The sequence below is a fragment of the Amycolatopsis pithecellobii genome (assembly GCF_009707865.1).
GTDB classification, from domain to species: Bacteria; Actinomycetota; Actinomycetes; order Mycobacteriales; family Pseudonocardiaceae; genus Amycolatopsis_E; species Amycolatopsis_E pithecellobii.
In genome coordinates, this window is the sequence record NZ_WMBA01000043.1 from 1 (window position 1) to 56665 (window position 56665).

Here is a 56665-nt window from a genome sequence, read left to right on the forward strand (position 1 = left end):
GGTCAGGACCACGCCGCCGCCCCCCGCCCAGCGCCAGCCACCACCTCCGCGGCCGCGGATGCGCTGATCAGCGCTCGCTGACCGGGCAACCGCCGCACCCACCGGGCGAACAGCCGGCTCCGTACCGGTGCTCGGTCAGACCCGGGCCCGGCGTGAGGCGGGGACGGCGTGAATACCGCGGCACCAAGGGACGCGGGGCCACCAGCGAGGCCCACCCCCGGCGGCTCACCCTGGGTGGTCTTCACCAAGCCCCGCAGCTTCCCCGCCCATCAACCACCCGGCCGCTCACACCCCTGGGTGGCCTTCACCAAGCCCGCAGCTTCCCTGCCGCCAGCCCACAACCCCGCGTGATCTTCACCAAATCCACAGCCGCCCAGCCACCAACCACCGCCCGGCGGCACTCATCCGCGTCGCGCCCGGGCCTCGCCGAGGACGCGTGGCTCCAGGGGTACTCCGAGGGCGTCCGCGGCGGACCAGTGGGCTGCGGCGGCCTCCGCGGAACCGCGGGCGTGGGCCACGTTGCCCAAGCCGGTCAGCGCGCGAGCCCGTTCGTAGTCGCTCGCCGCCAGGACCGCCAGTTCCGCTGCCTCCCGGTACCCGCGCTCCGCGGCCTCCAGATCACCCGCACGGAAACGCGTCCACGCCAGGCAGTTCACCGCCATCAGCACCTCGACCGGCAGCCCAGCCAGCCGCCGGGCCTCCTCGGCGTGCTCGACGGCCGCACCGAACCTGCCCAGTTCCGTCTCCGCCAACGCGATACCCCGCAACGCGATCGCGACATTCCTTCGCCGCCCCGCGGCCCGGTACACCTCCAGCGCAACGCTCAGGTCGCGTACCGTCGCCGACGGCTCGCCCTGATACAACCGCACCCACGCCAGGCTCGACAACGCATCCGTCGCACCCCGTTCGTCACCGGCCTCGGTGCACCGCTCCCGGGCCCGCCGGTGACATTCGGCCGCCTCGTGCAGCTCCCCCATCTCGATATACGCCATCCCCAGGCTGTTGAGGATCATGCCCTCCGCATCCGGGCCGGCCGCTTTCAACGCGCACTGGTGCGTCCGCAGCCACGGCTGGAAAAGCTTGTCGCGGAAGAAAATCGCCCGCAAGACGAACGCGATCTGCCAGCACCGCCGGCGCAGCCCGTGCTCTGCGGCCAGCTCCACGATCCCGGCCAGCGCCGGCCACCACGCACGCAGCCACGCCAGCGCGTCCGCGGCCGACGCGAACGGCAACCGAGCCGGGCGCGGGCAGTCGATCTCCGGGCGGAACCGGTGCGGCTCAACCAGTTCGTCCGCCGCGACAAGCATTCCCGCCGCGTACTCGACGAGCCGTGACACCGCCGCCGCCCGGTCCACGGCGCTGATCCGCGGCAGCGCGTACCGGACCGCGAACAACCGCACCAAGTCATGCATGTGAACGACTCCGTCCTCGTCGAGCGTGATCAGATGGGCGTCGTGCAACCGGTCGAGCAGGGTGTCCGCCTCGGCTCCGGCGAGCTCCGTGGCGGCCACCGCGTCAATCGGGGTGGCCGGATGCAACGCCAGCAGGCCGAACAACCGGCGCTGCCCGGCGGGCAGCTCCTCATACGAGACGGTGAACGCCGCGGCCACGCTCCGTTCGCCGTCGTCCAGTGCCGCCAGCCGGGCCGCCGCGAGCCGCCCGGCCAGCCGCCGCGCGCTCCAGCCGCCCGCGACCAGCCGGGCCGCGGCGATGCGGATCGCCAACGGCAGCAACCCGCACAGTTCGACGATCTCGACGGCCACCTCGTCCGCGGGCAGCCCGCTGATCGAACCGAACAGCGCCAGCGCGTCCGCGCGCGAAAGCATCCCCGCGTGCAGGTGCCACGCGTCGTCGAGCGCGGGCAGCCGGGCGCGGCTGGTCACCAGCACGCGGCACGCCGGTTCCGCCGGGATCAGCGGGCTGATCTGCGCGGCACTGCGCACGTTGTCGAACACGAGCAGCATGCGACGCCCGGACAGCTTGTCCCGCACCAGGTTCGCCCGCCCGTCGACCCCGGGCGGCAGCTGGTCACCCGGCACGCCCAGCAGGAGCAGCAGCTGTTGCGCCCCCTCGGCGGGCGAGAGTCCGGGCACGCCGGGCGTGTGCCCGCGCAGGTCGAAGAACAGGCAACCGTCCGGGAAACCCGGTGCGGCCTGCCGGGCGGCGGCGATCGCCAGCGCGGTCTTGCCGGCCCCGGCCATCCCGTGCACGACGCAGACCCGCACATCTTCGGAATGGCTCAGCACCGCCGAAAGCGCGGCGAGCTCGGTTTCCCGGCCGATGAAGTGCCGGGTTCGTGCGGGCAGTCCCGCGATCCCGGCACCGGCTCGCGGCGGTTCGCCGGGCACCAGCGCGGTGAGCTCTCCACCGGCACCCAGCGCTTTGTCATAGGCTTCCACGACGCTCCGATTCGCCCGGACACGACCGTTTTCGACCTTACTCAGATAACCTTTCGTGAAATGCGCCAGCACCGCCAGCCTGGCCAGTGACAAACCGGCCGACTCTCGCCGCCGGCGTAATTCCGGACCCAGTTCCGCCATACCTCGATCCTCCCGCATCCACCCCGGAAACGGAACTCCGGCCGGTGGGATTCCACCGGCCGGAGCAGGGCTTTCTCAACCGAGCAAGGAGCTCAGCAGGTCCAGGAAGATCTGAAAGTGCGTGTGCATGACCGGGTCACCCCTTTCTTCGCGGATTCTTGCCGGAATTCGCTCCGGCCCATTAATCGTGAATCCGCGGTACCGGCCGGAAAAAGGGGTTTCCGGTTTCCGGATACAGGAAACCCGGGAAACCGTTTTTGCGCGGCATCGTTTCCGGTAGACTGCCGGGTCGACGAGCTGACGCAGAGGTGAGTCCTTGAACTCGAACGGGCGTGACGAGATCGAAGCGCTGGTCTCGGAACTGAAAAAAGTACGAAAGGGTCCCGGAGTCGAAGCGGCTTCGCTGCCGGACACGGTGGGCCCGCCGTTACGCCGCGCGGCCGGGGTCCTCGACACGGACCCGCCCGCCACGGTCCGCGAGAAACTGGTCCGCACACTCTCCGACCTGATCACCCGCCTGCCCGACGGCAGCCGCGCGATCGGGCAGGCTGTGCTCGGGTTCGGTCCCACGTCGGGCAGGCGCTACACCCACCGGCTCGGGGAGCTGGGCCGGGTGGCCGACCGCGACATGCGCACGATGCAGCGCCGCGCCGACGAGGTCGTCTACCTGCTGGCCGAGCTGGCGGCGGCCGCCGCGCCGGCGCCGCCCGGGCCGGAAAGCCCTTGGCACACCACGGCTCTCGACGTCGATCTCATCCCGGACGGGCAGGGCGCGGAGGTGTTCGAGAAGCGCGAGATCGTCAGCCACGTGCCGGAGCTGGCGGAGATCGAGCACGGGATATCGCTCGGCCGCGTGCTCGGGCGGCCCGGCCCGGTCGATCTGGCGCAGCTCGGGATCGAGGTGCTACGCGGCGGCGAGGTCCACTCTGCCCGGATACTGTCCTCGAGCCGGGTCGGGTTCCAGCTGCGGCCCCCGCGCGTGCTCGGCGCCGGGGACCGGCACGAGTTCTTCGTCCGGATCCGGGTCGCCGAGATCTCGCCTTTCTATTGCTGCACGCCGGAATTCCCGTGTGAACGGTTCCGCCTCAACGTTCGCTTCGACCGGGTGCCGCCGCCGTCGCGGATCTGGCGGATCGACGGGGAATTCTCCAAGGACGCCGAGGATCCGCTACCGGTGCGCAAACCGTTGTCACTGAACGGTTCCGAGGTGTCGGCCGATTTCGAGAACCTGCAACCGGCCCGCTCCTACGGCGTCGGCTGGGAACGCGGCTGAGCCCGCGCGCGGGTGAACCAGCGGGAAACCGGGCCGGGCAGCTCGGCGAGCGCGGTCGCGGCCCTGGCGGTGGAAACCCAGTGCTGCCAAGGCCCGTGCTCGTCGTGAAGCGCTTTCACGGCCTCGGTCAGCAAGGGCCGGGCCCGCCGGACGTGGTTGAGCCTGGCCAGGCAGACACCGAGCTCCAGCCGGGTGAGCCGGGTGTCGGGATGATCGGCGCCGAAGGCGAGTTCCTGGCGGGGCGCCAGTTCCTCGAACTGGCGCGCGGCGGTTTCCCAGTCACGCAACCGCATCCGGACGAGCCCGCGCCACTGCCGGGCCTTGAGCGTCAGCGGATGGTCCGCGCCGAGACCGGCTTCGGCACGGACCTCGGCGTCCGCGAGCACGGCGAGTGCTTCCAGGTTTTCCCCGTCGTTGCTGAGCGCTTGTGCCTGCAGAATGCGCAGTTCCAACGTCAGCGCGTGGTCATGGCCGAACCACGCGACGGAATCGGCGGCGGCGCGGCGGGCCGGCCCGGCCCCGTGCTCCCCCTCGACGAGCACGGCGACCGCCCCGCGGGCCAGCGGGTGGCGTGCCCACCCGGCGCGCGCGAACTGCCCGGCGAGCCGGCCCGCCACCTCACGGGACCGGGAAAGGTCCCCGGCCAGCAGGAGCAGCCGCGCGTCTTCCAGCGTCGCCACCGGCCATGCCCCGCGATGGCTGCCGAACGGTTGCGCACGGCGGATTTCCGGTAGCAGCGTGTCGAGAAGTTCCCGCGCCACCCGGTATTCACCGCGCAGCCGCAGCGCCTGAACCCGCGCGAGCCGCACTTCGCGGCGTTCGTCCGCGCCGAGCCACACCGGCTCGGGTCCCTGGGCGGCGATGAGCGGATGCCGGTGGAAAACCTTGTCCGCACGCGCATACGAGCCGTTCGCGTCGTGCGCGAGCGCGGCCACGAACCGGGCGCGGTATTCGGTGCGGACGTCGTGGGCGCGCCGGGCGCCCTGGATGAGCCGTGCGGTGCGGCGGATCGCGGCGGGCGGATCGCCGGTCTCGGCTTCCCTGCGTGCGGCGGCCAGCACGTCGGCGGGATCACCTCCGGCGGCGACGAGCCCCCAAACCTGGGCGGCGGCGGGGAAATCGCCGCGTTGTTCGTACCCGCGCGCGACCGCGCGCAGCAATGCCGTTCGCTGGGAGGAGGCCGCCGGGTGCCGGGCGACTTCGAGGGCGTGCCGGTAGTTGACCAGCGATGTGGGCGTCCTCAGGAATCGTTCGAGCACCGTCGCGGCGCGCCGTACGCCGTGTGCGGTCGGCTCGAGCCGGCAGATCGCTTGCCACGCTTGACTTTCCCCGGACGCGGGCGCGACGAACGCGGCGAGTTCGGTGAGGGCACCGGCGACCAGCAACGGTGCGCGCGGCCCGAGCAGGTCCGACACCCCGGCCATCAGCAGGTCCGCGCCGACCGGTGCCGGGGCGAGCGCGGCGACGAAATCGAGCACGACGCGCGCCGGTTCGCTCAGCGGTCCGGCCTCGACGTCAGGAAGGTCCGGGCTCGGCCGCACGACGCTGCCGGGAAGCCGGAGTTCCCCACGCACGCCGTCCAGGATCCAGACCAGGTCATCCGGGGCGCGCTCACCGAGAATCCGCACGGCTTCGGCGAGTTCCAGCCCATGAGTGTCCACTTCGAACAGTTCGGCGGCTTCGCTGACCGCCGCGGCCAGATGTGCTTCGTGTTCTGCCGCGGGACGCAGCCACACCACCGGGTTCACCCCGGTAACAATGCCGGAAGAACCGGGAAAAAGGATCGACGATAACCGGACACAAACATGACATTTTCGCGCGCCGCGCTCAGGCCGCCGCGAAGAGGCGTCGTCCGACCAGCGCCAGGATCACCAGCAGCAGTGCGGCGAACCCGGCGAGCGCGGCCTGCAGCGAGATCAGCTGGGTCGCAAGGCCGAGCGCCAGCACCGGGCCGGCAAGCCCCACGTACGCGGCAAGGAACAGGCCGGCCAGCGCCTCACCGCGCGCTTCCGGCATGGCGATCGAGAGCACGATGCTGACCGAACCCTTGAACGCCGCGCCCGCGCCACCACCCGCGAGTACCCCGGCGATGACGAACAGCACGAGGCTCGGCAGCTGCACCGCCACGGTCATCAGCACGATCCCGGACACGAGCAGCCCGAACCCGATGCTCAGCTGCCGCCGCACTCCCGCGCGCGACAACAGGATCTGCGCACCGGTGGCCGCGGCGAACACGGCGAACGACACCGCGCCGGCCAGTACATGCGAATGCTGGTGCAGGACGTTCGCCAGGAAGGCGGGGGCCAGCGAGACGAACAGCCCGAACACCGCGAACTCCGCCAGCGCCGCCGCACCCGCGGCGAAGAACCGGCCGCGTGCCGCGCGCGGCACCGAGAGCCGCTGCGGCCGGTATTTCACCGGCGTCGCCTCGACGGTCTCCGGCACGAGCACGAGCACGACCGCGCCGAGCAGCATGAGCGCCTGGAACACCAGGTACGGCACGTGCAGCGGGTCGCCGGCGTACTGCGCGAGCGCGCCCGCGACCAGCGGCCCGACCCCGAGACCGCCCAGGTTCGCTGCCGTCGCGACCAGATCCGCGCGGCCGCGCGACGCACCGGGCCGTGCGGCCAGGTGCAGTTCGGTCAGGTGTGCGGTGGCCGTCGCGGTGAGCGCGCCGACGCCGAGGCCGGACAGGAACCGCGCCGCCAGCAGGGCCGGAACCGAGGACCAGGTAAGGAACATCACGGCGGCGAGCACGTTGATCAGCACCGCGGGCACCAGCACGTTGCGCCGCCCGACCCAGTCCGAGATGTGCCCGGCGAGGAACAGGCTGGCGATCACGCCGAGCGCGTACGCCGCGAAGACCACGGTCAGGGTGAACGAGCCGAAACCGTCTTTTGCCTGGTACAGCACGTAAAGCGGGGCGGGCACGGTGGAGAATGCCATCGTCACCGCGAAGGTGTAGGCCACCAGCCAGAAGCCGCGGCCATGCGTCCGCGAGTTCCCAGCCCGCCACACGGGCAGCTTGGCCGCCGTATCGATAGTCGTCATAGCACCCACAGTGCCTCCGGCCAGCAATCACGTCCAACGAATGTTTGTGCTTGCTACCATCTCTGAAATAGATTGATGCCATGGAACTGCGCCAGCTCGAATATTTCCTCGCGGTCGCCGAAGACCTGAACTTCACCAAGGCTTCCCGGCGGCTGCGGGTCGTGCAGTCCGGGGTCTCGACGGCGATCCGCGCGCTCGAACGCGAGGTCGGCGCGCCGCTGTTCCAGCGCGACAGCCGGCACGTGCGACTCACCGAGGCCGGCACGGCGATGCTGCCCGGCGCGCGTGCCGCGCTCGCGGCGGCCCGCGCCGCGCACGACGCGGTTCAGGAACAGCAGGGCCAGCTGCACGGCGAGGTCGTGGTGGGCACCATGCTGACCCTGCCGGGCATCGACATGGCGGCCGTGCTCGGCCGGTTCCACCGGGAGAACCCGGCCGTGCGGGTCCGGGTCCGCCATTCCACGACCGGCACCCAGGGGAATGTGGACGCACTACTGGCAGGCACGATCGACTTCGCGCTCGCGGCGTTCGCGCGGCGCCCGCCTGCCGGCCTGAACGTGGAGATCCTGACCGAGGACGAACTGGTTCTGCTGTGTGGTCCGGACCACCGGCTCTCCGGCGCCGGGCCGGTGCGGCTGACCGAGCTCGCCGGGGAGACCTTTGTGGACTGTCCCGAAGGCTGGGGCACCCGCGCGGTCATCGACCTCGCCTTCGACCGGCTGGGGATCAGCCGGTCGATCCCGCTGGAGACAACGGACTACGCGACGGTGGCGGCCTTGATCAGGCAGGGCCACGTGATCAGCTTCCTGCCCGCGGGCGTCGCCGCCCGGTACCCGGAACTGGTTGCGGTGCCGGTGAAAGGGGAACCCTTGTGGTGGAACGTGTCGCTGGCCAGCTCGGCGTCACGGCCGCTGTCGCGGGCCGCACTGGTGCTGATGGCCCAGCTGCGGGATTCGGTCCGGCGCTGAGGCTCGGTATCAGAACCACGTCCTCGGCCGGATCCGGTTGGCCTCGTCGACGAGGGCGATGCGGTCACGCCGGGCGGTGGCCTGGCGTGCCAGGCACAGATACTCCTTCTCGAGCCCCCTGCGAAGCTCGTGTTCGGCCAACCGGTATCCCAGCACGGATCCGTTGCCTGTTCCGTTGCGGTGCACCCAGTCCAACGCCGCGGCCAGCAAGTCGCGGGAGGCCGGCGCGCGGCGGTACTCGTCGAGGTCCAATCCGGACAGTCGCGCGCCGGCGGTCACCAGGTCCTCTTCGGACAGTGAGCCGGCACCGGTCCGCAGCCCGATCGCGGCCAGCTGCGCGGCGACGTGGTTGCTCGACGTCTCCGGCACCGATTCGAGCACCTCGGCGGCCCCGGCGCGGTCGTCGGAGTCCCGCAACACCCTGGCCAGCCCGAAGGCCGCGCTGATGAACGTGCGGTCGGTGCGCCACACCGTGCGGTAGTACCAGTCCGCGTTCTCGCCCACCGCTTCCGCACACGCCGCGATCGCCAGTTTCGGGGCGAGCTCGCCGGGCGCCAGGTCGTACACGGTCTCGAAGGACTGCCGCGCCTGGTGCGGCCTGCCCTCGGCCAGCGCGGCGAGCCCGCGGTACCACTCGGCGCGCCAGTCGCCGGTGCCGAGTTTCGTCGTGTTGAGCGTTTTCCTTGCGTCAGCGGGTTTTCCGGCGTCGAGCTGGGCCCGCGCAAGGCGCAGTCTGATTTCGGCCCCCGGTACCGCCGCGCCGGACAGTTCGCGGATGATCGCCTCGGGATCGGTTTCCGCCAGCCCGGCCAGGAACGCGGTTCCCGGGTCGGTCAGATCCACGCGCGGCACGGGCAGCCCCGCCGCGACCTCCTCGGGAGCCGGCAGATCCGGAACCCCGAAGGCACGGCGTTCCGGGGTGAACTCCGCCGACACCCCTGCCCGCGGCTGACCATCCACAGTGGACGCGACTTCACGGAACACGCCTTCCAGCTGGAGACGCATCTCTTCGGCCGAGCCGAACCGCTGATCCGGGTCGGGGTGCGTGGCGCGCAGCAGCAGCCGGTGGAACGATTCGTACTCGGCCAGCAACGGAACCTCGCTGGGCGGTGGCAGACTGTCCCGGTAGGCGTGATGGAAGTCGAACGGGAAGGTCATCACCGCGAGCGCGCGTCCGACGGTGTACACATCGGACACCGGTGACGGCAGTTCCCGGCCGATTTCCGGGGCCTGGTAACCGGGGGTGCCGTAGATGGGGCTGGCCTGATCCGACCAGTGCCGCACGGCGCCGAGGTCGATGAGCTTGAGCTGGTCCTCCACCTGGATCGCGTTGTCCGGCTTGAAATCGCAGTACACCATGCCGCTGGCGTGCAGGTGTGCCAGCGCGGGCAGGATCTCCAGGGTGTAGGCGATGGCCTGGGTCAGCGGCAGGCACCCGGCCGGCTCGCCCGCCTGCTTCATCAGGTCCCGCAGCGAGGTCCCGCCGACATACTCCATCACGATGTAGCCGGTGCCGCGGTGTTCGACGAAGTTGTAGATACGCACGATCGACGGGTGCTCGACCCGGGCGAGGAACTCCGCCTCGGCCATCGCGGCGGCCATCGCGTCCGTGTCGCCGGTGTCGAGCAGGCCCTTGAGCACCACCCACCGGTCGGCGACGCGATGGTCGGCGGCGAGGTAGATCCAGCCGAACCCGCCGTGCGCCAGGCACCCCAGCACTTCGTACTGATCGTGCAGGAGCTCGCCGGGGACGAGCTTCGGGGTGAAGGAGAACCGGCGCCCGCACCGGGGGCAGAATCCTTCGACGCGGCCGGGTTTCCCTTCGCTGCCGCGGCCGACCTTGGCCCCGCAGGCACTGCAGAACCGTTTGTTCTCCGGCACCTGAGGATCGGTGAGCACGGCCGCACGCGGGTCACGGCGCGGCACCGGCGGGATGTCGATCACGCCGCGGCCCAGCAGGTTCCCGCTCGACGAACGGCCGGACGAGCGGCCGGGTCGCGACGAGGCGGACGCCGGCGTGCTCCAGGAAATGCTTGCGGGCGCGGCAAACCCGGTCGTGGCCGGGCCGACGGTGTCCGGCGGCGCTTCGAGACCGCAGGTGTCGCAGAAACCGGCCTCGTCAAGCCGGCCGGCACAGCCGGGACGCGGACAGGCGCTCATGACCGGTCCTCCAGTGCCCGCTGATAAGCACGCAGCGCGATCGTCGCGGCCCGCAGATCACACGGGATCGCGTACAGCACTTCGTACGCCCGGCCATCCAACCTGATGAGCTCCGGATCCGCGGCCCGGCCCAGTTTGCAGGCTTTCACCCGGCACGCGTCGAGCCGGCCGCGCAACTCCAGCCGGTGATCCAGCAGCCCCTTGGCGAACGCCAGCCGCGCCCGTGCGTCCGCCAGCGCGGCCCGCGCATCAGCGTCCAATGTGGACATCTTGCCGGCCAGGGTGCGCCACCGCCGGGCCTGCCAGAGATCCGTCAGCTCGGTGAGCCGCACACGCAACGCCGGGACGCTCTCGCCCGGCGCCCCGAGTGCCGGCGACGCGATCTTCACCAGCACGTTCGCCCGCACCGTACGGACTTCGGCATCGACGGCGGCGACCCGGTCGACGACGGCCTCCAGTTCCTGTTGCCGCTCGGCGAAATCGTCACGGGCCGAGACCAGATCCTCCAGCGTGGCAAGGACTTCCGCCAGTTCCGCGGTGAGTTCGGCCGCATCCCCGAGCACGGAGGTCAACTCGGCCAGGTCCGCGGCACCCGCGCGCGCCCGGATCTCGCCAGCACGGCTCACCAGCTCCCGATGCCGGGCAAGCTGTTCCCTCAGCCGGTGCCCGGGGTGAACGTCCATCGCGACAAGCGCTTCGGCGATCCGGGCACCGTCCGCGGCTGCTTCGGCCGGCACGCGATCGGCCTGTTCGAAGTCCGGCACGGGCATCAGTCCTCGTACCGGGGCACCGGCGGGGCGGGGACCGGGCCGGGCAGCAGCCCGTAGAGCCAGCGCTGGTACGACGCCGCCCAGGCGCCGCCGGTGCGGACCCGGTCCAGCACCCCGTTGACGAACCGGACCAGGTCGACGTCCTCCTTCGGCACCGCGATCCCGTACGGCTCGGCGGCCAGCGACGCGCCGACGACTTCGGTGTAGCGGTCCTGCGCCGCCATGCCGGCGAGGATCACGTCGTCGGTGGACACCGCGTCGGCCTGTCCTTGCTGGAGCAGGACGAGGCAGTCCGTCCAGTCCGCGACCGACACCACGACCGGCCGCTGCGGGAGCGCCTGCACGGTGGCCAGCGACGTCGAGCCTTTGGTGGCACACACCCGCTTGCCCGCCAGCTGCTCCGGACCGGTGATGCCCGAGTTCTTCTTGACCAGAATGCGTTGCTGCGCCTGGTAATACACCGACGAGAATGTCACCTCTTCCCGCCGGTCACAGGTGATCGTCATGGTCCGCACGACCATGTCCACGTCACCCTGCTGGAGCGCGGGGATCCGCTGGTCCGACGTCAGCGCCCGCAACTGGATCGCGTGCGGGTCACCGAACAGCGCCTGCGCGACCGCGCGCGCCATGTCGATGTCGAATCCCTGGATCTGCCCGGTGAACGGGTCGCGGAAACCCATGTTGAGGGTGTTCTGGTCGACGCCGACGACGAGCTTGCCGCGCTGCGCGATCTTCGCCATCGTCGAGCCGGCCGGCGGTTGCCCCGGCGCGGGCATCGGGCTGAGCGGCCGCGGGCTGGCGAGCAGATCACCGCACTGCTGTTGCACGGGCGGTGCGGCGGCTTCGGCGGTGGTGACCCCGGCCGGCGTGGGCACCCGCGCCGGCACGGTCGGCAGCGTGGTCGTGCTGACCGCCGTGCACCCCGTCAGCACCAGGGCCGCGACGAGCAGGCCGAGCACTCGTTTCATCGGTAGTCCCTCAGCCGTCGCCAGATCCCGGCCACCGAACCGGCCGCGACGAGCACGGCCAGCGCGATCACCGCGGCCATCGCACCGGACAGGTCGCGGGCGGCGGCGTTCACCTCGGCGCCGAAGGTGTCGCGGGCGCGGTCGATCGCGGACCGCAGGTCGCGGTCGAGCCGGTCGAAGCTTCCCGCCGCCCCCACGGGTCCGGCGTCGGTGGCCCGCCGCACCGCGGTCACGTAGTCGCCCTGGTCGTCGGCGGCGCGGATGGCGGTATGCGCGGACGCCCACGCCTGCGCGTCCGCGCGCGCCGACTCGACGATCCGCGCCACCTCCGGGTCGGTCGCCCGTGCCCTGGCCTCGTCGAGCAGCCCCGCGAGCTGCCCGGCGGATTTCACGTAGTCGTCCTGGTAGGCGCTTCCCGCACCGCGGGCGACCAGGGTCAACGTCTCGTCCACGCGGGCGCTCAGCGTCGCGATTCTGGCCTCTGCCAGCACATCCACCTGCGCGGACCCGTCCGCGCGACTGTCCGCGGTGTCGTTCATCGCCGACACCGTCGCGATCAGCACCCAGCCCAGGGACAGCACCGCGGCGGCGGTCGCCACCAGCAGGCCCGCGTTCAGCACCCGGTTCGTGCGGCGCCGCAGAAACCCTTGTGCGACAAGGAGAAGCGCGAGCACCACGAGCGCGAGCAGAACCTCCGCCCACGGCGGTCTCGTCGCCCGGTCCTGATCGGCCGCGAGCTGACCGGATTCGCCCTGGTAAAGCTGCTGTGCCGCGGGCAGCAGCTCCGAGCGCAGGAGATTCGAGGCTTCCCGCTGGTAGGCGGCGCCCAGCGGCAGGCCCTGCCGGTTGTCGGCGCGAGCGGTCTCGATCAATCCCGTGTAGACCGGCAACTGCCCGGTGAGGACCGCCAGCGGGCTGTCCTGTGCGGTGACGTCCGCCGGTTCCCGCGCCGCGACGGCGATCGCGAGCGCGTTGCCGGCCTGCGCGATGTCGGCCTCGTAACGCTGACGTGTTTCGGCCGGTTCGAGTCCCCCGGCGAGGAACGCGCCGGTCGCGGTCGCGTCGGCGTCCGCCAGCGACCGGTAGATCTCCTGCGCCGCGGCGGTGAGCGGACCGCTGCGGGTCGCCAGCTCGTCGACAGCCTGACTCCGCCCCCGCACGCTGAGTGAGGTCAACAGCCCGGCCAGCAACGAGGCAAGGACCAGGACGAGCGCGAGCACGGTCAGCACCCCGGGCGTGGTCCGGGCGAGCGCGGCGGCTTCCCGGACTGGCCTGCTGGTCAGGACCGCGGTCATGCCCGCAAGAATCGCCGACTCACCCGATGGCAGGACAGCGCCGGCCGGCTTTGCCACGACATTGGTGCCGACATGTGACCCACGCCCTGCGACCGTCCGGTTACAGCAGAGCGCGCAGTTTCGTCAGTGCGCGATGCTGCGCCACCCGCACCTGCCCGATGCTCAACCCCAGTACCGACGCGGTCTCGGCGGCCGAAAGCCCGGTCGCCACGCGCAGCAGCACGATGTCGCGATCCAGCGGGGGCAGCGTCGGCAGCAGCGCCGTGAGTTCGGTCCCGGCGGCAGGCGGGCCACCGAGGGAGAACTCGTCGACCGTGCGGGTCACGACCTCGTACAGCAATCGCAGAAAGGGGCCGCCGGCGTAACCCGGCAGTGCGGCCAGCACCGCCCGGCCGGCGTCGGCGGCCACCTCGTCCGCGTCGCGGTAGGAATCCCCGCGCCGGCCCAGCCGCGCGCGGCAGTAGCGCACCAGCAGCGGCGCGATGCCGGTCAGCAGCCGGCCGACGAGTTCGGGGTTACCGAGGGCGGCGTCGCGTGCGAGCCGATCCAGTTCCGACCCGGCTCCCGCCGACACCGTCACCGCATCACCATCCTCATTCACGGTTCAGCGTGATCACACCGAAAGCCGCGCCGGCCGGGTCGGTCACCACGGCGAACCGGCCCACCGGCACATCGGTCGGCTCCTGCATCACCGTGCCACCGAGCCGGGTCGCCGACGCGACGATGTCGTCGGTGCCGGACACCGCGAAGTAGATGACCCAGAACGGGGGCGCCTCGGCCGGCCACCGCTCGTCCATCGGGAGCATGCCGGCGATCGGGCTGTCTCCCAGCTGCCAGGTCGTGTACTCGATGCCGTCCATCGGCTGCCGGTTCGCGCTCCACCCGAACACCGCGTGGTAGAAGTCGGCCGCCGCGTCCGGATGCCGGGTCACCAGCTCGTTCCAGCTCAGCGTGCCGGGCTCGTTGACCAGCGCGGCACCGGTGAACGGGCCGGGCTGCCACCCCCCGAACACGGCACCGCCCGGGTCGGCGTAGATCGCCATCGTGCCGGTGCCAGGCACCTCCATCGGCTCGACGTAAACCTGTCCCCCGGCCGCGGTGACCGCCTTCGTCGTCACGTTCGCGTCGGCGACCGCCACGTAGCTCGTCCAGGTCGGCGGCATCCCGGGCTGCTGCTGCGGCCCCATGCCCGCCACCGGCTTACCGCGCAGCTGGCACATCCGGTACCCGCCGTACTCGCTGCCCTGGTCGATCACCTCCCAGCCGAACAGCTCGGAGTAGAACCGCGCCGCCCCGTCGATGTCCGGTGTCGTCAGGTCAACCCAGCACGGGGTGCCGGGGTCGTATCCGGTCTTCTCCACTTCCGTCACACCTCATTCCCGACTGCACACCCTCCCCTTCGAGAATCGCTTTCCCGGCTGGTTCCTGGTTAGGGCCTAAAGACCCCTTATCCCCGTTCACCACAGTTCCCGGCACCCGAATGCTCCACTGTGGACTGACCGGGTGGCGGAAAGCCGTGGCACGACAGCGGGAAGTGACGGTCAAGTTCGTCCATCCGATGACTTGTCAGTGCCGAGGGCGGCTCCGTAACCTCGACCGAGGGTGATGGACATGGCACGCGAAGTGATGATCGATCTGCTACCGGCCCTGCTACGCCGCGCGGTCCGCGTGGTACCGGCACAAGAGGACGACAACGGCATGCCGGTGCACGCGGGCATGCTCCGGCTGGTGCGCAGCGGTGTGCTGCATCGGCTGGCGCGTGGCTACTACGCCCTCATCGGCAGTGAGCGGCTGGGCCAGTCGTGGCTGCCGGCGCTCGAATCGGCGGCCTGGGGTATCGCCGCCGCGGACGACGGGCCGCGCTCGGTCGCGCTGATGGGACTGTCGGCGGCGCAGGTGCACGGCGCGTTCGGCGAGTCACCGGAGGTCGGCATCGTCGCCACCACCCGCAACCGCCCGTCGCTGCGCCTGGTCGACCGCCCGGCCACGGTGTCCTTCGTCCGCCGCGACGCCCGGCGGCTCAAGATCGAGCGCTACGCCAGCGAACTCGGCGCCGGCTGGGTCACCACGATCGAGCAGACGCTGCTGGACCTGGCGGCTTACCCGCAACTGGGCGGCCGCCCCGACCTCGCCGAGGACGGCATCACCGCGCTGATCGACAAGGCCGACCCGCATATTCTCTACAGCCTCGCCGCCGCCCAGCGCCGCCTCGGTGCCCTGGACCGCATCCTGCTCCAGGTCTAGCCGCGCGGGTCATCATCCCTGGCCGGTGAAGGTGCGGCGGATGCCGCGCCAGACGTCGTCGTAACCCGGCTGCAGGTGTGCGGCCGAGCGGGCGAATTCGGTGGTGACCAGCGGCCAGCGCGTCTCGAACATGAACGCCAGCGTGTCCTCGACCTTCTGCGGCACCAAGTCCTGTGCGCTCGCCTTCTCGAAGGTCTCCGCGTCCGGGCCGTGCGCCGACCACATGTTGTGCAGGCTCGCCCCGCCCGGTTCGAAACCCTCGGCCTTCGCGTCGTAGACCCCCTTGACCAGCCCCATGAATTCGCTCATCACGTTGCGGTGGTACCAGGGCGGGCGGAACGTGTCCTCGCCGACGAGCCAGCGCGGCGCGAAGATCACGAAATCCGCTCCCGCCTGTCCCGGCGTATCGGTCGGCGACGTCAGCACCGTGTAGATCGACGGGTCGGGATGGTCGAAACTGACCGTGCCCATCACGTTGAACCGCGCTGTGTCGTACTTGTACGCCGCGTGGTTTCCGTGCCACGCCACGACATCCAGCGGGGAATGGTCGTAGTCCGCCGCCCACAGCCCGCCGCCGAACTTCTGCACCACCTGCACCGTCTCCTCGCGGTCCTCGAACGCCGCGACCGGGTACTGGAAGTCACGTGGGTTGGCCAGGCCGTTCGCGCCGATCGGCCCGAGTTCGGGCAGGGTGAACGCCTGGCCGTAGTTCTCACAGACATAGCCGCGGGCCCGCGCGCCGAGCAGCACGACCCGGAACCGCACCCCGCGGCCGATCACCGCGATCTCCCCCGGCTCGACCCGCACCCGGCCGTACTCGGTGATCAGCAGCAACCCGCCCAGTTGCGGAACGAGCAGCAGTTCGCCGTCCGCGTCGACGAAGTAGCGGTCCTCCATCGACTTCGTGGCGAGGTACCAGTGAATCGCGATCCCGCTGCGCTGCAACACATTCCCGTTGGCGCCCACCGTGTACAGGCCGTCCACGAAATCCGTCGGCGTCTCCGGCAGTGCGGGTGCGCTCCAGCGCAGCCGGTTCGGGTCGGCCACCCCGGCCGGCACCGGCGCGCTGCGCAGCAGGCCCGCGGCATACGGCCGGAACGGGGGATGCGCGGCGGATGGGCGGATCCGGTACACCCAGCTGCGGCGGTTGTGCCCGCGCGGTTCGGTGAACGCCGTCGCGCTGTGCTGCTCCGCGTAGAGCCCGAGCGGCGCGCGCTGCGGCGAATTCCGCCCGACCGGCAAGGCCCCCGGCACGGCTTCGCTGTGATGTTCATTGCCGAACCCCGCCGAGTACTCGAGCTGAGTCTCGATCGTGCCCGTCATCGCGCACTCCCCTCGTCTCCTCCCCAGCGTGCCAGCCCGGTCAACCCGGCGCGATCTATCCGGTCGGATCAGTACTGCGCCGTTCGTTAATGATCCGACCGCAGCCACGGCGGAAACGGGTTGCCCCGAGCAGGTCGGCAGCCGACCGTATCCGCCTACTTCCGGTCGGATCATTACTGCGCCGTTCGTTAATGATCCGACCGCAGCCACGGCGGAAACGGGTTGCCCCGAGCAGGTCGGCAGCCGACCGTATCCGCCTACTTCCGGTCGGATCATTACTGCGCCGTTCGTTAACGATCCGACCGCAGCCACGGCGGAAACGGGTTGCCCCGAGCAGATCGGCAGCCGACCGTATCCGCCTACTTTCGGTCGGATCATTAAAGTGGTGGCGTGGTGATGATCAGTGGCGGTGAGCTCCGCGGACTGACCACGCCATCCGGGCTGACCGTGTTCCGCGGCGTCCCTTATGCCCGCGCCGGCCGGTTCGCGCCGCCCCGTCCCGTCGAGCCGTGGACCGGGGTGCGGGACGCGACCGGCCACGGGCCGATGAGCCCGCAGCCACGGGCCCGCCCCGGCGCGGTGATGGGCGTGCCACCCGAAGCGGCGCAGGGCGAGGACTGCCTGAACCTCACGATCGTCACCCCGGCCACCGCCGGGAAAAGACCGGTGCTCGTGTGGATTCCGGGTGGCGCCTACGTGACCGGCGCCGGGTCGCTGGACATCTACGACGGGCAACGGCTCGCGGTCGAAGGCGACGTGGTGGTCGTCGGCGTCAACTACCGGCTCGGCGCACTGGGTTATCTCAAGCTCGCCGGGGTTTCGCCGGGCAATCTCGGCCTGCTCGATCAGCTGGCGGCGCTGCGCTGGGTGCGGGACAACATCGCCGCGTTCGGCGGGGACCCGGACCAGGTCACGGTGTTCGGGCAGTCGGCGGGCGCGCATTCCATCGCATGCCTGATGGCGATGCCCGGCGCGGACGGGCTGTTCCGCCGGGCGATCCTGCAGAGCGCGCCGATGGCGATGAAGATCGCGAAACCGGCGCGCGCGGCCAGGGTCGCGCGGCTGTTCACCGCCGCGCTGGGCACCGACCCGCGCACCGCCAGCGTCGCGGAAATCCTTGCCGCGCAAGAGAAGGCGATCGTGCGCGCGGCCGGTCCCGGCGGGTTGTACTCGGTACCGCCGTTCAGCCCGGTCGCCGAAACCGGGCCGCTGCCGACGGTCGCGGGCTGGCTGCCCGCCGCCGTACGCCGGGCTCGCGACGTGGATGTCCTGATCGGCACCACGAAGGACGAGATGAACACGTTCCTCAACGACAAGCCGGGAATCCCGCTCATCGAGGCGAACCCGTTGGGCCGCAAGGGAATGGCGGCGGCGAAGAACGCCATCACCCGCTGGATGTTCGACGCGCCGTCACGCCGGTTCGCCGACGCGCTCGCCGCAGCGGGCGGCCGGGTGTTCACCTACCGGTTCGACTGGTCCGCACCGGCTTCGGGATTCGGTGCCTGCCACTGCATCGAGCTGCCGTTCCTGCTGGGCGACCGGGAATCCTGGGCGGCGGCGCCGATGCTCGCGGGGACCGGCTGGGAGGAAATGGCCGAGCTAAGCCGGAAACTGCGTGCCGCCTGGTTGTCTTTCGCGAAGACCGGTGCTCCTTGCCTTGACTGGCAACGACATCTGCCCGGTGCCCCGCCCGGGTACACGTGGGCGGAAATTGGTCCGGACCGGCAAACTCGCGCCGGCGATCCCGCCGGGGTAGGGTGACGAGCGCCGATCCGCTGGGGGGTGCTCATGCGAATTCCGGGCCGGGTACTACAGGTTGTGCTCGCCATCGCGCTCGGGGCGGTGTTCGCGCAGGCCGGAACCTCGCACGCGCAAGGGCTTTCGCCCCGTCAGCAAGCCGGTCAGCGGGTCATCTACTCCTATTCCGGGCTGACCCCGCCGCGGAGCCTGCTCGACCGGATCCGCGCGGGCGAAGCCGCCGGCGTGATCTTCTTCGGCGAGAACATCTCCGACCTCACGCAGATCGCAAACGTGATCCGGCAGCTCCAGGACGCCAACGCGGCGAGCCCGGTGAAGGCGCCGTTGTTGCTGATGACCGACCAGGAGGGCGGCCAGGTGCGGCGGCTGCCCGGTGAGCCGGTGCTGTCGGAGAAACAGGTCGGCCAGGCGGCCGATCCCGTCGCGGCGGCGACCCAGGCGGGCACCGGCGCGGGCCGGAATCTCGCCGGCGTCGGCATGAACGTCAACCTCGCGCCGGTGCTGGACGTGTACCGCACGGCCGGCGACTTCATGGACCGCTTCGGCCGTTCGTACAGCAGTGATCCGGCGGTGGCCGCGCAACTGGGCAAGGCGTTCATCGAAGCACAGCAGCAGGCCGGAGTCGCGGCGACGGCCAAGCACTTCCCCGGTATCGGCGCGGCCGCCAGGGACCAGAACACCGACACCGCACCGGTGACCCTCGACGTGCCGCTGCCGACGCTGCGCGACGTCGACGAAGCGCCCTACCCGGCGGCGTTTTCCGCCGGGGTGAAACTCGTCATGGTCTCGTGGGCGACCTATCCGGCGCTCGACGCGGACCATCCGGCGGGGTTGTCCTCCGCGGTGGTGCGCAACGAACTGCGCGAGCGGCTCAGGTTCGCGGGGGTGACGATCACCGACGCCCTCGAAGCCGGCGCGCTGCAAGGCACCACGAGTGAGCGCGCCGTGTCCGCCGCCGCGGCCGGTATGGACCTCATCCTGTGCTCGGCCCGCGATGTGGCCCAGGGCGACGAAGCCGGGGACGCACTGGCCACCGCGGTTCAGTCCGGCCGGCTGAACCCGGCCGACTTCACCGCCGCCGTCAACCGGGTCTCGGCACTGCGCGCTTCGCTGTGACCGCTACTCGCCCCGCTCCTGTTGCTCGGCGAGGAACCGCTCGAACTCGGCGCCCAGTTCCTCCGCCGTCGGCATCTGGGTGACGTCGCCGGCGAGCAGGTTCTCCTTGTCCTTGGCGTCGACGAACGCGTCGTACTGTCGTTCGAGCGCGGCCACCACCTCGGCGACCTCGTCGGACTCCGCGACCTGGCGCGCGATCTCGCTGTCGGTGCGGCGCGCCGACTCCACGAGCGCCTCGTCCGGGATGGACAGGCCCGTCATCCGGGAGATCGAGCCCAGCAGCGTCACCCCGGCGGCCGGATACCGCGACTGTGCCAGGTAGTGCGGCACGTGCGCGGCGAAACCCACCGCGTCGTGGCCTGCCTCGGCGAGCCGCAATTCCGTCAAAGACACGGCGCTGCCGGGCACCTGGACCCGGTTGAACACCGACTGGTAGTCCCCGATCAGCTCCGCCCGGCTGGCGTGCGCCGTCACCCCCAGCGGCCGCGTGTGCGGGGCACCCATCGGGATCCCGTAGGCGCTGACCACCATCCGCAGCTGCCACCGCTCGACGAGGCTGCGCACCGCGGCGGCGTAACGCTCCCACTCGCGGTCCGGCTCCGGCCCGGTGAGCAGCAGGAACGGCGTGCCCGCCTCGTCGTGGAACAGGCGCACCACCAGCTCCGGGGCCTCGTAGTCCGACCAGTGGTCCACGTCGAAGGTCATCATGGGGCGACGGGCCCGGTAGTCGACGAGCCGGTCCACGTCGAACCGGGCGACGACGGTGTGCTCCAGGCGGGACTCGAGGTGCTCGGTGACGGTCTTGGCGGCCATCCCGGCGTCCACGAACCCGTCGAGCTGGTGCAGCAGCACCGCGCCACTGAGCTCGGGAAGCTCCGAGTCCACCTCGTAGAGCTCCTCGGGATCGAACACCTTAGCCTCCTGGGTCGCGTTTGGCCTTCCTTCTAGTGGATGAACGTACTGGCACCGTGGATTCATCCCGCAGCGGGCAGCCGGGTCGCAACCCCTCTTCCGTAGCAAAACGATCGGCCAGTAGGACGAAACCCGGCCTTGTTGGCAGCTTGCGATGCTACGTTGGATTTCTCCCTGTCACAGCAGCCGCGAGTCCGCGGCGGGTCCCGCACACCTGCGCCGCCGCAATTTTATGGGGGATGCGGAATGAATCTGGCCGACGAGGCACAGCGGCTTCTCGCCGCGATGGCAACCGATTCCTTCGGGGATTTCTCCCCGTCGTTGTACGAAACCGCGAGGGTCGTCGCATTGGCGCCCCGGCTGGCCGGGCACGCAGGCAGAATTCGCTTCCTTCTCGGTGAGCAGAAAACGAGTGGAGAGTGGGGCGGACCAGGGGCGTATGCCTTGCTGCCCACACTGTCGGCGACCGACGCACTGTTCGCCGAACTGACCCGCACGGCGGATCCGCAAGCGGTACGAGCGGTTCACCGTGGACTGCTGGCGTTGTCCGGCATGCTGGAGCGGGACATCGCGTTGCCCGACACGGTCGCGATCGAGATTCTGGTGCCGTACCTGGTGATCACGCTCAACACCCGGCTCGCCGGGCTCGAGGCGAATCCCTTGCCGGGACTGGAGTTCTGGCGGCACGGGCCACGGCTGCCCGTTCCGCCCGGGGCGCGGCCGGAGCTCCTGGTGCGGTTGCGCGAAGCGGTCGAGCGTGGCGCGGCGCTGCCGGACAAGCTCTGGCATTCACTGGAAATGCTGGGCCCGGTGGCGCGGGGCGCGTCGTTCGTGCACGCCGGGCGTTTCGGGGTGGGCTGCTCCCCCGCCGCGACCGCCGCCTGGTTCGGAACCGAGGCGGCACAAGGAAATCCGCATCCCGGAGTGCGCTACCTGGAACACCTGCAGGCCCGCCACGGTGGCCCGGTGCCCGTCGCCGCGCCGCTGGACGTGTTCGAGCGTGCCTGGGTGCTGACCACCCTGACCGACGTGGGACTGCCCGTCACGGTCCCGCCGGAACTCACCGCGGGACTGCGGGCGGCCTTCGGTGCGTCCGGCGCGCCCGGTGGCGCCGGCCTGCCGCCCGACGCGGACGACACCGCGACGGCGCTGCACGCGCTGGCAAACCTCGGGATGCCGTACCCGCTGGATTGCTTGTGGGAGTACCAGGTGGGCGAGCATTTCGCCACCTATCCGGACGAGCGCACTTCGTCGGTCAGCACGAATGCCCATGTCCTGCAGGCACTTGCGGCCTACCCACCCGGGGACAGCCGCATCGCCGCCACCATGACCGGCCTCGCGCGGTGGCTGGGTGACCGCCAGCAGGCCGACGGCAGCTGGACCGACAAGTGGCACGCGTCGCCGTACTACGCGACTCAGGCCTGTGTCGTCGCCCTCGCCGGCCGCGAGGAAAGTGTTGCGGTGACACGGAAATCGGTGCGCTGGGCGCTCGAAACCCAGCACGACAACGGTTCCTGGGGGTTCTGGGAGGGCACCCACGAGGAAACCGCGTATGCCGTGCAGATCCTGGTGCGCGCCGACGCGGACCTGGTCGATCCGGCGATCGAGCGGGCGGCGGCGGACGGATGCGCGTACCTGCTGGAAAACACGGGCGGGCCGTGCCCACCCTTGTGGCACGACAAGGATCTCTACACACCGTCGCGCATCATCCACGCCGAAACGCTCGCGGCGCTGCATGTGGCCGGTACCCATCCTCGCGTCGCCGCCCGCCTCGCGCGGCGGCGCGGCGAGCGGACGGAACGGACGGCTTGATGAACCGGACGGAGTTCGAACTCGCGTTCCGCACCCTGCCTTTTCTCGACGCCCATGCCGATCTGCCTGCCGGGATCCTGCCGGTCCGGCCGGGCCGGTTGCTGGTGTGGGAACCCGAAGCGCTGGACCGGATCTTCCGCGACGACAAGCGGCTCCGCCATCCTGGCAGCCGGTCGCTGAACCCACTGCTGGGGCCGAAATCCCTGCTGTGGGCCGACGGCGACCGGCACGCCGCGTACCGACGGGTGCTCGGCACGCCGTTGCGGGGGCGCCATCTCGCGCACTACCACGACATGATCACCGAGGTCACCGGTGACGCGGTGGAGAAACTGGTGCCGGGCAAGACTTTCGTGCTCGCGGACTGGACCCGTCAGGTCGCGCTGAACATCGTCTCGCGGATCGTCCTCGGCGGCGCGGACGAAACCGCGCTGACCGCCTTCACCCAGTGGATCGACCGCGCGCTGGGCTCACGCCGGCGCACCCTCGCCTACCGCCTGTTGCGTGGCAAGCTGCCCGGGTCCGGCGAGCACCTGGACAGCGCACTCGTCCGGGTCGCGAAGTCCACTTCGGACGCACACAGCCTGGTCGCGCTGATGCTGGCGCCGGGCAACCCGATCGGCCGGATCGATGACGGGGAGCTGCGCGACCAGATCGTGTCGCTGCTGTTCGCGGGACACGAGACGACGGCTTCGGCGACGGCGTGGACGCTGTACCAGCTGACCAGGCGCCCGCGGCTGCGCCAGGACGTACTGTCCGAATTGGACACCGGAGGCAACGCGAGCGATCCGGGCCGGGTTCCGTTGCTGCAGGCGGTGATCCAGGAGGTGCTGCGACTTTCCCCACCCGTCGAGGTCGCCGGAAACCGGCTGCTCACCGAGGAAACCGAGCTGCTCGGGCATCGCTGCCCGGCCGGCACGGTGGTGACCCCGGCGATCTACCTCGCGCATCACCGGTCCGGTCTTTTCCCACGGCCACACCGGTTCGACCCCGGCCGGTTCCTCGACCGCAAGGGAACTCCGGACGGTTACCTGCCCTTCGGCGGCGGGACGCGGTACTGCCTCGGCAGCCAGCTGGGGCAGCTGGAGATCCGGATGATCACGGCCGCCCTGGTGCGGCGGCGGACCTTGCGGGTGGTCAACCCGCGGGCCGGGAAACCGGCGTTGCGCGGGCACGCGATGGCGCCGTCGAACAGGCTGCGCGTGGAGGTGCTCAACTGATGCTCGAAACGCGGGCTCACCGCGTGTGGCGCGACGTGGTGCTGGTGCACCGGCTGCAGTTCCCGCTGCCGGTCAGCTATCTCGGCGTGGCACTGTGGGGCGCCTGCTTCGCGGTCGGCGCGCCGGAACAACTGGCGTCCTGGCCGGTGCTGACCGTCATCGTGGCGAATATCCTGCTGATTCTGGGCCCGCTCGCACTCAATGTCGCACTCGACAGGGAATTGGACAGCCGTCACCGCGAAAAAAACACACTCGCGACGGCGGCGAAACATTTCGGCGGAAACGGTCTCGTCGTGGCGTCAGTCGCGGAAATGGTGGCCGGCCTCCTCATCGCGGGCACGGTTTCGGTCGTACTCGGCCGGCCCCAGATCACACTGACCGCGGCCGGCATCGTGGTCCTGCACCTGCTCTACAACGTCGAGCCGGTCCGCCTGAAACGCCACGGCATGACCGGCGCGGCGGTGTTCGGCATCGGGGCGACCACCGGTCCCGCCCTGCTCACCTACTTCGCGGTGGCCGCGAACGTGCCCGCGCCAATCCGGCTCGCCTTCGCCGGGCTCGGCGTCATGGCGATCGGCCGCACCGCCTGGTGGTCGCTGCCCGACCGCGCCGCCGACCTGGCCGCGGGGCAGCAGACCCCGGTTGCCCGCTACGGCCTGCGGGGCACGGTCGTGCGATCGTGCCTGCTGCTGGTGGCCGGTCTGGTGTTGCTGGCCTGGGGGCTGGTGTGGCGATTCGGTCCGGCCTTGGCGGTGGCCGGGATCGCGGCGTACGCGCTGTTCCTGGCCGACGTGCTGCGCACCCGCCGGCATCCGGGGACCGCCCGGCGCATGCTGCGCCGGGCGATGCCCCTCATCGCATGCGGGGACGTCCTGCTGGCGGTGATCGCCCTGGCCGGCTAGTGCTTGCGGGCGAGCCCGGCGTAGACCTCGGCCAGGTGCGGGTTGCGGTCGATGGGCTCGGTGTCCGGGCGCCACAACGGCACCGGCACCAGACCCGGCTCGACCATCTCCAGGCCGGTGAAGAAGCGGGCCTGCTGCTCCGGCGAGCGCAACGTCACCGCCGGCGGCGCACCGAACATCCGGCTGAAAATGTTCAGCCCCTTCTCCAGGTCCTCGTTCGGGCTGAAATGCGAGATCCCGAGGTAACTACCCGGCGCCAGCGCCGCGACATAAGAGCCGACGACCCCCTCCGGGTCATCGCTGTCGGGCAGATGCAGCAACGTCTCGATCAACAGCACCGCGACCGGCTTCCGCAGATCAAGCAGATTCCGCGTCTCGGGCGCGTCGAGCACGTCCGAGGGACGCCGGATATCGGCCTCCAGATAGGCGGTGTTCGGCTCTCCGGCGAGCAGCGCCCGCGCCTCACCGGCGAGGCTGGCATCAATGTCGACGTAGACGACCTTGGCGTCCGGGTTGACCTGCTGAGCGATCTGATGCACCTGACCATCGGCCGGAACACCCGAACCCAGGTCGAGGAACTGGGTGATGCCCTGCTTGGCCAGGTAGCGGACCATCCGGGCCAGCAACAGCCGCTGCGCGCGCACCAGGAACGGCAGGTGCGGCGCGCAGACCAGGATGTGCTCACCGATCTCCACGTGCGCCGAGGTGTGGTGACTGCCGTCCAGCCAAGCGTCCCGCACCCTGGCGATGGTGCCGGGGGCGACCGCTCCTTCCACCGACGGAACCTGCATAGGCGATGCCACGTCCGGTACGCCTCCCTGGGCTGCCCTCCACCGATCGGCAACCGATCTTCGGTCACCAAGGTGAGCGATTCTACTGCGGCATACCGCGGCATGGTGCGTTCAGTACCGCGGACTTCATCAACCGACCTGACGAGGGAAAGAGACTCGCCAACCGAGGGGAACGGCTGACGGTCAGTGACCAGCGAGTTCACTCACACGAGTGCCGCGAGGGTGGTAATGGCCGCCGGGCCGACCCGGCAGCAGCCACCGGCAAGATCGGCTCCGGCCACCCGTCCGGGCGTGAACGTGACCCGGCCGGCCCAACGCCGTGCCACGGGGTCCCAGGTTTCGCCACTGTTCGGATACGCGATCACCGGCTTGCCGCTGACCTCGCGCGCGAGCGAGATGGCCCGCGCGGCGTCGTCCGGTTCGCAGCAGTTGACGCCGACGGCGAGCACGTCGTCCCGGCCCGCGGCCACCGCGAACGCCTCCGCCAGCGGCTGCCCGGCGCGCGTGTACTCGCCGTCGATCGTGAACGACAACCAGGCCGGCACCCCGAGCCCCTCGACCGCGGCGAGCAGCGCGACCGCCTCGTCGACGTCCGGCACCGTCTCCAGCGCGAACACGTCCGGCCCGGCTTCGGCGAGCGCCTCGGCCCGCGGCCGGTGGAACGCGGTCAGTTCCGCGACGCTCAGCCCGTATCGTCCGCGGTACTCCGAGCCGTCCGCGAGCGTCGCGCCGTAGGGCCCGACCGACGCGGCCACCCATCGCTCGCCGCCGGCCTCGGACGCCGCTTTCCTTGCCAGATCGACACTTCTGCGCAGCAAGGCGCCCGCTTCGCGCATCGTGAACCCGCGTGCGGCGAAGCCCGCGAAGCTGGCCTGGTAACTCGCCGTCGTCGCGACCTTCGCGCCGGCACGGAAGAACGCCTCGTGCGCCGCGACGATCGCAAGTGGATCGTCGGCAAGCAACCGGGCCGACCACAGCGCATCGGAGAGATCATGGCCACGGGCTTCGAGCTCGGTCGCCAGCCCGCCGTCCAGCACGATCATGGCCGATCTTCGCCCAGTACCGTCAGTTCGCGAAACCACAGATCGGCCAGGATGTCCAGCAGTTGGTCGCGATCATGTTCGACCCCGCGCACAAGCCAGTGGTAGCACAACCGTTCGAGCTGCAGGACCAGCAGCGACGCGCGGGTCAGCCCGGTCGGCACGCCGGTGCCGGGCCAGCCCGCGAGCCGGACCGCGTCGACGATCCACTGGTAGTGCCGCGCCGCGACGGCCGGGTCCGCAGCCATCGCGTGGTTGACCGCCTCGACCTCGACCCGGTGCCGCGACCAGAATCCCAGCACCTGCTCGTCCAGCCAGGCACGCACGATTTCCCGGTTCAGCTCAGGGAATTCCACGACCCTGTGGTACATCGCGGTGCCCGACGGCAGCGTCCGCTCGAACAGGCACGCCGCGATATCGGCCTTGTCCCGGAAATGCGCGTAGAACGTCGCGCGGCTGCCGTTGGCCGCGACCACGATGTCCGCGACCGTCGCGCCGTGATAGCCCAGCCGCTCGAAAACTGTGCGCGCACAGACGAGATAGCGCTCATGTGCCTCCTGCCACTGCTGCTCGCGGAAGGCGTTACGCACCGGAACCGCCGTCGTGGGAGACCTCACCTTCGCCATGGTAATGGTGGAAAAACCTTGCCGCCGCGCGGAATCGGCGCAATCGTGCCGCACCGGCCACTGTGGAGCCCGGTGCGGGGAGGGTGAAGCGGCACTCGGCGCCGGGGATCGGCCCGGGACAAGGATTCATCCCGGCGACGAGTGCCTGCCTCTAGGCTGAACGAAGGAATTACCAGCGCATACGTACCGGTGTTGCACTTTCGCTGTACTTGGTGTGCCCGCGGCCGGTTAACCTCATCGAGTGGCTTCCGGGGACGCCTGTCAGGTCGCCGCGACGGCGCACCACTGGAGTGGACGCGAGGCGCGGCTGCTCAGGCATGCGATGCGGCTTTCGGTCCGGGCATTCGCGTCCTATCTCGGGGTGGCGGCCAGAACGGTCGCCAAATGGGAATCCGGTGGCGTGTCCACGGTGCCGCGCCCCGACACGCAGGCCATCCTCGACACCGCGCTCTCGCGCGCCGATCCCGAAGCGCGCCACCGGTTCGATGTGCTGGTGACGCGGCCCGACGGGGACGGGCGGGCCGCGCAGCCGGTGGCCGGGTACGACTACGAGGCGTGGGCCGACGATCTCGACCGCACCATGGCCTGCTTGGGCCGTCAGGAATTCTCGCTCGCCCGCACGTGGCTGGACCGGTGGCTGCGCCGCTATCACCCCAACAGCAACGACACCCGTGGCATGCACCTCTACGGCCGTTCGCTGCGCCTGCTCGGCGAGGTACTGCAAGATCAGGGCGTCATTTCCGGCCCGGCGTCGGCCGAACACACCTATCGCAAGGCGCTACAGGTGTTCACCGAACTCGGCACGCCGCGGCGGGTCGCGCAGATCGAGTTGAAACTCGTCGTACTCGAGGAAATGGCCGGCCGCCTGGAAACCGCGGCGCGGCGCTACGAATCACTCACCGCCGATGAGCGCCTGTCCGCGCACGACCGCACCCGGGCGCGCCTGTGGATCGGGACGGCATTGAGCAAACGCGGGCTCAACGAATCGGCGACCCGGCACATCGTGCCCGCGATCCACGATTTCGAAACGATGGAGGAGCCAGAGGACTGGTCCATCGCGCACCAGAAACTGGCGCTCGCGCACCGCGGGGCCGGGGATCTCAACGCGGCGGGCAAGGCGATCGACGTGGCGCTGACGCACCGGGTCAACGACACCCCGTTGCAGCGGGTGCGCCTGGACACCGCGCACGCGCACATCCTGCTGTCGGACCGGGCGACCGCGGCGGGCGGGCTGACCATTCTCGATCGCTGTGCCCGCATTTCCACCAGGTTCGGGTTGCTGCATCAATTGCAGAGCATCGACGGAATTCGCCGTGCTTTCGAGCGGCAGGCGTGAGAATCGGTCGCGACTCGAATGCAGAAGAACGTGATCGACCACACCTGGACGGACGCCGAGATCATCTGGTGCTATCACCGGCTGAATCACCGTCCGAAGAAATGCGACGCCGCCATTGTGCTCGGTTGTCATGATCTGAGCGTCGCCGCCTACGCGGCAGAATTGTTCCACCGTGGACTTTTTCCGGTGATGGTGTTCAGCGGGGCGAACAGCCGCGAGACCTTCGAGATGTTCCCGCGCGGCGAAGGGGTGCACTACCGCGAGCGGGCGCTGGAACTCGGGGTGCCGGAGGCGGCGATCCTCGTCGAGCCGAAGGCGGCGAACACCGGCGAGAACATCATGCTTTCCCGCGAAATCCTCTGCGGGGCCGGGGTTCCCGCGGCATCGGTGATGCTGGTGTCCATGCCGTACATGGAGCGCCGGGCGTACGCCACGACGCGGAAGGTGTGGCCCGAGGTCGAACCGGTGTGCGCGTCGGTACCGCTCTCGCTCGTGGAGTACCGGAAGGATCGTGACCACGGCACGGAGCTGATCGACATGATGATCGGTGATCTGCAACGGGTCATCGAGTATCCCGGTCAGGGTTACGCGATTTCCCAGTACGTTCCACCATTCGTGTTAGCCGCGTATGAGCGACTGGTGGCCGCTGGGTTCTCGAGCCGCATGCTGTGATCGAATACGGCTCGTGGCCGTGACCGACCCGAGACCCTGCGCAGTCCATCAACCGAATTTCTTTCCCCGTCTGACCACCATCGCAAAAATATTTCAGGCCGAGGTGTGGGTCGTCCTGGACGATGTCCAGTTCAACGCTCGCGACTACCAGCACCGCGCCCGCCTCGCCCCGCTGCCCGACCCGGCCGCCCAGCGCTGGCTGACGGTTCCGGTGCACCGCCCCCGCGGGCGCGACAGCCGCATCCGGGAGCTGCTGCTGGCCGACCCGGACCTGAGCAGGCGGCGCGTCGGGCAGCTCGTGCACCAGTACTACCGCCGGGCCCCGCACTGGGCGCGCACCCGCGACGCGGTCGACGAAGTTCTCGCCGCGCTGGAGCTGAGCGACCATCTCGCGGAGGTTGCCGAAGTCTCCACGCGCGCGCTGCTGGCTCAGCTCGGCTGGCGGGGCGAAGTCGTGCGCAGCAGCGAACTGCCGGCGAGCGACGAGCGCTCGGCGCGGCTGGCGGACCTGACCCTCGCCGTCGGCGCGGACACCTACCTGTGCGGCCGCGGCGGGGCGCGTTATCTGCAAGAAAGCGCTTTCACCGCCCGCGGGCTCACTGTCCGTTACCCGCCGGCGCCCGAGCTCGCCGGCCGGGACGGCATGCGCACGCTCAGCGCGCTGTGGGCCTTCGCCGCGCTCGGCCCGGACGCGGTACGGGAGCAGATCGGCGCGGCCGTCCCCGTGTGAGGCCGGCCGGGTCGCGAACCCGTCCCAGGGCAAGAATCTTGCTGGTTTACCCGGAGATGGGAAACACCGTGGGTTGAGTCAAGACGGAACCGCACACCGGTAATGAAAAAGCCCTCAACAGCGGGCTCACGGAATGTTGTCTATCGTCGCCGGTGTGCGGCTTTCCCGTGATGTGCCCAGGTTCCTCGGTTCGTGCGCGCTGGCCGGCGTGCTGCTCGCCGGTGTGCTGGCACCGGTGACCATGGGCGTGGGCGTGCTGTCGAACCAGGTGAGTGATTCCGTCGACGGCATCTCGGCGTCGCTGGCCACGAGCCGCCAGCCGCTGGTCACCACGGTCACCGATCGCGACGGCAATCCCATCGCGACCCTGTTCGACCAGTACCGGCTGCCCGTCACCTTCGACCAGATCGCGCCCACGATGACCGCGGCGATCGTGTCGGTGGAGGATCGCCGGTTCTGGGCCGAAGGCGGGGTCGACCCGAAAGGCATGCTCCGCGCCGCATTCCACGACAGCTCGGGCGGCTCCACCCAGGGCGGGTCGACGATCACCCAGCAGTACGTCAAGAACTACCTGATCAACGTTGCCGACCGGAACAACAAGGCCGCTCAGTTCGCCGACCGCGCGGACACCATCGCGCGCAAGCTGCGCGAAGCGAAGATCGCGGTGCAGCTCGGTCAGACTCAGTCCAAACAGGACATTCTCGCCGGCTATCTCGACGTGGTCGAGTTCTCCGGCAACGTCTACGGCGTCGGCGCGGCCGCGCACGCGTATTTCCACACCACGCCGGACAAACTCACCGTGCAGCAGGCCGCGTTGCTGGCGGGCATGGTGAACAACCCGAACCTGTACAACCCGTACACGCATCCCCAGCAGGCACTCGAGCGCCGCAACAGCGTCATCGACGACATGGTGACCAACCGGATGCTCGCCGCGCCGGACGCCGCGATCGCCAAGGCCGGCCCGCTCGGGGTGGTCGAAGACGGTCCGGACATCCCGTCCAGCACCTGCATGGGCGCGCCGCCCGACGCCGGATTCTTCTGTGCCTACGCGCAAAACTACCTGCAGCAGGCCGGCTTCACCGCCGACGATCTGGAGACCGGCGGCTACACCATCAAGACCACAATGGACCCGGCGGCGAGCCAGGCGGTGAAGAACGCGGTCGAGGCGAACGTACCGACCGCACAGGACGGTGTCGCCAACACGTTCGCGGTGATCTCTCCCGGGCAGCAGACCCACGAGGTGCTCGCGATGATCGCGAACCGCAACTATGGCACCGATCCCGCGCGCGGTGAGACATCGACCAACATCGTCGCCAATGCCGCCAACGTGTTCGGCGCCGGTTCGTCGTTCAAGATCTTCACCTCGGCGGCCGCGATGGAGGCGGGCAAGGCGGGACTGGACACGCCGCTGCCGAACCAGGCCGGTCAGTGTTTCACCCCGCCCGGCGCGAACAAGTACACCCCGCCCTACTGCATCCAGAACGACGGGGTGAACTATCCGAACCCGATCTCGCTGCGCGACGGGCTCGCCACCTCCCCGAACGTCGCCTTCGTCAACCTCGAACAGGAGGTCGGCCTGCCGGCGGTGCTCGACATGGCGCGGCGGCTGGGCCTGCGCAACACGCTGACCACCGACGAACTCGGCGGCACCCCGGACCCGCGGTCACCGAACGATCAGTACAACGAGCCGCAGTCGCAGTACTTCCAGAACAAGCTGTCCTTCACCCTCGGCGACAGCCCGGTGAGCCCGCTGGAAATGGCGAACGTCTCCGCGACGCTGATGAGCGGCGGCGTCTGGTGCCCGCCCAACCCGATCCTGTCCGTCACCGACCGCGACGGCAAACCGGTCCCGGTGAAGCAGCAGGGGTGTGAGCAGGTCGTGCCGCCGGGGCTGGCGAACTCCCTGGAGGCAGGCCTGAGCCAGGACACCATCAGCGGCACCTCCGCGCAGGCGGCGCACGCGGCCGGGTGGACGCACCCGGACATCGGCAAGACCGGGACCACCCAGTTCAGCGAGTCCGTCGCGTTCGTCGGCGGGGTGGACAACTACGCCGTGGCGTCCATGGTGTTCGCCGATGGCTCGCACCCGCAGGAGATCTGCCCCGGCACGCCGGTGCACCTGGGCAACTGCGGGCACGGCGCGTTCGGTGGCACGGTGGCGGCACCGCCCTACTTCCGCGCGTTCGGCCAGCTCCTCGCGGGCAAGCCGGACATCCCGCCACCGGCGCCGGACCCGGCCTATCTCAACGCGCGGCGCTGAGCAGGTCAGACCTTGATGACCTGGGCGATGAACGCGTCGATGTCCAGCAGGTCGGTCTCGGTGCCGGGTGCGACGACCTGGCAGGTGGCGTCCACGAACCGCTCGACGTCCTGGCGGCGCATCTCGACGATCCCGTAGCCGTCCGGGGATTCCAGCTCGATCACCAGCATGTCGTCGGTGAACGCGAGATCGGGGCGGACGCGCACGTCACCGAGCCCGGCCGGTTCCTCCAGGCCGTCGATGAGCAGGTCCCTGGCGAAGCTCCAGTCGATCCAGTGGCCCCGTTCGGTGCGGAACGCCAGGGTCACCACGTACGGGTCGCCCGCGACGTAGGTCCACCGGGAGAACACCGGGGTGCCATTCCCGTTGAGGGTGACGAACTGATGCTGTTCGACGACGTCAGTGTGCACGGTGTCCTCCCCTGCCAGAGCAGCTTTCTCGGGAAAGACGCCGGAAGCCGCTGCACGTTACGCGGATCAGGGTCACGAATTCGCACGCACGTGACCCTGCCGTGACCAGGATCGGGCGGGTGGGCACGATAACCCGGTGCCCCGTGACGACATCGCCGACGCCGAGACCGGCCCGATCCTCCGGGTCACCGGCGAGCCGCCGCGCGCCCGCAGGCCCGCGCCGAAGGCGAAACCTGCGGCCGGGCACGGGCACGGTCATGGGCATGGCCCGGCGGCACCCGCGTCCCGCCGGGTGCGCGTCCTGCTGACCTGGCTGCTCGCCCCCCTCGCGGTCGCGGCGCTCGCCGGTCTGCTCGTGCTGTACCCGTGGGGCAAGGCGAAGCCGGCGAGCAGCTACCAGCAGGGGCAGCCGGTGCACGGCAGCATCACCACGGCGTTCAGCGGCCCGTGTCTCGCGCCCGGACAGGTCCAGGTCGGTGCTCAGCCCGCGCCGGGCGAAAAGCCGTGCCTGACCGTGGACGTGCGGCTCACCGACGGAGCCGCGGCCGGTACCTCGGTGAAGCTCGTCGTGCCGATCGAGCCGAGTACGCCGCGGTTTTCCGCCGGGGACAAGGTGGTCCTGTCCTACACCGGCGGTGACGCGACGGACCCGGCGTCGTACCAGATCGTCGACTTCCAGCGTGGCCTGCCGTTAGTGCTGCTGGCCGCGCTGTTCGCGATCGCCGTCGTGGTGCTCGGCCGCTGGCAGGGAGTGGCCGCGCTCGGCGCGCTGGTGCTCAGTTTCGTGGTGCTGGTGCTGTTCGTGCTGCCGGCGATCCTGGCCGGGCAGAACCCGTTGCTGGTGGCGATCACCGGCGCCGGGGTGATCATGTTCGTCGCCTTGTACGCCACCCACGGGCTGTCCGCACGCACCTCGGTCGCGGTGCTCGGCACGATGGTGAGCCTGGTGCTGATCGGCGTGCTGTCGGTGATCTTCTCCGTCGCCTCGTCGCTCACCGGCCTCGACGACAGCACGGCCACCCTCATCGGCGCGCTCGGCCACGGGATCGACGCGCGGGGCCTGCTGCTCGCCGGGATCGTCATCGGCGCACTCGGCGTGCTCGACGACGTCACGGTGACGCAGACCAGCGCGGTGTGGGAGCTGCGCCGCGCGAACCCCGCCCTCGGCCGCCGCGAGCTGTACCGGGCCGGGCTGCGGATCGGCCGGGATCACGTGGGCTCGGCGGTCAACACGCTCGTCATGGCCTACGCCGGGGCCGCGCTGCCGGTGCTGCTCTATTCGTCACTGTCGGGGGTCGGGCTGGGCACCATCCTGAGTTCACAGGACATCGCCGAGGAGATCGTCCGCACGCTTGCCGGCAGTGTCGGGATCGTCGCCGCGGTGCCGGTGACCACGATCCTGGCGGCGCTCATCGCGAGCCGTGAAGATGTTCCCAGCGACCACAACAGTCCCAGGAGTAAGCAGAAACCACAGGTCAAGGCCCCGGTGTCACGGCGACGCGAAACGTGAGGTACGAAGGCGGGCAAGCGAACCGGAGGGGTCTGCGATGGATCTCGCACTGCCGCGTCACCTGTCCCGCATCGCCCGCACCACGGTCGGCGCCGTGTGGGGCCTGCCCCGGCTGATGACCGTGGTGACCGAACTGCGGGACGCGGTGAAACAGATCGAGCGGCTGGCCACGTTCGCCGCGCAGGAACTGCCGGAAGTCGTGTACCAGCTGGAAAAGCTGCGCGCTCAGCTGGCCGAGATCGAACACCGCCTCGCCGTCGCGTCCACCTCCCGGAACGGTCGGGAGGTCAGTCCAGCTGAGCGACGAAGCGGCTCACGGCGTCCATCGTGAACCGCTGGGCGAGGCGTCCCGTGGGCGCGGCCGAGGCGAGCCGGTACAGCGGCCGGTCCGCGGCGGCGTCTCCGCGTGCCTCGGCTTTCAGTTGCGCGACAAGCAGTTCCGAGAACACCATGCCGTCGGCCTCGATGTTGTTCAGCAACGCGTCCGCGAGCCTGCGCAGCGCGAACACACCGAGTTCGCGCCCGCCGGTGCCCGCGTAGACAGCGAGGTCGATCTTCGCCGCCTCGCCGCGCCGGCCGGCGTTGAGCAGCAGGCTCACCGTCCGCATGCCGCGCACGTCGGTCACCAGCAGATCGATCCGGCTCGCGTCGGCAATGCCGACCCGCCGCAGCCGCCAGGTGCGGACGAGCACCGTGGTGCCCTCGAGCCAGCTCCGGCGCCGCGCCGTGAACAACACGACGTACAGCAACGGCAACGCGACCACCGTGGCGACGATCAGCCCGGCCAGGCGCCCGCCGATGAATCCGGCGATACCGCCGAATGCGGCCGCGAACAGCAGCGTGCCGATCAGCCCCGAGACCAGCCGGCGACGGCGCAGCGCCGGGTCGTCGTGGTACAGCGGCAAGCGCTCCCCGCCCGGCTCGGTCACCGGGTCACCGCCGTCCACGCCGCACGCTCGCGCCCGATGGTGGTGGCGCCGCCGTGGCCCGGCAGCAGCACGGTGTCAGCCGGCAACGGCAGCAACCGCTCACGCACCGACGCGGCCAGGGTTTCCTGATCACCGCGGCCCAGCGAACCGGCGAACACGGTGTCACCGGTGAGCGCGAGCCGCCCGCCTTCCGGGGTGTCGAGACGGAAGATCATCGAACCCGGAGTGTGCCCCGGTGCGTGCTCGGCGCGGATGCGGAGCCCGGCGGCATCGATCATCGTCGTGCCGAGATCGGTGGTGGGTATCGAGACGAGCTCGCGGTCCGCCGGGTGCAGCCACACCGGGACCCCGAACGCGTCCGCGGACTCCACGTGGTCGAAATGCCCATGTGTCAGCAGCACCGCTTCCGGCGTCAAACCGTGTTCCCCCAAGGCTTTCTCCACGCCCGCGACCGCGTCCTGGCCGGGGTCCACGATGACGCAGCCGGCACCGGCCGCCGGCGCCAGCAGATAGCAGTTCGCTCCGAAACCGCCGGCCGCGAATCCGACGACGAGCACGAAAGACACCTCCAAGAAGTCAGGCGAGTTCACCCTAACCGGCCCTGTACGGGGTTCTCACAGGCTGTGCCCATAGACTGCCGCCACCCGGTCGGTGAACACGAACAGATCTGGAGGGGCAGGTGGCGACCAACCAGCAACGCCGTGAGGCCGCGAAGCGCAAACTCGAACGGCAGCTCGTCCGCCGTGCCGAGCGTGCGCGCCGTCGCAGGATCATCGGCGTCGGGGCGACCGTGGGTGTGGTGGTCGTGGTCGCCGGGCTGGTGGTGTTCTTCGTGACGCGCGGTGGCGACGGCTCGACGTCCGCGGCGCCGCCGAGCGCCCCCGAGAGCAGCCCGATCCAGATCCCTACCCAGCGGGTCACCGAGGCGAACCGTCCCACCCCGCTGCCGAACCCGGCCACGTGCAACTACCCGGCATCGGCCGATCAGCAGAGCACGAAGAAGGCGACCGTGCCGGACGGCAAGAACGTCCCCGCGACCGGCACCGTGAACGTCACCCTCAAGACCACGGTGGGAGACATCCCGGTGACGCTGGACCGCGCGCTCGCCCCGTGCACGGTGAACAGTTTCGTGAGCCTGGTGAACCAGGGCTTCTACACCGACACCTCCTGCCACCGCCTCGGCACCGAGGGGTTGCAGATGCTGCAATGCGGCGACCCGACCGGCACCGGGATGGGCGGGCCCGACTACACCATCCCCGACGAGAACTTCCCGCAGCTCACCTACGGGCGCGGCGTGCTCGCGATGGCCAAGACGTCACAACCCAACAGCGGCGGCAGCCAGTTCTTCATGGTGTACGGCACCGCGCAGCTGGACCCCGACTACACCGTGTTCGGCTCCATTTCGGACGCCGGCCTGCAGGTGCTGGACAAGGTCGCCCGCGACGGCGTCGACCCGGCTTCCGCCGCCCAGAGCCAAGACGGCACCGGCGCCCCCAAGACCCCCGTCAAGTTCACCGGCGCCACCGTCGCGGCGTAACAAATGTCCTGATACGGCTTGCGTAGCGGTGCGGGTGGCGGCGCAAGCTGCCAGCGTGGCGAAAAGCAACCAGGAAACCGGCCTCAGCGGTAAGGGAACCGCGGAGGGCGGCGCTCCAGGAAGGCTGCGACGCCTTCGGGATAGTCGTCGTGCACCGCGGCCGCGCGGATTTCTTCGATCTCCGCATCGGTTTCGGTCTGCCCGGCCACGATCTTCCCGATGATCCGGTTCATCCCGCGGATCGAGGCCTGCGAGCGGGCGCACAAAGTCGCGGCGAACTCCGCGACTTCGTCCTCCAGCGCCGGGAACACGTCGTTGACCAACCCGATTTCCCGGGCCCGCACCGCGTCGATCAGCTCGCCGGACAGCAGCAGGTACCGCGCGTGTGCGGGGCCGACCAGTGACACCAGCTGCCGCGTGGACAAGAAGTGATAGACGATCCCGAGCTTCGCCGGGGTGATCCCGAACCGCGCATCCGGTGCGGCGAAACGGAAATCGCAGGCGACCGACAGCTGGCACCCACCCCCGATGCAGTTGCCGCGGATCATCGCCACGCTCGGTTTCCGCATGTCGGCGAGCGCCGAGACCGCCTCGTCGACCGTCTTGTCGTACGCCGCCACGGCTTCGGCGCCCGAACGCAGCGTGCGGAACTCGCCGATGTCCGCGCCCGCCGAGAAATCCCCGCCCGCACCGGTGATCACCAGCACCTTGAGGACGGGATCGGACTCGACGGCCGCGACGTACTCCGGGATCGCCGACCACATCTCGTGGGTGATCGCGTTCTTCTTCTCCGGCCGCACGAACGTCAGCTTCCCGAGCTCGCCGTCCGTGCTGAATTCCAACCCCGATGCCATACCGGCACCCTAGCGGGGCGGGTCAGGACGCCGACGTGACGCGATACACGTCGTAGACGCCCTCGACGCCGCGCACGACTTTCAGCACATGCCCCAGATGTTTCGGGTCACCCATCTCGAACGCGAACCGGCTCACCGCGACCCGGTCCCTCGACGTGGTGACCGACGCGGACAGGATGTTCACCTTCTCGTCGGCCAGCACCTTCGTCACGTCCGACAGCAGGCGGTGCCGGTCCAGCGCCTCGACCTGGATCGACACCAGGAACACCGAATTCTCCGACGGCGCCCATTCGACCTCGACCAGCCGCTCCGGCTGGCGGCGCAGGTCTTCGGCGTTGGTGCAGTCGGTGCGGTGCACGCTCACCCCGCCGCCGCGCGTGACGAATCCGAGGATCTCGTCCCCCGGCACCGGCGTGCAGCAGCGCGCGAGCTTGGCCCACACGTCACTGGCGCCCTTGACTACGACACCGACGTCGTTCGAGCCGCGCCGCCGGTGCACGGTCGACGGGGTGGAACGGGCGGCCAGTTCCTCCTCGGCCTCCTCGACCCCGCCGATCAGCGCGACCAGCCGCTGCACCACATGCTTCGCGCTGGTGTGGCTCTCCCCCACCGCGGCGTAGAGCGAGCTGATGTCCGGATGCCGCAGCTCGGCCGCGAGCGCGCCCATGGATTCCGCGTTGACCAGGCGCTGCATGGGCAGCCCGACCTTGCGGATCTCCTTGGTGATCGCGTCCTTGCCCGCCTCGATCGCCTCGTCGCGGCGTTCCTTGGCGAACCACTGCCGGATCTTGGCGCGCGCCTTGGGCGAGCGCGCGAACATCAGCCAGTCCCGGCTCGGGCCCGCGCTTTCCGCCTTGGACGTGAAGATCTCGACCACGTCGCCGTTCTCGAGCTTGCGCTCCAGCGCGACGAGCCTGCCGTTGACGCGGGCACCGATGCAGCGGTGCCCGACCTCGGTGTGCACGGCGTAGGCGAAGTCCACCGGTGTGCCGCCGACCGGCAGCGTGACCACGTCTCCCTTGGGCGTGAACACGAAGATCTCGCGGGCGGCGAGCTCGTAGCGCAGCGAGTCGAGGAACTCCCCGGGGTCCGCCGCTTCCCGCTGCCAGTCCAGCAACTGCCGCATCCACGCCATCTCGTCGATGTCGACCGCGTTGGCCGTGGCGCTGTTGTGGGTGCCGCGTGTTTCCTTGTACCGCCAGTGCGCCGCGATGCCGTACTCCGCGGTGTGGTGCATCTCGTAGGTGCGGATCTGCACTTCCAGGGGTTTGCCGTCCGGCCCGATCACCGTGGTGTGCAACGACTGGTACACCCCGAACCGCGGCTGGGCGATGTAGTCCTTGAAGCGCCCGGGCATCGGCTGCCACAAGGCGTGCACGACACCCATCGCCGCGTAGCAGTCGCGCACGTCCTCGACGAGGATGCGCACGCCCACGAGATCGTGGATATCGTCCAGATCGCGGCCGCGGACGATCATCTTCTGGTTGATCGAGTAGTAATGCTTCGGTCGGCCTTCGACCTTCGCGGTGATCCGCGAGTTCCCCAGGCTCAGGTTGAGCTCGTCGATCACCTTGCGCAGATAGATGTCCCGCGACGGGGCGCGATCGGCGACCAGGCGCACGATCTCGTCGTACTTCTTCGGCTGCAGGATCGCGAACGCCAGGTCCTCCAGCTCCCATTTGACCGTCGCCATGCCGAGCCGGTGCGCGAGCGGCGCGAGCACCTCCAGCGTCTCTTTCGCTTTGCGCGCCTGCTTTTCCGGCGGCAGGAACCGCATCGTGCGCATGTTGTGCAGCCGGTCGGCGAGCTTGATGACGAGCACCCGCGGGTCCCGGGCCATGGCGATGACCATCTTGCGGATGGTCTCGGCCTCCGCGGCGGTGCCGAGCTTGACCTTGTCCAGTTTGGTCACGCCGTCGACGAGCTGCGCGACCTTGTCACCGAAGTCCTCGGCCAGCTGCTCCAGCGAGTAGCCGGTGTCCTCCACCGTGTCGTGCAGCAGCGCGGCGACCAGCGTAACGGTGTCCATGCCCAGCTCGGCCAGGATGGTGGCGACGGCGAGGGGGTGCGTGATGTACGGGTCGCCGGACTTGCGCCGCTGGTCACGGTGCAGTTCCTCGGCGACGTCGTAGGCGCGTTGCAGCAGGCTGAGATCGGCACCGGGGTGCAGTTCGCGGTGGATCACCGCCAGCGGCTCGAGCACCTGCTTGACCGAGGCCGCGCGCTGGGCGGTGATCCGCCGGGCGAGCCGGGCCCGGACGCGCCGGGTGGCCGAGGGCGCCCTCGTCGCTCCTTGGTGCGTCAGCGCGTTTTCGGCGGGCGCCGGGGAACCGATCTCCTGGCTCACCCACACCTCCTGCTGCTGCGATGACCCTCTGGAACAACAAGCCTAACGCGCCGCCGCCGGATGGGGTCACGATCCCCGCGCGAGACCCGGTTTCAGCTGAGGATCTTGATGGGACAGGCGATCCCCGGCGCGCGGGCAAGCCGGTCGTCCGCGGTCAGCAGGCCGCAGTCGTACACCTCGGCGGCGGCGACATAGGCGGCGTCGTAGCTGGTGAGGTTGTTGCGCAACTCCCACATGCGCGGTAGCAGGATCCTGGTGAGCGGCACCATGACGTGCAGGCGCGACACGGCCTCGATCGCCTCGGCGGCATGGTCCTCACGGATCTTCCCGCCGAGCAGGTTGCCCCGGATGATCGAGAGCACTTCGACCATCCAGTGCTCGGGCGCGATCCACCTGTCGTCGGCCGCGAGCAGGTCGCGGCAGTTGTCACCGGTGGGTCCTTCGTCGAGCAGTGCGTACCCGAGCGCAGAGGCGTCGACCACGATCACTCGGGCGACTCGTCCCGGATCGACTCGTCACGCGCGGCTCTGGCCTCGTGCAGCGGGGACACCACGTCCTCCCGGGTCAGCCGGGTGCCGTGCCTGCCCTCGCCGAAACGGCACAGCACGGCCAGATTGTCCTGCCTGCGGACTTCATCGCTGACGAGATCCAGCAGGTACGACTGCAACGACTGCCCCCTTTCCCGCGCGAGCTGGGCAAGCCTCGCCCGCACCGGTTCTGGCACGTCGCGGATCTGAATGGCTGCCATGAGCCGAGCCTACCCCCGTACATGCAGATATGCATGCACTCGATCAGGCGGTGCGCAGCGACTGCACCCGGCGTCCGTCGAGGGCATCCCGGCCACCGAGCGCCGCCAGTTCCAGCACCACCGATACCCCGGACACGACCGCACCCGCCTGCTCCAGCAGCCGGCACGCAGCGCCGACCGTGCCACCGGTGGCGAGCACGTCGTCCACCACGGCGACTCTGGCGTGCGGCGGGACCACGTTCACCGGCAGCTCGAGCGTCGCCGTGCCGTACTCCAGCGCGTACTCCACGCGGCCGGCGACCGAGGGCAGCTTGCCGGGCTTGCGGACAAGCACCACGCCCAGGCCGCGCGCGTGCGCGACGGCGGCGGCGAGGAGGAAGCCGCGTGCTTCCACCGCGGCCAGCAGATCCACCTCCGGGTCGACCGTCGCCGCGAGCGCGTCCGTCACGACGCGGAACCCCTCGGCGTGCGCGAACAGCGGCGCCAGATCGCGGAAAAGCACGCCGGGCACAGGGAAATCGGGGACCTCGGTGAGGAGGCCCAGCGCGGCGTCGAGGTCCACGCGTCAGCGCTTCCGCTTGCCCGAAGGACGGCCGCGGCGCGGCTGCGGCCGGGTGCCCTTCGGGGTACGCGCCGGCACGCTGGCCGCCGCGGCGTACGCCTTTTCCTTGCGCAGCTCGGCGGCGAGCGCTTCGTCGTCGGACGCGTCGAAGTCGTCTTCCTCGTCCTCACGTGCCGCGGCCTTACGGGCGAGGTTCGCGCGGCGGGACCGGACGCGTTCGGCCTGCTGCTTGTACTTCGGGTCGCGCATCTTGAAGTCGACCAGCAGCGGGGTGGCCAGCAGCAGCGACGACAGGACGCCCGCGAGCATGCCGGTGAGCTGGACGAGCGCGAGGTCCTGCAGCGTGCCCGAGCCGAGCAGGAGATACCCGACGATCAGCAGGCCCAGCACCGGCAGCAGCGCGATGATCGACGTGTTGATCGAGCGCATCAGGGTCTGGTTCAGCGCCAGGTTCGCCGTCTCGGCGTAGGTGCGGCGGGTCAGCCCGAGGATGCCGCGCGCATTCTCCTTGACCTTGTCGAACACCACCACCGTGTCGTACAAGGAAAAACCGAGAATGGTGAGCAGGCCGATCACCGTCGCCGGGGTGACCTCGAAGCCCACCAGCGAGTACACGCCCGCGGTCACCACGATGTCGTGCACCAGTGAGATCAGCGCGGCCAACGCCATCCAGCGTTCGAAGTAGAGCGCGAGGAAGATCGTCACCAGCACCATGAACACGGCGAGCGCGATCAGCGCCTGCCGGGAGATCTCCCCGCCCCATGACGCGCTCACCGCGCTGTCGCTGATCGCCTGCGCGCTCGGCTGCCCGTTCGAACCGATCGGCTGCAGCTCGGTGAACAGCGTCTGTTTGACCTTCGCGACGTCGTTCTCGTCCAGCGTCTCCGAGCGGAGCTGCACCGTCGCGGCATCGCCGACACCGACGGTCTGTGCCGAGGCGGGCTGCCTGCCCAGCGCGTCCGCGTAGGCCTGCTTGGCCTGGTCAGTCGTGATCACGCCGTGCGAACCGTGCGCCGGCAGCTGGATCTGCGTGCCGCCCTCGAACTCGATCCCGAGGTTGAACCCGCGGATCCCGATCGAGGCGATACACACGATCACCAGCGCGGCAAAGAAGATGTACCACCGCTTGCGCTTGCCGATGATGTCGAACGCACCGGTCCCGACATACAGTCGGTGGAAAACGCTGCCCTTCTTCGCAGCCCCCGGGGTGGTCACCTCACGCCTCCTTCGCGGCCGCGGCGGCGGCTTTGCGCGCACTGCGGCGCTCGTCGGCCAGATGCTGCACGCCGCCGAGCCCGGTCAGCCTGGGGTTGGACAGGGTCTTCGACCGCGCGGCCAGCGCCACCAGCGGGTGCGTCACCAGGAACACCACGACCAGGTCCAGCACGGTCGACATACCGAGGGTGAACGCGAAGCCCTGCACGTCACCGACCGCGATCGCGTACAGCACCGCGGAGGCCAGGAACATGACCGCGTCGGAGGCCAGGATGGTGCGCCGCGCCCGCGTCCAGCCGCGCGGCACCGCCGAACGGAACGTGCGGCCCTCGCGGATCTCGTCCTTGAGCCGTTCGAAGAACACGACGAACGAGTCGGCCGTGACCCCGATGGCAATGATGAATCCAGCGACCCCGGCGAGGTCGAGGGTGAACCCGATCCAGCGTCCGAGCAGCACCAGCATCGCGTAGACCACGACACCGGACAGGCCCAGCGACACGATCGTCAGCGCGCCGAGCAGGCGGTAGTAGAACAGGCAGTACACGAACACCAGCGCCAGGCCGACCCCGCCGGCGATCAACCCCGCCTTGAGCGAGGCGAGCCCCAGCGTCGCGGACACCGTGGTGGCGTCCGACGAGGTGAACGACAGCGGCAGCGAACCGTACTTGAGGATGTCGGCCAGATCCTTGGTCTGCTGCTGGGTGAACTGGCCGGAAATCTGGGTGTTGCCGTCCACGATCGCACTCTGGATCGTCGGCGCCGAGACCACCTGCGTGTCCAGCACGAACGCGGCCCGCTGCTGGATGTTCTTCGTGGTGAAGTCCGCCCAGGTCTGCCTGCCCGCCGACTTGAACGTCAGATCGACCGTCCAGCCGGGCTTGTTCTGCGCCGGCGGCGAGGCCACCGCGTTGTCGATCTCCGTGCCCTGCAGGAACACCGGGCCCAGCAGGTACTTCTCGGTGCCGTCCTGGTTGCACGCCAGCAGCGGGGCGTTCGGATCATCGTTGCCACGCAACGGATCCTGCGCCGAGCAGGCGAATGTGGTCAGCGCCTGCTTCGCGGCCGGGGACTCGGCGAGGCTGTCCCCGGTGCCGGTCACCAGGGCCGGGTCCTGCCGGGTGGCCCTGGCCTGCTGGATCTGTTGCGGCGTCTGGTTGTCCGCGCCCGGTGCGGCCGGGGCCGGCGGCACCGTGGTCTGCTGCGCGTCGAGCACCTTGCGGAAGCCCAGTTTCGCGGTCTGGCCCAGTTTCTTCGCCTGGTCACCCTGCTCGCCCGGCACCGTGATCACGATGTTGCTGCCGTCGAGGACGACCTCGGTCCCGCTGACGCCGATGCCGTTGACGCGGGCTTCGATGATCTGGCGGGCCTGGTTCAGCGAATCCTTCGACGGCGCGGAGCCGTCCGGGGTCCGCGCGGTCAGCGTCACGCGCGTGCCGCCCTGCAGGTCGATGCCCAGTTTGGGCGCCGGCTTGCCGCCCCCGGTGAAGAACACCAGCAGGTAGAGCACGACCACGATCAACACGAACAAGCCGAGATAGCGTCCCGGGCGGATCCGCCCGGCGGGTGGTGCCACGGTGGTCGTTCTCCTCGGAAATGATCAACTGGGGCCGTGCCGGTGCCCGAACAGTACCCGGCATCGGGTGAAGGCAGCGCTAGAGCCCCCGGCGCCCGGGCGCCAGGGGCCGCGAACCCTGCGGTCCTACTTCTTGCCGTGCTCGAGCGGCGGCGCGACCTGGGCGCCGGACGTCTCGGCGGCCGGGGTCTCGTCGACCACCTCGACCGCGGAGGCAGACTGCTCGGCGCTGTCGTCGAACTCGTCGTCCACCGGGGGCGCGACCTTCTCACGGACGGCCTGGCGCAGCCAGGTGGTGACGACGCCCGGCGCGATCTCGATGTCGATCGTGGTGTCGTCACTGGTGTCGGCCACCGTGCCGTACAGACCCGAGGTCGTCATCACGCGGTCGCCCTCGGAGAGGCTCGTCTGCAGGTTCTTCTGCTCCTGCGCGGCACGCTTCTGCTTCCGGCTGCCCATGATCAGTGGGATGGCCACCACCAGCATGAGGAGCAACGGCAGGAAAAGCTGGTTCATGATTCTCCATTCGGCGCACGCGGCTCGTACGCCCAATTGTCCGGATGTGCACTACCGAGTGTGCCAGGTGCCACCACCGGTCACACAAGTGGCGTGTTAATCGAACAGCGCCGACTGGTCCGGCCTGGCGTACTCCGGGGGCGGGCGCAGGCCCAGATGTTCCCACGCACTCGCGGTGGCGACACGGCCCCTCGGCGTCCTGGCGAGCATGCCGGCGCGGACCAGGTACGGTTCGCACACCTCTTCGACCGTGCCCGGTTCCTCACCCACGGCGACCGCGAGCGTCGACACGCCGACCGGGCCGCCGCCGAACGAGTTGACCAGCGCGCCGAGCACCGCCCGGTCGAGCCGGTCCAGGCCCAGCTCATCCACGTCGTAGACGGCCAGCGCCGCCCTGGTGACCTCCAGCGTGATCCGCCCATCCGCCCTGACCTCGGCGTAGTCGCGCACGCGGCGCAGCAGACGGTTGGCGATCCGGGGGGTGCCACGGGAGCGGCGGGCCAGCTCGGCGCTGCTTTCCTCGTCGATCCCGATGCCGAGAATCGTGGCCGCGCGCCGGACCACCAGGTCGAGCTCGTCGTCGGCGTAGAACTCCATCTGGCCGGTGAACCCGAACCGATCGCGCAGCGGGCCGGTCAGCGCGCCGGACCGGGTGGTGGCCCCGACGAGCGTGAACGGCGCGATCTCCAGCGGGATACTCGTCGCGCCCGGCCCCTTGCCGACCACGACGTCGACCCGGAAATCCTCCATCGCGAGGTAGAGCATCTCTTCGGCGGGGCGCGCGATCCGGTGGATCTCGTCGATGAACAGCACGTCGCCCTCGACCAGGTTGGACAGCATCGCCGCCAGATCACCGGCCCGTTCCAGCGCGGGCCCCGAGGTGATGCGGATCGACGCGTCCAGCTCCGCCGCGATGATCATCGCGAGGCTTGTCTTGCCCAGCCCCGGCGGGCCGGACAGCAGCACGTGATCGGGTGGGACACCACGGCGGCGGGCGCTTTCCAGCACCAGTTCCAGCTGCTCACGCACGCGGGGCTGACCGACGAACTCGGCCAGCTTGCGCGGGCGCAACGTCGTCTCGACCTCGCGCTCAGCGGTCTGCGGCAAGGCCGAGAGCGTCTCGTCGGAGTCGAATCCGGTCACGCTGTCATCGTGCACGCCGCCGACCTATCCCTTGCGGCCGAGGGTGGTCAGCGCCGCGCGCAGCACGGTCGAGGTGTCCGCATCCCCGCCGCCGGCCAGCACCTTCTCCACCGCCTGTTCCGCCTGTTTGAGCGGGAAACCGAGCCCGGTCAGCGCCTCGGTGACCTCGGCACGCACCGCCGAACCCACGGCGGGTATGGCTTCCGCCCCGCCGCTGCCCGCGGTGACCTTGTCCCGCAGCTCCAGCGACAACCGCTCGGCGCCTTTGCGGCCGATCCCGGGTACCTGGGTGAGTACCGTGATGTTGCCTTCGGCCAGTGCGGTGCGCAGCTTGTCCGGGTCGAGCACGGCGAGTGCGGCCAGCGCGAGCCGCGGCCCGATCCCGGACACCGTCTGCAGCAGTGTGAACAGCTCGCGCGCCTCGGCGTCGGCGAACCCGAACAGGGTCAGCGAGTCCTCGCGGACCACCAGCGCGGTGTGCAGCCGGGTCTGCTCGCCGCGCCGCAGCGTGGCGAGGGTGGCGGGCGTGGCCTGCACCGCCAGCCCTACCCCGCCGACCTCGACGACCACGTGGTCCAGCCCGATCGACAGCACTTCCCCGCGTACCGAGGAGATCATCGCGCCGCTCCCTTCCCTGCCGTACCGCCCGCGCTTTTCGCCTTCTTCGCCGCCGCGGCCAGGCGTGCCTTGTGCGCCCGCGCCAGCTCGGCCGCCCGCGCCTCCGCTTCGGCCAGCCGTGCGCGCATCGGCTCACGCCACAGATGACAGATCGCCAGCCCCAGCGCGTCCGCCGCGTCGGCCGGATTCGGCTTCTCCACCAGCCCCAGCAACCGGGTCACCATAGCGGTGACCTGCGCCTTGTCCGCGCGACCCGACCCGGTCACGGCGGCTTTCATCTCACTCGGCGTGTGGAACACGACCGGCAGCCCGCGGCGCGCGGCCGACAACGCCACCACTCCCCCGGCCTGCGCGGTGCCCATCACGGTGCGCACGTTGTGCTGGCTGAACACGCGCTCGACGGCGACCGCTTCGGGACGGTAGCGGTCGAGCCACTCCTCCACCGCGTCGGAGATCCGCAACAGCCGGTGCGCCAGCGTCGCGTCCACCGGGGTGCGCACGACGTCCACCGCGACACAGGTGACCTGCCGGCCGGTGCCGCCGTCCACCACACCGAGACCGCACCGCGTCAGGCCCGGGTCGACACCGAGCACCCGCATGATTCACCCTTCCCGTCCGAACACCAGTTCGGAGGTTACCGGGCGCGGCGGTGATCGCCGGGCAGGACGCGCCGGGGACGGCGCAATGTCCACTATGGACCGTCGACGCCGGGCGTCCAGCTCTCGGGGCGGCCGGAATCGGTCAGCACGGGCTGCCATTCGGCGAAACCCTCTGGCGCGTCGGCATCCCACGGCCACCTGCCTTCCGGGGTGGGCACGATGATCTGCAACGCGGGGAAGTCGCCGTCGGGGTAGACGAGGAACGCGCTGCCGAAGTACTCCGGGTAGTGCCCGGGATTCACCCGCTCGAAGATCACCGGCACGCCGTCGAAGAACTCCGTGCACACCTGGCCGGGCTCGAACGCGCCGCCGGTGGCCGCGCGGTCCACATAGGCGTCGAGCAGAACGTTGGCCATCTGCTCGGGCAGCCCGATGACGACGGCCTCCGGGACGTTGTGCATCGCCCACACGCATGCGGTGAAGCAGTAGCCGGATCCCTTGTCATCACTGGGAACCGAGATGACCGCGTTGCCTCTGCGCTCCGCCTCGGACACGATCCACTCGAGCAGCTCATGATCTTCGGGGGCGAGCACTTCGGAGGTCGTCTCGGTGGTCACGGCGGCCATTGTGCCGGATGGGCTCGCACACGGACAGTGTCACCACACAAAAAATCCCGGTATGCCTGGCATACCGGGATTTTTCAGCCGATCGAGCTTCGCCGACGTCTCAGCCGACTTCGGCGAGCACCTCGTCGGACACATCGAAATTGGCGTAGACGTTCTGCACGTCGTCACAGTCCTCGAGGGCGTCGATCAGTTTGAAAACCTTCTTCGCACCTTCGGCGTCCAGCGGCACATTGACCGACGGAAGGAAGCTCGCCTCCGCGGACTCGTAGTCGAATCCCGCTTCCTGCAAGGCTTTCCGCACGCCGACGAGATCGGTGGCCTCGGAGACGATCTCGAAACTGTCGCCGAGATCGTTGACCTCCTCGGCTCCCGCGTCGAGTACGGCGAGCAGCACGTCGTCCTCGGCGAGATCGTTCTTCGGCATGAGCACGACGCCCTTGCGGTTGAACAGGTACGCCACCGAGCCCGGGTCGGCGAGCGAGCCCCCGTTGCGGGTCAGCGCGGTCCGCACCTCCGAGGCGGCGCGGTTGCGGTTGTCGGTGAGGCACTCGATGAGCACCGCGACACCGTTGGGGCCATAGCCCTCGTACGTGATGTTCTGCCAGTCGGCGCCGCCGGCCTCTTCACCACCGCCACGCTTGCGGGCGCGCTCGATGTTGTCCTGCGGGACGGAGTTCTTCTTCGCCTTCTGAATGGCGTCGTACAGCGTCGGGTTGCCGTCCGGGTCGCCCCCGCCGGTCCGCGCGGCGACCTCGATGTTCTTGATGAGTCTCGCGAACAGCTTGCCACGCTTGGCATCGACGGCGGCCTTCTTGTGCTTGGTTGTAGCCCACTTCGAGTGGCCGCTCATGTCTCCTCCATGCTTCGTGTTGACGGAGGCTTGGTTGTAGCCACTGTGACATCCCCAACGCGGGAGTGGCCGCTCATCTCTCCTCCATCTACTTCGTTTCGTGCACCATCTTCACGAAGAGCCGGTGCACGCGCTCGTCCCCCGTGAGCTCCGGATGGAACGCGGTGGCCAGCACCGGGCCCTGCCGGATCGCGACGATCCTAGCCGCCTGGTCACCGGCCGCGGCCGTGTGCGCCAGTATCTCCACCCCGTCGGCGGCCTTCTCCACCCAGGGGGCCCGGATGAACACGGCATGCACGGGGCCGCCGTCGAGACCCGCGAAGTCGAGATCGGCCTCGAAGGAGTCGACCTGCCTGCCGAAGGCGTTGCGCCGCACGACCACGTCGAGACCGTCGAGCTGGCGCTGGTCGGGCCGCCCGTCGAGGACCTGGCGCGCCAGCAGGATCATGCCCGCGCACGACCCGTAGGCAGGCATGCCTCCGGCGATCCTTTCCCGCACGGGTTCGAGCAGCTCGAAGGTTTCGAGCAGGCGCGACATCGTGGTCGACTCGCCACCGGGCAGCACGAGCCCGTCCACCCCGGCCAGCTCCGCCGGCCTCCGCACCGGCACGGCACGGGCACCCGCACGCTCGAGCAGGGCGATGTGCTCACGCACGTCACCCTGCAACGCGAGGACCCCGATCAGCGGTTCCATCCGGCCTCCCTCATACCCACTCTAAGCTGCACATTCACACCGCGTCCGGCCGCGACACGTACGCACAACGACGCGGTTTCCTGTCGGTGCCGGGCGCTAGCCTTGACCCCATGACCGACGGCAGTACCACCGACCTGGAGGCCTGTCTCGACCGCCGGCGCGCCGAGTTCGCCGACGGCACGACCATGGCCGCACTTCTCGAAGAGCTCGACCGGTATCGCGCCGGTGGCATTTCCGGCGAACTCATCACGGAAACCATCCGCGCCACCCGCGATGCGGGCGAAGCTCGCCTGGACATCCCATGATCGAGGACGGCTCGTCCAGCCTCGAGGCGTACCTCGGCCGCCAGCGGGCTGAGTTCGCCGATGGCCCGGCCATGGCCGAGTTCCTCCGACGGGCCGGTACTCGCCGGGCGGGCGGCGTACCCCGTGAGGTCATCGCGGCCTCCGTTCGCGAGAACCGGGATGCCTGGAGCCGGGCCCGGCGTCGAGCATCCGGCTCGCGCGACCCCGCCGGTTACCAGCCGCGGTCGGCCAGGCGGTGCGGTTCGGGCACGTCGTCGACGTTGATGCCGACCATGGCCTCGCCGAGGCCGCGGGAGACCTTCGCGATCACGTCCGGGTCGTCGTGGAAAGTGGTGGCCTTGACGATCGCCTCGGCGCGCTTCGACGGGTTGCCCGACTTGAAGATGCCCGAGCCCACGAACACGCCCTCGGCGCCGAGCTGCATCATCATCGCCGCGTCCGCCGGGGTCGCGATGCCGCCCGCGGTGAACAGCACCACCGGCAGCTTCCCGCGCTCGGCCACCTCGCGGACCAGCTCGTACGGCGCCTGCAGCTCCTTCGCCGCGACGTACAGCTCGTCCTCCGGCAGCGACGTCAGCCGCTTGATCTCGGCGCGGATCTTGCGCATGTGCGTGGTCGCGTTGGACACGTCGCCGGTGCCCGCCTCGCCTTTCGAACGGATCATCGCCGCGCCCTCGTTGATCCGGCGCAGCGCCTCGCCCAGGTTCGTCGCCCCGCACACGAACGGCACGGTGAACGCCCACTTGTCGATGTGGTTGGCGTAGTCGGCCGGGGTGAGCACCTCGGACTCGTCGATGTAGTCCACGCCGAGCGACTGCAGCACCCGCGCCTCGACGAAATGCCCGATCCGCGCCTTGGCCATCACCGGGATCGACACGGCCTCGATGATGCCGTCGATCAGATCGGGATCACTCATCCGCGCCACCCCGCCCTGCGCACGGATGTCGGCCGGCACGCGCTCCAGCGCCATCACGGCCACCGCACCCGCGTCCTCGGCGATTTTCGCCTGCTCGGCGGTGACCACATCCATGATCACGCCGCCCTTGAGCATCTCGGCCATCCCACGCTTGACGCGCGCGGTCCCGCGCTCGGACTCGGGCGAACCAGGGGCTTGAACTTCGGACACGACAGAACGCCTTTCGAATCTGGGGTACGCACCTATTCTAGGTCCAGGTGGACCGGTTCCCCAGGCCAGTAAGCCGCGATTTCGGAAGGCCACTTTCGCCACCATGGCGGGTCGTGGTGAACACGGGGTTGCCGGGGCGCGTCCGACGGGTGTGTGATCGAGGGCACACCACTAGCAGACTTCCCCGGGGAGGCCACGCCATGGCCGAGAAGCAGACGAGAAACGGTGATGCCGGGGCCGCGGTCGCTGTCGGCGATCCCCGCATGCTGCGCAACGTCGTCCTGGTAGGCCCGTCCGGTTCGGGCAAGACGACGCTCACCGAGGCCCTGCTCGCGGTGTCCGGCACCGTGAGCAGGGCCGGTTCCGTCGTGGAGGGCACCACGGTGTGCGACCACGATCCGGCCGCGGTGCGGCAGCAGCGTTCGGTCGGCCTGTCGGTGGCACCGGTGCTGCACAAGGGTTACAAGGTCAACCTGATCGACACCCCCGGTTATTTCGATTTCGTCGGCGAGCTGCGGGCCGGGTTGCGCGCCGCGGACGCCGCCTTGTTCGTGGTGTCCGCGGCCGAGGGCGTGGACCCGGCGACGGTGACGCTGTGGGAGGAGTGCGCCGCGGTCGGCATGCCACGGGCCGTGGTCATCGCCAGGACCGACCACCACCGGGCCGACGTGACCGGCGAAATCGCCGCGTGCCAGGAGGCGTTCGGCGCCGGGGTGCTGCCGCTGTACCTGCCCGCCACCGGAGACGGGCCCGGCCTGATCGGGCTCATCACGCAACAGCGCTACGACTACTCCGGCGGCTACCCGCCGGTGCTCGCCGAGCCCGACCCGGCTGACCTGGAACGAATGGCGCAGGCCCGCAACGAGCTCATCGAGGGAATCATCGCCGAGAGCGAGGACGAGGGTCTGATGGACCGCTACCTCGAAGGCGAGGAGATCCCCGAGGCGACGTTGATCTCCGATCTGGAAACCGCCGTCGCGCGTGGCACTTTCCACCCCGTCATCCCGGTGTGCGCGACCAGCGGGCTCGGCCTCGCCGAGCTGCTCGACGGGATCACCCGCGCGTTCCCGTCCCCGCTGGAACATCCGGTGCCCAAGGTCCGCGGCGTCGACGGCGGCCCGCATGACGAGCTGCGCGCCGATCCGGGCGGACCGCTGGCGGCGGAGGTCGTGCGGACGGCCGTGGACTCCTACGTCGGGCGTGTCTCGCTGGTCCGCGTCTTTTCCGGGACGCTGCGGCCGGAACATCCCGTGCACGTCTCGGGGCACGGGCTCGCCGAGCGCGGTCACTCCGACCACGACGCCGACGAACGGGTCGCGCACCTGTACTCACCGCTGGGCGCGAACCTGCGCGAGGTGCCGTACTGCGTGGCCGGAGACCTGTGTGCGCTCACCAAGATCGGGTCGGCCGAAACCGGGGACACGGTGTCCTCACCGGAGGATCCGGTGCTGATGCGGCCGTGGACCATGCCGGAGCCGCTGCTGCCGGTGGCGATCGTGGCGCACAACCGCAGCGACGAGGATGCGTTGGCGCGTAACCTTTCCCGGCTCGTCGCGGGTGATCCGACGCTGCGGCTGGAGCGCAACGCCGAGACGAGCCAGCTCGTGCTGTGGTGCATGGGCGAGGCACACGCCGACGTCGTGTTGTCGCGGTTGCGGGCCGGCGGCGCCGAGGTCGACACGGAACCGGTGAAGATCAGCCTGCGCGAGACGTTCGCGAGCCCGGCGAAGGGCCACGGCCGGCATGTGAAGCAGTCCGGCGGGCACGGGCAGTACGCCGTGTGCGATATCGAGGTCGAGCCGCTGCCGCGGGGTGGGGGTTTCGAGTTCGTGGACCGGATCGTCGGCGGCGCGGTGCCACATCAGTTCATCCCCAGCGTGGAAAAGGGGGTGCGCGCGCAGTTGCAGCGCGGGCTGGCGTCGGGCAATCCCGTGGTCGACATCCGGGTGACGCTCGTCGACGGCAAGGCACACAGCGTCGACTCCTCCGACGCGGCGTTCCAGACGGCGGGTGCGCTGGCACTCAAGGACGCCGCCGCGGCGGGCCGGATTTCGTTGCTGGAGCCGGTGGACGCGGTCACGGTGCTGCTGCCGGACGAGCATCTGGGCACGGTGCTGGGCGACCTGTCGTCACGACGCGGCCGGGTGCTCGGCACGGAATCGGCCCACGGCGGGCGCACCCTGGTCCGCGCCGAGGTCCCGGCGACGGAGTTGTTGCGTTATGCGACGGACTTGCGGTCGCTGACCTCGGGTACGGCCACCTTCACCCGGCGGCACGCGCGCTTCGACCCGATGCCGGACGGAGTGAAGACCGGCTAGCCACCGCGAACGCTCAACTCGGACAACACGAAAGCTCAACTCGCGCACCGGGAAAGCTCAACTCGCGTCAGAAGAAACCGCCGGGGCGGTCGTTGCGGTCGGCGAGCAAACCCGCCAGCGTGGCGATCGCGATCTCCGGCGGGGTGCGCGAGCCGATGTTCAGCCCGATCGGCCGGTGCACACGGTCGATCTGCGCGGGCGGCACACCGAGCTGCCGCAGGGCTTCGACATGCGGGCCCGGGTGGCGCGGGTTGCCCATCACGCCGACCCATCGCACCGGGTGGACGAGCACGTCACGCAGCACCTCGCCGAGTTCGTCGCGATGGTGGTCGGTGACGACGACGTCCGTGGTGCCGTCCAGCTCGGGCAGCTCGCCGTCCTTCGGATCGTGCAGCACCGTGCGATAACCCAGGTCGGCGCCGTACTTGAGCAGGTAGCCGGCGACCGGGGTGTCGAACACCGCCACCAGCGTGCGGGTTTCGGTCTTCACCTCGGCCTCGCCGTGGGCGACCGCGCAGGAAGGGTCCGTCATGGCCCCCAAGCTACAACTCTGGTTCCACGATCTCGAAGTACTCGGGCTGCGGCGCCGTCCCGGCGAGCTTGAAGTACCGGACTTTCCGCCGGCGCCGCAAGGTGAGCGTGTCGCGCACGGCGTCGTTGTGCACGCGCCGCGCGATGACGACGCGGTGCTCGGCGTCGGCCAGCTCGTCCGCCAGCCGCGACGGCAACTGTTCGCGCCGGATCAGGGCGAGTTGTTTGGTCAGCTCGTTCTCCGCCGCCTCACGTTCCGGGCGCGGCGCGGCTTCCGCGTCGTCGGCGGCCCGCAGTACGGCCGCCGCTTCGTCGCCGGGCAGCGCACCCGCGGCCACCGCGCGGGCGACCACCGCGCGCCGTGCGAGTGCCGCGTCCAGCGCCGCCCAGCCCGCGTCGAGCCGGACATGCAGGCGGTCGAGCCGGTTCGCCGTCGCCACCAGGAAAAGCCCGCCGAGCACGATGACCGCGGCGAGCACCACCATCAGCCACAGCAACGCGTTCACGACGGCACGTCCTGTGCGCTGACCCGGCGCGGATCGGCCGCGACCGCCGTCTCGTACACGCGCAGCACCTGCGTCACCACGACCGGCCAGTCGTAGATCGCCACCCGCTCCCCCGCGGCCGCGGCGAGTGAGCCGCGGCGCGCGGGATCGTGCAGCAGTTCGCGCAGCGCACCGGCCAGCGCCTCCGCGTCACCGGGGGGGGTGAGCACCCCGGCGCGGCCGTCGTCGAGCACCCGGCGGAACGAGTCCAGCCCACTGGCGGCGACCGCGGTGCCCGCGGCCATCGCCTCGGTCAGAATCATGCCGAAGCTCTCGCCACCGAGGTTCGGCGCGCAGTAGACGTCGATACTTCGCAACGCGCGCGCCTTCGTCTCGTCGTCGACCTGGCCCAGCAACACGAGGTGCGCTGCCAGCTCCGGGCCGGCCATCCGGCGCAGCTCGTCCGGCTCTCCGCGGCCGACGACCAGAATTTCCAGGTTCGGGAATTCCGGCAGGATCCGCCGTGCCGCGTCGAGTAGTACCGCCATTCCCTTGCGGGGTTCGGTGAACCGGCCGACGAAACCGAGCGTGCCGCCCGCCCGCGGGTAGCCGTCCAAAGGGGACGCCCGGGCGAAGAAACCGGCGTCCACCCCGTTGGGGATCTCGACCGCGTCGCCACCGGCGTGTTCGACCTGGACCCGCCGCGCGAGCGCCGACACCGCGATCCGGGCGGTGATCTTCTCCAGCAACGGCCGCAGCACCGGCTGGAACGCCGAGAGTGTGCGCGATCGCGGGGTCGAGGTGTGGAACGTCGCGACGATCGGGCCGTCGGCGACCTTGAGCGCGAGCAGCGACAGGCTGGGCGCGACAGGCTCGTGCAGGTGCAGCACGTCGAAATTGCCGTCACGCAGCCACCGGCGCACGCGGGCATAGGACACCGGGCCGAACTGCAGCCGCGCGACCGAGCCGTTGTACGGGATGCCGAGCGCCTTGCCCGCGGGATGCACGAAGTCCGGCAGGACGGCGTCCTCGTCGGCGGGCGCGAGCACGGACACTTCGTGCCCGCGGGCGATGAGCGCACGGGCGAGGTCGACCACGTGTCCCTGCACCCCGCCAGGGACGTCGAACGAATACGGGCAGACGATGCCGATCTTCACCCCGCCGCCTCCCGGACCGCCTCGGCGGCGGTATCGCCCTCGAAGTCGGCCGTCCACAGCTTCTGCAGCATGTGCCAGTCGGCGGGATGTGCCGCGATGTCCCCCGCGAAGATGTCGGCCGTCGCCTGCACGGCGGCGGGCACCTCGGACCGCGAGGTGACCCGGATGCGCGGATGCACCCGCGCGCCCCAGCCGTCCTCGGTGAACCAGCAGCCGGCAGGCAGCAGCGCAGCACCGGTGCTCAGGGCGAGCCGCGCGGCACCAGGTGGCATTTTCGTGCGCTCACCGAAGAATTCGACCGGCACGCCGGAGCCCGAGAGATCACGGTCACCGACGAGGCACACGATCTTGTTCTCCCGCAACCGTTGCAGCAGTAACCGGAACGAGCCGGCGCCACCGTCCGCCGGCACGATCTCGAACCCGAGCGACTCGCGGTAGGCCACAAACCTGCGGTACAGCGAGTCGGGCCGCAGCCGCTCCACCACCGTGGTGAACGAACCCGCGTAGCCGACCAGCCACAGCCCCGCGACATCCCAGTTTCCCATGTGGGGCAAGACGACCACCGCGCCGTTACCCTCGGCCAGCGCGGCGTCGAGGTTTTCCGCGCCGGTGAGCGCGAATCCGCGCCGGATGAGCGTGACGTCCATCGCGGGCAGCCGGAACGCCTCCTGCCAGTATCGCGCGTACGACCGCATCGCGTCGCGGGTCAGCTCGTCCAGCTCGGCGGCCCCGGCCTGCGGTACGACCCGGGCGAGGTTGCGGCGCAGCTGCCGCACCCCGCCGCCGCGGCGGCGCGTCGCGAAATCCGCCCCCAGCGCGAACGCGGCATCGGCGAACCCGGCGGGCAGCCGCCGGACCAGCCGCCAGCCGGCGGCGTAGCCGAGATCGCTCGCGTGCTGGGTGAACCTCACGGATGTGCCTTCCGCGCGGAGTCCGCGAGGGAGAACATGCGCTGGATCAGGGTCACCGCGGACAGCACCGCGAGCAGCCACTGGGTTGCCTCGACGAGGTACGGCAGACCGAAGCCCTGCAGTCCGGTCCCGACGAGCGCGATGATGAGGCGCTCGGCGCGCTCGATCAGTCCGCCGTCCGCGCTGAGCCCGGACGCCTCGGCGCGCGCCTTGACGTAGGAGATCACCTGGCCCAGCACGAGCGACAGGAGCGTCGCGGCGGCGGCGCGGGAGTTGCCCCAGTCGGCGAAGCACCACCAGGCGATCGCGGCGAACAGCACGCCGTCGACGAGGCGGTCGCACGTCGCGTCCAGGGTGGCGCCGAACGGGGTGCCGTGCCCGCGGGCCCGTGCGATCGCGCCGTCGAGCAGGTCCAGCATGGCGAAACCCCACACCGTGAACGTGCCCCACAGCAGCAACCCGGCGGGGAAGAAGCCGATGGCGCTCGCGACGGCACCGGCTGTGCCGATCACCGTCATGACGTTCGGCGTGACCCCGGCGCGCAACAGCACCTTGCCGAGTGGATCGAGGGCGCGGGACACCGAAGCGCGCGCGAAGATGTTCAGCATCAGATCTGGGGTGCGGGGGCGGGCGTGCTCATCGCGGTCAACGTCACCTGGCTGCGGGGTCGGAGATGGTTCCTGCGAAGCCTATCCACCTCGTGCCGCGGGCGAGCGCCGCGGCGCGCCCAATGGGGCAGATCAGGGTTCCGCTGCTGCCTCGGCGGCGTCGGCTTCGGCGAGTGCGGCGCCGCATTGCCTGCCCAGCCGGCCACGGATCGCGTCGGAAATCTCACCCAGTGCCCGCGTCTGGTCCGGGGTCAGCACATCGAACAGTGCCTCGCGGACGGCCTCGACATGGCCGGGCGCGGCGGCTTCGATGGCTGCGAGGCCCTCGTCGGTCAGCCTCGCGAAGGCGCCGCGCTTGTCGGTCGGGCAGTTGGTACGGCTGACCCAGCCGGACTCCTCCAGTCGCGCCACCGCGTGCGAAAGCCGGCTGCGGGAGGAGCGACAGCGCTCGGCGAGCTCGCTCATGCGCAGCATGTGGCCCGGTTCCTCGGACAGGGCGGCGAGCACTTCGTAGTAGGTGTGGGGCATGCCGGAGTCGCGCTGGAGCTGGCTGTCCACATGGCCGCGGACCATGTCGACCGCCGCCCCGAAGGAACGCCAGACGCGTTGCTGCTCGTCCGTGAGCCACCGAGTTCCCGACATACGGACAATCCTACCTGTCGTTGAACCCTCAATCAGCTTTGCTACAGTGTGGTTGAGAGCTCAACAGCCAACAAGACATTCAAAAGG

55 protein-coding genes are annotated in these 56665 nt (G+C 70.0%); 17 read left to right on the top strand and 38 right to left on the bottom strand.

Features of this window, described 5'->3' with window-relative positions; translation table 11 throughout:
* Positions 1-401 precede the first annotated feature (401 nt).
* Complete coding sequence (locus GKO32_RS24235) at positions 402-2540, bottom strand: XRE family transcriptional regulator (RefSeq protein ID WP_154759205.1); 2139 nt, start codon at positions 2538-2540, stop codon at positions 402-404.
* Positions 2541-2856: 316 nt separating this feature from the next.
* On the opposite strand from GKO32_RS24235, the gene GKO32_RS24240 reads away from it, so the two are divergent.
* Positions 2857-3813 carry a hypothetical protein gene (locus tag GKO32_RS24240; protein WP_154759206.1) on the top strand — a complete coding sequence of 319 codons (957 nt, stop codon included), beginning with the start codon at positions 2857-2859 and terminating at the stop codon, positions 3811-3813.
* On the opposite strand, the gene GKO32_RS39945 is transcribed toward GKO32_RS24240, so the two are convergent.
* On the bottom strand, positions 3786-5561 hold the full coding sequence (locus tag GKO32_RS39945) for a tetratricopeptide repeat protein (RefSeq protein ID WP_154759207.1): 1776 nt from the start codon (positions 5559-5561) through the stop codon (positions 3786-3788). The two genes, GKO32_RS24240 and GKO32_RS39945, sit on opposite strands and share 28 nt — an antisense overlap.
* A 79-nt stretch (positions 5562-5640) precedes the next feature.
* Entirely contained in the window at positions 5641-6864 is a 1224-nt protein-coding gene (locus tag GKO32_RS24250; protein WP_154759208.1) for an MFS transporter, read from the bottom strand.
* Positions 6865-6944: 80 nt separating this feature from the next.
* Here GKO32_RS24250 and GKO32_RS24255 point away from each other — a divergent pair, with 80 nt between their 5' ends.
* On the top strand, positions 6945-7832 hold the full coding sequence (locus GKO32_RS24255; protein ID WP_154759209.1) for a LysR family transcriptional regulator: 888 nt from the start codon (positions 6945-6947) through the stop codon (positions 7830-7832).
* Positions 7833-7841: 9 nt separating this feature from the next.
* On the opposite strand, the gene GKO32_RS24260 is transcribed toward GKO32_RS24255, so the two are convergent.
* From GKO32_RS24260 to GKO32_RS24285, 6 genes are all read right to left on the bottom strand, one after another.
* The gene (locus GKO32_RS24260; RefSeq protein WP_154759210.1) at positions 7842-9992 is read right to left on the bottom strand and encodes a serine/threonine-protein kinase; all 2151 of its coding nucleotides are present in this window, start codon (positions 9990-9992) and stop codon (positions 7842-7844) included.
* A complete protein-coding gene (locus GKO32_RS24265; RefSeq protein WP_154759211.1) occupies positions 9989-10762 on the bottom strand; it encodes a hypothetical protein in 774 nt (257 codons plus the stop codon). The genes GKO32_RS24260 and GKO32_RS24265 overlap by 4 nt, the downstream gene beginning before the upstream one ends.
* Entirely contained in the window at positions 10762-11730 is a 969-nt protein-coding gene (locus GKO32_RS24270) for a glutamate ABC transporter substrate-binding protein (RefSeq protein ID WP_154759212.1), read from the bottom strand. The genes GKO32_RS24265 and GKO32_RS24270 overlap by 1 nt, the downstream gene beginning before the upstream one ends.
* On the bottom strand, positions 11727-13025 hold the full coding sequence (locus GKO32_RS24275) for a GlnX family signal transduction membrane protein (RefSeq protein WP_154759213.1): 1299 nt from the start codon (positions 13023-13025) through the stop codon (positions 11727-11729). The genes GKO32_RS24270 and GKO32_RS24275 overlap by 4 nt, the downstream gene beginning before the upstream one ends.
* 100 nt (positions 13026-13125) lie before the next feature.
* A complete protein-coding gene (locus GKO32_RS24280; protein ID WP_312868458.1) occupies positions 13126-13605 on the bottom strand; it encodes a sigma factor-like helix-turn-helix DNA-binding protein in 480 nt (159 codons plus the stop codon).
* A 13-nt stretch (positions 13606-13618) separates the two neighbouring features.
* Positions 13619-14386 carry a VOC family protein gene (locus GKO32_RS24285; protein WP_208024526.1) on the bottom strand — a complete coding sequence of 256 codons (768 nt, stop codon included), beginning with the start codon at positions 14384-14386 and terminating at the stop codon, positions 13619-13621.
* A gap of 250 nt (positions 14387-14636) precedes the next feature.
* On the opposite strand from GKO32_RS24285, the gene GKO32_RS24290 reads away from it, so the two are divergent.
* The gene (locus tag GKO32_RS24290) at positions 14637-15269 is read left to right on the top strand and encodes a type IV toxin-antitoxin system AbiEi family antitoxin domain-containing protein (RefSeq protein ID WP_154759214.1); all 633 of its coding nucleotides are present in this window, start codon (positions 14637-14639) and stop codon (positions 15267-15269) included.
* A 12-nt stretch (positions 15270-15281) separates the two neighbouring features.
* On the opposite strand, the gene hmgA is transcribed toward GKO32_RS24290, so the two are convergent.
* Positions 15282-16592: a homogentisate 1,2-dioxygenase gene (gene hmgA, locus GKO32_RS24295; protein WP_154759215.1), complete on the bottom strand. Its 1311-nt coding sequence runs from the start codon at positions 16590-16592 to the stop codon at positions 15282-15284.
* Between the two features lie 396 nt (positions 16593-16988).
* Between hmgA and GKO32_RS24300 the strand changes: the two genes are divergently transcribed.
* Entirely contained in the window at positions 16989-18353 is a 1365-nt protein-coding gene (locus tag GKO32_RS24300; protein WP_154759249.1) for a carboxylesterase/lipase family protein, read from the top strand.
* Between the two features lie 27 nt (positions 18354-18380).
* Positions 18381-19466 carry a glycoside hydrolase family 3 N-terminal domain-containing protein gene (locus tag GKO32_RS24305; protein ID WP_154759216.1) on the top strand — a complete coding sequence of 362 codons (1086 nt, stop codon included), beginning with the start codon at positions 18381-18383 and terminating at the stop codon, positions 19464-19466.
* A 3-nt stretch (positions 19467-19469) separates the two neighbouring features.
* Here the strand turns inward: GKO32_RS24305 and GKO32_RS24310 are convergent, their stop codons facing one another.
* Positions 19470-20378: a proteasome assembly chaperone family protein gene (locus GKO32_RS24310; RefSeq protein ID WP_312868459.1), complete on the bottom strand. Its 909-nt coding sequence runs from the start codon at positions 20376-20378 to the stop codon at positions 19470-19472.
* A gap of 246 nt (positions 20379-20624) precedes the next feature.
* Between GKO32_RS24310 and GKO32_RS24315 the strand changes: the two genes are divergently transcribed.
* The 3 genes from GKO32_RS24315 to GKO32_RS24325 are packed head-to-tail and all read left to right on the top strand — an operon-like array spanning position 20625 to position 24309.
* Positions 20625-22190 carry a prenyltransferase/squalene oxidase repeat-containing protein gene (locus GKO32_RS24315; RefSeq protein ID WP_154759218.1) on the top strand — a complete coding sequence of 522 codons (1566 nt, stop codon included), beginning with the start codon at positions 20625-20627 and terminating at the stop codon, positions 22188-22190.
* On the top strand, positions 22190-23407 hold the full coding sequence (locus tag GKO32_RS24320) for a cytochrome P450 (RefSeq protein ID WP_154759219.1): 1218 nt from the start codon (positions 22190-22192) through the stop codon (positions 23405-23407). Before GKO32_RS24315 ends, GKO32_RS24320 begins: the two co-directional genes overlap by 1 nt.
* Positions 23407-24309: a UbiA family prenyltransferase gene (locus GKO32_RS24325; RefSeq protein WP_154759220.1), complete on the top strand. Its 903-nt coding sequence runs from the start codon at positions 23407-23409 to the stop codon at positions 24307-24309. The genes GKO32_RS24320 and GKO32_RS24325 overlap by 1 nt, the downstream gene beginning before the upstream one ends.
* Here GKO32_RS24325 and GKO32_RS24330 read toward each other — a convergent pair.
* The 3 genes from GKO32_RS24330 to GKO32_RS24340 all read right to left on the bottom strand — a co-directional run bounded on the left by GKO32_RS24330 (position 24306) and on the right by GKO32_RS24340 (position 26757).
* Positions 24306-25112, bottom strand: coding sequence for an SAM-dependent methyltransferase (locus GKO32_RS24330; RefSeq protein WP_312868460.1), 807 nt, complete (start codon positions 25110-25112; stop codon positions 24306-24308). The two genes, GKO32_RS24325 and GKO32_RS24330, sit on opposite strands and share 4 nt — an antisense overlap.
* 191 nt (positions 25113-25303) lie before the next feature.
* Positions 25304-26143, bottom strand: coding sequence for a homocysteine S-methyltransferase (gene mmuM / locus GKO32_RS24335; RefSeq protein WP_154759221.1), 840 nt, complete (start codon positions 26141-26143; stop codon positions 25304-25306).
* Positions 26140-26757 (bottom strand): TetR/AcrR family transcriptional regulator, encoded by a 618-nt coding sequence (locus tag GKO32_RS24340; RefSeq protein ID WP_312868461.1) that lies wholly within the window; start codon positions 26755-26757, stop codon positions 26140-26142. Before GKO32_RS24340 ends, mmuM begins: the two co-directional genes overlap by 4 nt.
* A gap of 250 nt (positions 26758-27007) precedes the next feature.
* Between GKO32_RS24340 and GKO32_RS24345 the strand changes: the two genes are divergently transcribed.
* From GKO32_RS24345 to GKO32_RS24360, 4 genes are all read left to right on the top strand, one after another.
* Positions 27008-28102, top strand: a complete 1095-nt coding sequence (locus GKO32_RS24345; protein WP_312868462.1) for a helix-turn-helix domain-containing protein — start codon at positions 27008-27010, stop codon at positions 28100-28102.
* A gap of 18 nt (positions 28103-28120) precedes the next feature.
* Positions 28121-28774, top strand: a complete 654-nt coding sequence (locus GKO32_RS24350) for a YdcF family protein (protein WP_154759223.1) — start codon at positions 28121-28123, stop codon at positions 28772-28774.
* Entirely contained in the window at positions 28731-29504 is a 774-nt protein-coding gene (locus GKO32_RS24355) for a WbqC family protein (RefSeq protein ID WP_154759224.1), read from the top strand. Before GKO32_RS24350 ends, GKO32_RS24355 begins: the two co-directional genes overlap by 44 nt.
* 154 nt (positions 29505-29658) lie before the next feature.
* The gene (locus GKO32_RS24360) at positions 29659-31764 is read left to right on the top strand and encodes a transglycosylase domain-containing protein (protein ID WP_312868463.1); all 2106 of its coding nucleotides are present in this window, start codon (positions 29659-29661) and stop codon (positions 31762-31764) included.
* A gap of 5 nt (positions 31765-31769) precedes the next feature.
* Here GKO32_RS24360 and GKO32_RS24365 read toward each other — a convergent pair whose 3' ends face one another.
* Positions 31770-32174 carry an SsgA family sporulation/cell division regulator gene (locus GKO32_RS24365; protein ID WP_312868464.1) on the bottom strand — a complete coding sequence of 135 codons (405 nt, stop codon included), beginning with the start codon at positions 32172-32174 and terminating at the stop codon, positions 31770-31772.
* A 136-nt stretch (positions 32175-32310) separates the two neighbouring features.
* On the opposite strand from GKO32_RS24365, the gene GKO32_RS24370 reads away from it, so the two are divergent.
* Entirely contained in the window at positions 32311-33684 is a 1374-nt protein-coding gene (locus tag GKO32_RS24370; RefSeq protein ID WP_312868465.1) for a YibE/F family protein, read from the top strand.
* A 37-nt stretch (positions 33685-33721) separates the two neighbouring features.
* Positions 33722-34015 (top strand): hypothetical protein, encoded by a 294-nt coding sequence (locus GKO32_RS24375; protein WP_166459711.1) that lies wholly within the window; start codon positions 33722-33724, stop codon positions 34013-34015.
* Here GKO32_RS24375 and GKO32_RS24380 read toward each other — a convergent pair.
* Both GKO32_RS24380 and GKO32_RS24385 read right to left on the bottom strand, forming a co-directional pair.
* Positions 33972-34613, bottom strand: a complete 642-nt coding sequence (locus GKO32_RS24380) for a hypothetical protein (protein WP_312868466.1) — start codon at positions 34611-34613, stop codon at positions 33972-33974. The two genes, GKO32_RS24375 and GKO32_RS24380, sit on opposite strands and share 44 nt — an antisense overlap.
* Positions 34610-35170 (bottom strand): MBL fold metallo-hydrolase, encoded by a 561-nt coding sequence (locus GKO32_RS24385; protein WP_312868467.1) that lies wholly within the window; start codon positions 35168-35170, stop codon positions 34610-34612. The genes GKO32_RS24380 and GKO32_RS24385 overlap by 4 nt, the downstream gene beginning before the upstream one ends.
* 122 nt (positions 35171-35292) lie before the next feature.
* On the opposite strand from GKO32_RS24385, the gene GKO32_RS24390 reads away from it, so the two are divergent.
* The gene (locus GKO32_RS24390) at positions 35293-36150 is read left to right on the top strand and encodes a peptidylprolyl isomerase (RefSeq protein WP_312868468.1); all 858 of its coding nucleotides are present in this window, start codon (positions 35293-35295) and stop codon (positions 36148-36150) included.
* Positions 36151-36233: 83 nt separating this feature from the next.
* On the opposite strand, the gene GKO32_RS24395 is transcribed toward GKO32_RS24390, so the two are convergent.
* From GKO32_RS24395 to pdxT, 14 genes are all read right to left on the bottom strand, one after another.
* A complete protein-coding gene (locus GKO32_RS24395; RefSeq protein WP_154759229.1) occupies positions 36234-37004 on the bottom strand; it encodes an enoyl-CoA hydratase-related protein in 771 nt (256 codons plus the stop codon).
* A 22-nt stretch (positions 37005-37026) separates the two neighbouring features.
* Positions 37027-39351 carry a RelA/SpoT family protein gene (locus GKO32_RS24400; RefSeq protein WP_312868469.1) on the bottom strand — a complete coding sequence of 775 codons (2325 nt, stop codon included), beginning with the start codon at positions 39349-39351 and terminating at the stop codon, positions 37027-37029.
* Positions 39352-39443: 92 nt separating this feature from the next.
* A complete protein-coding gene (locus GKO32_RS24405) occupies positions 39444-39839 on the bottom strand; it encodes a type II toxin-antitoxin system VapC family toxin (protein ID WP_208024527.1) in 396 nt (131 codons plus the stop codon).
* The gene (locus GKO32_RS24410) at positions 39836-40099 is read right to left on the bottom strand and encodes a FitA-like ribbon-helix-helix domain-containing protein (protein WP_154759230.1); all 264 of its coding nucleotides are present in this window, start codon (positions 40097-40099) and stop codon (positions 39836-39838) included. The genes GKO32_RS24405 and GKO32_RS24410 overlap by 4 nt, the downstream gene beginning before the upstream one ends.
* 43 nt (positions 40100-40142) lie before the next feature.
* Positions 40143-40661 (bottom strand): adenine phosphoribosyltransferase, encoded by a 519-nt coding sequence (locus GKO32_RS24415; RefSeq protein ID WP_312868470.1) that lies wholly within the window; start codon positions 40659-40661, stop codon positions 40143-40145.
* A gap of 3 nt (positions 40662-40664) precedes the next feature.
* A complete protein-coding gene (secF, locus tag GKO32_RS24420) occupies positions 40665-41876 on the bottom strand; it encodes a protein translocase subunit SecF (RefSeq protein WP_312868472.1) in 1212 nt (403 codons plus the stop codon).
* 1 nt (position 41877) lies between these two features.
* A complete protein-coding gene (secD, locus tag GKO32_RS24425) occupies positions 41878-43449 on the bottom strand; it encodes a protein translocase subunit SecD (protein WP_312868474.1) in 1572 nt (523 codons plus the stop codon).
* Positions 43450-43575: 126 nt separating this feature from the next.
* Positions 43576-43965, bottom strand: a complete 390-nt coding sequence (gene yajC / locus GKO32_RS24430) for a preprotein translocase subunit YajC (protein ID WP_154759231.1) — start codon at positions 43963-43965, stop codon at positions 43576-43578.
* Positions 43966-44061: 96 nt separating this feature from the next.
* Positions 44062-45108 (bottom strand): Holliday junction branch migration DNA helicase RuvB, encoded by a 1047-nt coding sequence (gene ruvB / locus GKO32_RS24435; RefSeq protein WP_376765997.1) that lies wholly within the window; start codon positions 45106-45108, stop codon positions 44062-44064.
* 24 nt (positions 45109-45132) lie between these two features.
* Positions 45133-45726 carry a Holliday junction branch migration protein RuvA gene (ruvA, locus tag GKO32_RS24440; RefSeq protein WP_154759232.1) on the bottom strand — a complete coding sequence of 198 codons (594 nt, stop codon included), beginning with the start codon at positions 45724-45726 and terminating at the stop codon, positions 45133-45135.
* Positions 45723-46325, bottom strand: a complete 603-nt coding sequence (gene ruvC, locus GKO32_RS24445) for a crossover junction endodeoxyribonuclease RuvC (protein WP_154759233.1) — start codon at positions 46323-46325, stop codon at positions 45723-45725. The genes ruvA and ruvC overlap by 4 nt, the downstream gene beginning before the upstream one ends.
* A gap of 92 nt (positions 46326-46417) precedes the next feature.
* Entirely contained in the window at positions 46418-46951 is a 534-nt protein-coding gene (locus GKO32_RS24450) for a DUF4262 domain-containing protein (protein WP_154759234.1), read from the bottom strand.
* 100 nt (positions 46952-47051) lie between these two features.
* Positions 47052-47801, bottom strand: coding sequence for a YebC/PmpR family DNA-binding transcriptional regulator (locus GKO32_RS24455; protein WP_154759235.1), 750 nt, complete (start codon positions 47799-47801; stop codon positions 47052-47054).
* Positions 47802-47889: 88 nt separating this feature from the next.
* A complete protein-coding gene (pdxT, locus tag GKO32_RS24460) occupies positions 47890-48495 on the bottom strand; it encodes a pyridoxal 5'-phosphate synthase glutaminase subunit PdxT (protein ID WP_154759236.1) in 606 nt (201 codons plus the stop codon).
* A gap of 110 nt (positions 48496-48605) precedes the next feature.
* Between pdxT and GKO32_RS24465 the strand changes: the two genes are divergently transcribed.
* Positions 48606-48800: a hypothetical protein gene (locus GKO32_RS24465; protein ID WP_154759237.1), complete on the top strand. Its 195-nt coding sequence runs from the start codon at positions 48606-48608 to the stop codon at positions 48798-48800.
* Between the two features lie 211 nt (positions 48801-49011).
* On the opposite strand, the gene pdxS is transcribed toward GKO32_RS24465, so the two are convergent.
* A complete protein-coding gene (gene pdxS, locus GKO32_RS24470; RefSeq protein ID WP_312868477.1) occupies positions 49012-49926 on the bottom strand; it encodes a pyridoxal 5'-phosphate synthase lyase subunit PdxS in 915 nt (304 codons plus the stop codon).
* 200 nt (positions 49927-50126) lie between these two features.
* Here pdxS and GKO32_RS24475 point away from each other — a divergent pair, with 200 nt between their 5' ends.
* Positions 50127-52244, top strand: coding sequence for an elongation factor G-like protein EF-G2 (locus GKO32_RS24475; protein ID WP_154759239.1), 2118 nt, complete (start codon positions 50127-50129; stop codon positions 52242-52244).
* Between the two features lie 67 nt (positions 52245-52311).
* Here GKO32_RS24475 and GKO32_RS24480 read toward each other — a convergent pair whose 3' ends face one another.
* The 6 genes from GKO32_RS24480 to GKO32_RS24505 all read right to left on the bottom strand — a co-directional run bounded on the left by GKO32_RS24480 (position 52312) and on the right by GKO32_RS24505 (position 56578).
* Positions 52312-52776: an XdhC family protein gene (locus GKO32_RS24480; protein WP_154759240.1), complete on the bottom strand. Its 465-nt coding sequence runs from the start codon at positions 52774-52776 to the stop codon at positions 52312-52314.
* Positions 52777-52786: 10 nt separating this feature from the next.
* Entirely contained in the window at positions 52787-53281 is a 495-nt protein-coding gene (locus tag GKO32_RS24485; protein ID WP_312868478.1) for a LemA family protein, read from the bottom strand.
* Positions 53278-54417, bottom strand: a complete 1140-nt coding sequence (locus GKO32_RS24490) for a glycosyltransferase family 4 protein (protein WP_312868479.1) — start codon at positions 54415-54417, stop codon at positions 53278-53280. The genes GKO32_RS24485 and GKO32_RS24490 overlap by 4 nt, the downstream gene beginning before the upstream one ends.
* Entirely contained in the window at positions 54414-55328 is a 915-nt protein-coding gene (locus GKO32_RS24495; protein WP_312868480.1) for a phosphatidylinositol mannoside acyltransferase, read from the bottom strand. The genes GKO32_RS24490 and GKO32_RS24495 overlap by 4 nt, the downstream gene beginning before the upstream one ends.
* Positions 55325-55936, bottom strand: coding sequence for a phosphatidylinositol phosphate synthase (gene pgsA, locus GKO32_RS39285; RefSeq protein WP_154759242.1), 612 nt, complete (start codon positions 55934-55936; stop codon positions 55325-55327). Before pgsA ends, GKO32_RS24495 begins: the two co-directional genes overlap by 4 nt.
* A 132-nt stretch (positions 55937-56068) precedes the next feature.
* Positions 56069-56578, bottom strand: a complete 510-nt coding sequence (locus tag GKO32_RS24505; protein ID WP_154759243.1) for a MarR family winged helix-turn-helix transcriptional regulator — start codon at positions 56576-56578, stop codon at positions 56069-56071.
* Positions 56579-56665 lie beyond the last annotated feature (87 nt).

Excerpts from the sequence above, each read along its gene's own strand:
- GKO32_RS24235 (WP_154759205.1), bottom strand. The coding sequence starts at position 2,540 with ATGGCGGAACTGGGTCCGGAATTACGCCGGCGGCGAGAGTCGGCCGGT.
- GKO32_RS24250 (WP_154759208.1), bottom strand. The coding sequence starts at position 6,864 with ATGACGACTATCGATACGGCGGCCAAGCTGCCCGTGTGGCGGGCTGGG.
- GKO32_RS24255 (WP_154759209.1), top strand. The coding sequence starts at position 6,945 with ATGGAACTGCGCCAGCTCGAATATTTCCTCGCGGTCGCCGAAGACCTG.
- GKO32_RS24260 (WP_154759210.1), bottom strand. The coding sequence starts at position 9,992 with ATGAGCGCCTGTCCGCGTCCCGGCTGTGCCGGCCGGCTTGACGAGGCC.
- GKO32_RS24265 (WP_154759211.1), bottom strand. The coding sequence starts at position 10,762 with ATGCCCGTGCCGGACTTCGAACAGGCCGATCGCGTGCCGGCCGAAGCA.
- GKO32_RS24270 (WP_154759212.1), bottom strand. The coding sequence starts at position 11,730 with ATGAAACGAGTGCTCGGCCTGCTCGTCGCGGCCCTGGTGCTGACGGGG.
- GKO32_RS24275 (WP_154759213.1), bottom strand. The coding sequence starts at position 13,025 with ATGACCGCGGTCCTGACCAGCAGGCCAGTCCGGGAAGCCGCCGCGCTC.
- GKO32_RS24290 (WP_154759214.1), top strand. The coding sequence starts at position 14,637 with ATGGCACGCGAAGTGATGATCGATCTGCTACCGGCCCTGCTACGCCGC.
- hmgA (WP_154759215.1), bottom strand. The coding sequence starts at position 16,592 with ATGACGGGCACGATCGAGACTCAGCTCGAGTACTCGGCGGGGTTCGGC.
- GKO32_RS24300 (WP_154759249.1), top strand. The coding sequence starts at position 16,989 with ATGATCAGTGGCGGTGAGCTCCGCGGACTGACCACGCCATCCGGGCTG.
- GKO32_RS24305 (WP_154759216.1), top strand. The coding sequence starts at position 18,381 with ATGCGAATTCCGGGCCGGGTACTACAGGTTGTGCTCGCCATCGCGCTC.
- GKO32_RS24315 (WP_154759218.1), top strand. The coding sequence starts at position 20,625 with ATGAATCTGGCCGACGAGGCACAGCGGCTTCTCGCCGCGATGGCAACC.
- GKO32_RS24320 (WP_154759219.1), top strand. The coding sequence starts at position 22,190 with ATGAACCGGACGGAGTTCGAACTCGCGTTCCGCACCCTGCCTTTTCTC.
- GKO32_RS24325 (WP_154759220.1), top strand. The coding sequence starts at position 23,407 with ATGCTCGAAACGCGGGCTCACCGCGTGTGGCGCGACGTGGTGCTGGTG.
- mmuM (WP_154759221.1), bottom strand. The coding sequence starts at position 26,143 with ATGATCGTGCTGGACGGCGGGCTGGCGACCGAGCTCGAAGCCCGTGGC.
- GKO32_RS24350 (WP_154759223.1), top strand. The coding sequence starts at position 28,121 with ATGCAGAAGAACGTGATCGACCACACCTGGACGGACGCCGAGATCATC.
- GKO32_RS24355 (WP_154759224.1), top strand. The coding sequence starts at position 28,731 with ATGAGCGACTGGTGGCCGCTGGGTTCTCGAGCCGCATGCTGTGATCGA.
- GKO32_RS24375 (WP_166459711.1), top strand. The coding sequence starts at position 33,722 with ATGGATCTCGCACTGCCGCGTCACCTGTCCCGCATCGCCCGCACCACG.
- GKO32_RS24395 (WP_154759229.1), bottom strand. The coding sequence starts at position 37,004 with ATGGCATCGGGGTTGGAATTCAGCACGGACGGCGAGCTCGGGAAGCTG.
- GKO32_RS24410 (WP_154759230.1), bottom strand. The coding sequence starts at position 40,099 with ATGGCAGCCATTCAGATCCGCGACGTGCCAGAACCGGTGCGGGCGAGG.
- yajC (WP_154759231.1), bottom strand. The coding sequence starts at position 43,965 with ATGAACCAGCTTTTCCTGCCGTTGCTCCTCATGCTGGTGGTGGCCATC.
- ruvA (WP_154759232.1), bottom strand. The coding sequence starts at position 45,726 with ATGATCTCCTCGGTACGCGGGGAAGTGCTGTCGATCGGGCTGGACCAC.
- ruvC (WP_154759233.1), bottom strand. The coding sequence starts at position 46,325 with ATGCGGGTGCTCGGTGTCGACCCGGGCCTGACGCGGTGCGGTCTCGGT.
- GKO32_RS24450 (WP_154759234.1), bottom strand. The coding sequence starts at position 46,951 with ATGGCCGCCGTGACCACCGAGACGACCTCCGAAGTGCTCGCCCCCGAA.
- GKO32_RS24455 (WP_154759235.1), bottom strand. The coding sequence starts at position 47,801 with ATGAGCGGCCACTCGAAGTGGGCTACAACCAAGCACAAGAAGGCCGCC.
- pdxT (WP_154759236.1), bottom strand. The coding sequence starts at position 48,495 with ATGGAACCGCTGATCGGGGTCCTCGCGTTGCAGGGTGACGTGCGTGAG.
- GKO32_RS24465 (WP_154759237.1), top strand. The coding sequence starts at position 48,606 with ATGACCGACGGCAGTACCACCGACCTGGAGGCCTGTCTCGACCGCCGG.
- GKO32_RS24475 (WP_154759239.1), top strand. The coding sequence starts at position 50,127 with ATGGCCGAGAAGCAGACGAGAAACGGTGATGCCGGGGCCGCGGTCGCT.
- GKO32_RS24480 (WP_154759240.1), bottom strand. The coding sequence starts at position 52,776 with ATGACGGACCCTTCCTGCGCGGTCGCCCACGGCGAGGCCGAGGTGAAG.
- pgsA (WP_154759242.1), bottom strand. The coding sequence starts at position 55,936 with ATGCTGAACATCTTCGCGCGCGCTTCGGTGTCCCGCGCCCTCGATCCA.
- GKO32_RS24505 (WP_154759243.1), bottom strand. The coding sequence starts at position 56,578 with ATGTCGGGAACTCGGTGGCTCACGGACGAGCAGCAACGCGTCTGGCGT.